General features: G+C 60.0%; 46 protein-coding genes and 1 other RNA gene (1 of these 47 running past the window's edge). 20 read left to right on the top strand and 27 right to left on the bottom strand.

Annotated elements, in window-relative coordinates:
* Positions 1–44 precede the first annotated feature (44 nt).
* Entirely contained in the window at positions 45–1484 is a 1440-nt protein-coding gene (gene pyk / locus L901_RS09395; protein ID WP_059755838.1) for a pyruvate kinase, read from the bottom strand.
* Positions 1484–1870 (bottom strand): DUF1036 domain-containing protein, encoded by a 387-nt coding sequence (locus L901_RS09390; protein WP_020012242.1) that lies wholly within the window; start codon positions 1868–1870, stop codon positions 1484–1486. Before L901_RS09390 ends, pyk begins: the two co-directional genes overlap by 1 nt.
* A 291-nt stretch (positions 1871–2161) precedes the next feature.
* Here L901_RS09390 and L901_RS09385 point away from each other — a divergent pair, with 291 nt between their 5' ends.
* From L901_RS09385 to L901_RS09375, 3 genes are all read left to right on the top strand, one after another.
* Positions 2162–2950 (top strand): N-formylglutamate amidohydrolase, encoded by a 789-nt coding sequence (locus L901_RS09385; protein ID WP_020012241.1) that lies wholly within the window; start codon positions 2162–2164, stop codon positions 2948–2950.
* A gap of 15 nt (positions 2951–2965) precedes the next feature.
* Complete coding sequence (locus L901_RS09380; protein WP_059755835.1) at positions 2966–3271, top strand: DUF1244 domain-containing protein; 306 nt, start codon at positions 2966–2968, stop codon at positions 3269–3271.
* Between the two features lie 147 nt (positions 3272–3418).
* Entirely contained in the window at positions 3419–3676 is a 258-nt protein-coding gene (locus L901_RS09375) for a DUF2312 domain-containing protein (RefSeq protein WP_026364047.1), read from the top strand.
* Positions 3677–3718: 42 nt separating this feature from the next.
* Here L901_RS09375 and L901_RS09370 read toward each other — a convergent pair whose 3' ends face one another.
* The 6 genes from L901_RS09370 to L901_RS09345 all read right to left on the bottom strand — a co-directional run bounded on the left by L901_RS09370 (position 3719) and on the right by L901_RS09345 (position 7137).
* On the bottom strand, positions 3719–4288 hold the full coding sequence (locus L901_RS09370) for a hypothetical protein (protein WP_059755832.1): 570 nt from the start codon (positions 4286–4288) through the stop codon (positions 3719–3721).
* Positions 4289–4334: 46 nt separating this feature from the next.
* Positions 4335–4955: a hypothetical protein gene (locus tag L901_RS09365; protein WP_059755830.1), complete on the bottom strand. Its 621-nt coding sequence runs from the start codon at positions 4953–4955 to the stop codon at positions 4335–4337.
* A gap of 101 nt (positions 4956–5056) precedes the next feature.
* Positions 5057–5182 (bottom strand): type B 50S ribosomal protein L36, encoded by a 126-nt coding sequence (gene ykgO / locus L901_RS09360; RefSeq protein WP_003497670.1) that lies wholly within the window; start codon positions 5180–5182, stop codon positions 5057–5059.
* Positions 5183–5329: 147 nt separating this feature from the next.
* A complete protein-coding gene (locus L901_RS09355) occupies positions 5330–6406 on the bottom strand; it encodes a 5-(carboxyamino)imidazole ribonucleotide synthase (protein WP_059755827.1) in 1077 nt (358 codons plus the stop codon).
* An 11-nt stretch (positions 6407–6417) separates the two neighbouring features.
* Positions 6418–6885, bottom strand: coding sequence for a 5-(carboxyamino)imidazole ribonucleotide mutase (gene purE, locus L901_RS09350; RefSeq protein WP_035212960.1), 468 nt, complete (start codon positions 6883–6885; stop codon positions 6418–6420).
* Between the two features lie 48 nt (positions 6886–6933).
* Entirely contained in the window at positions 6934–7137 is a 204-nt protein-coding gene (locus L901_RS09345; RefSeq protein WP_003497661.1) for a YdcH family protein, read from the bottom strand.
* Positions 7138–7372: 235 nt separating this feature from the next.
* On the opposite strand from L901_RS09345, the gene L901_RS26190 reads away from it, so the two are divergent.
* Positions 7373–7549, top strand: coding sequence for a YdcH family protein (locus L901_RS26190; RefSeq protein ID WP_003506164.1), 177 nt, complete (start codon positions 7373–7375; stop codon positions 7547–7549).
* 103 nt (positions 7550–7652) lie between these two features.
* Here L901_RS26190 and L901_RS09340 read toward each other — a convergent pair whose 3' ends face one another.
* A complete protein-coding gene (locus L901_RS09340; protein ID WP_003520365.1) occupies positions 7653–8417 on the bottom strand; it encodes a sulfite exporter TauE/SafE family protein in 765 nt (254 codons plus the stop codon).
* A gap of 104 nt (positions 8418–8521) precedes the next feature.
* On the opposite strand from L901_RS09340, the gene L901_RS09335 reads away from it, so the two are divergent.
* The 6 genes from L901_RS09335 to L901_RS09310 all read left to right on the top strand — a co-directional run bounded on the left by L901_RS09335 (position 8522) and on the right by L901_RS09310 (position 15237).
* Positions 8522–9175, top strand: coding sequence for a thiamine phosphate synthase (locus L901_RS09335; protein WP_059755871.1), 654 nt, complete (start codon positions 8522–8524; stop codon positions 9173–9175).
* An 8-nt stretch (positions 9176–9183) separates the two neighbouring features.
* Complete coding sequence (locus L901_RS09330; protein ID WP_059755824.1) at positions 9184–10284, top strand: tetratricopeptide repeat protein; 1101 nt, start codon at positions 9184–9186, stop codon at positions 10282–10284.
* A gap of 164 nt (positions 10285–10448) precedes the next feature.
* Entirely contained in the window at positions 10449–11249 is an 801-nt protein-coding gene (locus tag L901_RS09325) for an inositol monophosphatase family protein (protein WP_035262908.1), read from the top strand.
* A 201-nt stretch (positions 11250–11450) separates the two neighbouring features.
* Positions 11451–12467 (top strand): hypothetical protein, encoded by a 1017-nt coding sequence (locus L901_RS09320; RefSeq protein WP_003520359.1) that lies wholly within the window; start codon positions 11451–11453, stop codon positions 12465–12467.
* Between the two features lie 2 nt (positions 12468–12469).
* The gene (locus L901_RS09315) at positions 12470–13501 is read left to right on the top strand and encodes a peptidoglycan -binding protein (protein WP_035262896.1); all 1032 of its coding nucleotides are present in this window, start codon (positions 12470–12472) and stop codon (positions 13499–13501) included.
* Between the two features lie 89 nt (positions 13502–13590).
* Positions 13591–15237 (top strand): FAD-binding dehydrogenase, encoded by a 1647-nt coding sequence (locus tag L901_RS09310; protein WP_059755822.1) that lies wholly within the window; start codon positions 13591–13593, stop codon positions 15235–15237.
* A gap of 1 nt (position 15238) precedes the next feature.
* Here the strand turns inward: L901_RS09310 and L901_RS09305 are convergent, their stop codons facing one another.
* Entirely contained in the window at positions 15239–17038 is a 1800-nt protein-coding gene (locus L901_RS09305; protein ID WP_059755819.1) for an ABC transporter transmembrane domain-containing protein, read from the bottom strand.
* A gap of 259 nt (positions 17039–17297) precedes the next feature.
* Between L901_RS09305 and rpmE the strand changes: the two genes are divergently transcribed.
* Positions 17298–17519: a 50S ribosomal protein L31 gene (rpmE, locus tag L901_RS09300; RefSeq protein ID WP_003497640.1), complete on the top strand. Its 222-nt coding sequence runs from the start codon at positions 17298–17300 to the stop codon at positions 17517–17519.
* Between the two features lie 157 nt (positions 17520–17676).
* Here the strand turns inward: rpmE and L901_RS09295 are convergent, their stop codons facing one another.
* The 3 genes from L901_RS09295 to L901_RS09285 all read right to left on the bottom strand — a co-directional run bounded on the left by L901_RS09295 (position 17677) and on the right by L901_RS09285 (position 20074).
* Positions 17677–18192, bottom strand: coding sequence for a DUF1465 family protein (locus L901_RS09295; protein WP_035262902.1), 516 nt, complete (start codon positions 18190–18192; stop codon positions 17677–17679).
* A 404-nt stretch (positions 18193–18596) separates the two neighbouring features.
* Positions 18597–18788: a DUF1192 domain-containing protein gene (locus tag L901_RS09290; RefSeq protein WP_003506186.1), complete on the bottom strand. Its 192-nt coding sequence runs from the start codon at positions 18786–18788 to the stop codon at positions 18597–18599.
* The gene (locus tag L901_RS09285; protein WP_035262904.1) at positions 18785–20074 is read right to left on the bottom strand and encodes an MFS transporter; all 1290 of its coding nucleotides are present in this window, start codon (positions 20072–20074) and stop codon (positions 18785–18787) included. The genes L901_RS09290 and L901_RS09285 overlap by 4 nt, the downstream gene beginning before the upstream one ends.
* A gap of 137 nt (positions 20075–20211) precedes the next feature.
* Between L901_RS09285 and L901_RS27375 the strand changes: the two genes are divergently transcribed.
* Positions 20212–20367 carry a hypothetical protein gene (locus L901_RS27375; protein ID WP_003520354.1) on the top strand — a complete coding sequence of 52 codons (156 nt, stop codon included), beginning with the start codon at positions 20212–20214 and terminating at the stop codon, positions 20365–20367.
* An 89-nt stretch (positions 20368–20456) separates the two neighbouring features.
* On the opposite strand, the gene L901_RS09280 is transcribed toward L901_RS27375, so the two are convergent.
* The gene (locus tag L901_RS09280; RefSeq protein WP_059755818.1) at positions 20457–20942 is read right to left on the bottom strand and encodes an Lrp/AsnC family transcriptional regulator; all 486 of its coding nucleotides are present in this window, start codon (positions 20940–20942) and stop codon (positions 20457–20459) included.
* A 161-nt stretch (positions 20943–21103) separates the two neighbouring features.
* Between L901_RS09280 and L901_RS09275 the strand changes: the two genes are divergently transcribed.
* Both L901_RS09275 and L901_RS09270 read left to right on the top strand, forming a co-directional pair.
* Positions 21104–21670, top strand: coding sequence for a PCC domain-containing protein (locus L901_RS09275; protein WP_059755816.1), 567 nt, complete (start codon positions 21104–21106; stop codon positions 21668–21670).
* Positions 21657–22064, top strand: coding sequence for a PPC domain-containing DNA-binding protein (locus L901_RS09270; protein WP_003520351.1), 408 nt, complete (start codon positions 21657–21659; stop codon positions 22062–22064). The genes L901_RS09275 and L901_RS09270 overlap by 14 nt, the downstream gene beginning before the upstream one ends.
* 38 nt (positions 22065–22102) lie before the next feature.
* Here L901_RS09270 and L901_RS09265 read toward each other — a convergent pair whose 3' ends face one another.
* The 13 genes from L901_RS09265 to tkt all read right to left on the bottom strand — a co-directional run bounded on the left by L901_RS09265 (position 22103) and on the right by tkt (position 39704).
* Positions 22103–22996 (bottom strand): PCC domain-containing protein, encoded by an 894-nt coding sequence (locus tag L901_RS09265; RefSeq protein ID WP_059755814.1) that lies wholly within the window; start codon positions 22994–22996, stop codon positions 22103–22105.
* Positions 22993–23772, bottom strand: coding sequence for an SDR family NAD(P)-dependent oxidoreductase (locus tag L901_RS09260; RefSeq protein WP_059755812.1), 780 nt, complete (start codon positions 23770–23772; stop codon positions 22993–22995). The genes L901_RS09265 and L901_RS09260 overlap by 4 nt, the downstream gene beginning before the upstream one ends.
* 31 nt (positions 23773–23803) lie before the next feature.
* Positions 23804–25429 carry an acyl-CoA synthetase gene (locus L901_RS09255; protein ID WP_059755811.1) on the bottom strand — a complete coding sequence of 542 codons (1626 nt, stop codon included), beginning with the start codon at positions 25427–25429 and terminating at the stop codon, positions 23804–23806.
* Complete coding sequence (locus L901_RS09250; RefSeq protein ID WP_059755809.1) at positions 25426–26595, bottom strand: acetyl-CoA acetyltransferase; 1170 nt, start codon at positions 26593–26595, stop codon at positions 25426–25428. The genes L901_RS09255 and L901_RS09250 overlap by 4 nt, the downstream gene beginning before the upstream one ends.
* Positions 26592–27449: an IclR family transcriptional regulator gene (locus L901_RS09245; RefSeq protein WP_020812231.1), complete on the bottom strand. Its 858-nt coding sequence runs from the start codon at positions 27447–27449 to the stop codon at positions 26592–26594. Before L901_RS09245 ends, L901_RS09250 begins: the two co-directional genes overlap by 4 nt.
* A gap of 1 nt (position 27450) precedes the next feature.
* Positions 27451–28254 (bottom strand): SDR family NAD(P)-dependent oxidoreductase, encoded by an 804-nt coding sequence (locus L901_RS09240; protein WP_183044099.1) that lies wholly within the window; start codon positions 28252–28254, stop codon positions 27451–27453.
* A 76-nt stretch (positions 28255–28330) separates the two neighbouring features.
* Complete coding sequence (locus L901_RS09235) at positions 28331–29341, bottom strand: TRAP transporter substrate-binding protein (RefSeq protein WP_059755806.1); 1011 nt, start codon at positions 29339–29341, stop codon at positions 28331–28333.
* A 68-nt stretch (positions 29342–29409) separates the two neighbouring features.
* On the bottom strand, positions 29410–31287 hold the full coding sequence (locus L901_RS09230) for a TRAP transporter large permease subunit (RefSeq protein ID WP_059755805.1): 1878 nt from the start codon (positions 31285–31287) through the stop codon (positions 29410–29412).
* Between the two features lie 678 nt (positions 31288–31965).
* Positions 31966–32991, bottom strand: a complete 1026-nt coding sequence (locus L901_RS09225; RefSeq protein ID WP_003523197.1) for a class I fructose-bisphosphate aldolase — start codon at positions 32989–32991, stop codon at positions 31966–31968.
* 191 nt (positions 32992–33182) lie between these two features.
* Complete coding sequence (gene pgk, locus L901_RS09220) at positions 33183–34385, bottom strand: phosphoglycerate kinase (RefSeq protein WP_059755802.1); 1203 nt, start codon at positions 34383–34385, stop codon at positions 33183–33185.
* Positions 34386–34459: 74 nt separating this feature from the next.
* Positions 34460–36319 (bottom strand): potassium/proton antiporter, encoded by a 1860-nt coding sequence (locus L901_RS09215; RefSeq protein WP_059755868.1) that lies wholly within the window; start codon positions 36317–36319, stop codon positions 34460–34462.
* 329 nt (positions 36320–36648) lie between these two features.
* Positions 36649–37659 carry a type I glyceraldehyde-3-phosphate dehydrogenase gene (gap, locus tag L901_RS09210; RefSeq protein WP_059755800.1) on the bottom strand — a complete coding sequence of 337 codons (1011 nt, stop codon included), beginning with the start codon at positions 37657–37659 and terminating at the stop codon, positions 36649–36651.
* 62 nt (positions 37660–37721) lie between these two features.
* Positions 37722–39704 carry a transketolase gene (gene tkt, locus L901_RS09205; RefSeq protein ID WP_059755797.1) on the bottom strand — a complete coding sequence of 661 codons (1983 nt, stop codon included), beginning with the start codon at positions 39702–39704 and terminating at the stop codon, positions 37722–37724.
* A gap of 325 nt (positions 39705–40029) precedes the next feature.
* Here tkt and L901_RS09200 point away from each other — a divergent pair, with 325 nt between their 5' ends.
* From L901_RS09200 to L901_RS09175, 6 genes are all read left to right on the top strand, one after another.
* Positions 40030–40302 carry a DUF4164 domain-containing protein gene (locus L901_RS09200; RefSeq protein WP_035263131.1) on the top strand — a complete coding sequence of 91 codons (273 nt, stop codon included), beginning with the start codon at positions 40030–40032 and terminating at the stop codon, positions 40300–40302.
* Positions 40303–40312: 10 nt separating this feature from the next.
* Complete coding sequence (locus L901_RS09195; RefSeq protein ID WP_059755795.1) at positions 40313–40690, top strand: cell division protein ZapA; 378 nt, start codon at positions 40313–40315, stop codon at positions 40688–40690.
* A 79-nt stretch (positions 40691–40769) separates the two neighbouring features.
* A non-coding RNA gene (ssrS, locus tag L901_RS09190) (6S RNA) lies at positions 40770–40928 on the top strand.
* A 230-nt stretch (positions 40929–41158) separates the two neighbouring features.
* Positions 41159–42421 carry a hemolysin family protein gene (locus L901_RS09185; RefSeq protein ID WP_059755792.1) on the top strand — a complete coding sequence of 421 codons (1263 nt, stop codon included), beginning with the start codon at positions 41159–41161 and terminating at the stop codon, positions 42419–42421.
* On the top strand, positions 42421–43038 hold the full coding sequence (locus L901_RS09180; protein ID WP_059755789.1) for a 5-formyltetrahydrofolate cyclo-ligase: 618 nt from the start codon (positions 42421–42423) through the stop codon (positions 43036–43038). The genes L901_RS09185 and L901_RS09180 overlap by 1 nt, the downstream gene beginning before the upstream one ends.
* A 70-nt stretch (positions 43039–43108) precedes the next feature.
* Positions 43109–43327: the start of a TIGR00282 family metallophosphoesterase gene (locus tag L901_RS09175; protein WP_003523211.1), read on the top strand. 606 nt of this gene lie beyond the right edge of the window; 219 of the gene's 825 nt are visible here — the first part of the coding sequence; the start codon lies at positions 43109–43111; its stop codon lies beyond the right edge, outside the window.

Here is a 43327-nt window from a genome sequence, read left to right as displayed (position 1 = left end):
CCCCGCCGTTACCGGCGGGTTTTTTTATGCGGGATATTGAAGCTTTAGACGCCGCTCTGGCCGTCCGAGCCGATATAGGCAATGCGCACCATGTTGGTTGCGCCGGGGGTGCCGAGCGGCACGCCTGCGGAGATGATGATGCGATCGCCCGGCTTGCCGAAACCTTCGGAAACAACGATGCGACAAGCGCGGTTCACCATGTCGTCAAGGTCGCTGGCATCGCCGGTGACGACGCAATGGAGGCCCCAGACGACCGACAGGCGGCGTGCGGTCTGGATGATCGGCGACAGCGCAATGATCGGCACCTGCGGCCGTTCGCGCGCGGCGCGCAGGCCGGTCGTGCCCGAGGAGGTATAGGTGACGATTGCCGCAAGCTTCAGCGTTTCGGCAATCTGGCGGGCGGCAAGTGAAATGGCGTCGGCGCCGGTCGGTTCCGGCTGGGCGCGCTGCGCATAGATGATATTGGAATAATAGGGGTCCTGCTCCACCGTGCTGGCAATGGAGGCCATGGTGGAAACCGCTTCGACCGGATAGTCGCCGGAGGCGGATTCAGCAGAGAGCATGATGGCGTCCGCGCCTTCGAAGACGGCGGTGGCGACGTCGGAGACTTCGGCGCGGGTCGGCACAGGCGCGGTGATCATCGATTCCAGCATCTGCGTGGCGACCACGACCGGCTTGCCGGCGCGGCGGCAGGCGCGGGTCAGCTGCTTCTGGATGCCCGGAACGGCTTCCAGCGGCATTTCGACGCCGAGATCGCCACGGGCGACCATCAGCGCGTCGGAAAGTTCGATGATTTCCTCGATGCGCTCGACAGCCTGCGGCTTTTCGATCTTGGACATCAGGCCGACGCGGCCGCGTGCGATCTTGCGCACTTCGGCCAGGTCTTCCGGACGCTGGACGAAGGAAAGCGCCACCCAGTCGACTTCGCCTGTGGCGAGAACGGCATCGAGATCAACGCGGTCCTTGTCGGTCAGAACGCCGACGCCGAGCAGCGTATCGGGCAGGCTGATGCCCTTGCGGTCGGAAATGCGGGTGCCGGAAATGACGGTGGTGACGATGCTTTTGCCGTCGCTCTTTTCAGCGCGCAGATGCAGCTTGCCGTCGTCGATCAGCAGGCGATGGCCGGGCTTGACCGCCTCGAGAATTTCCGGATGGGGAAGGAAAACGCGGGTGTTGTCACCGGGCGTGTCGTTATTGTCCAGCGTGAAGGCCTGGCCCGGAACGAGTTCGACCTTGCCTTCGGCGAATTTTCCGACGCGCAGCTTGGGACCCTGCAGGTCGGCCAGAATGCCGATGGGGCGGCCGGTACGGCTCTCGACAGAACGGATACGCTGAATGAGCGTCCGCATCACGTCGTGGCTCGCATGGCTCATGTTGATCCGGAAAAGATCTGCGCCAGCAAGATGCAGCTTCTCGATCATCGCCTCTTCGGAAGAGGCCGGGCCGAGAGTTGCAAGAATTTTGACTTTGCGGTTACGCTTCATCAGTTTTGATTTCCCTGTGTGCCTGGCGTATCGGAGAGCTGGACCATCCAGCTGCCCTGTCTGCCCGTGTCATATTCCTTGAAACCCATTCTCTGGAAGCTGCGGGCAAAACAATCGTCCACGCCGTTGATCTTGAACTCGTTTTCCGCCACGCACATGTTGACGTCACCGGTCCAGCGGCCGCCATGGGCGGCATCTTCGGCATAGAGATAATAATAACGTGACTGCAGCTCACCCTCGATCAGCGTCGCGCAGGTCGAGGAGGGGACCTGCCACCAGCCTTCGCTGACCCAGCCCTCCTGTGCCCGGTAGCCGATTGCGACCCCCACGAGGTTCTGCGTGCTGTTGCACACGCGAAAATCCGCATGCGCGGGCGCCGCGATCATGAACGGGGTCAGAAACAATGCCGCTGCGGAAAAAAGACGGGCGATATGCCGAAAGTGGCGAGGAAGAGCGAGAGATGACTGAGTCACGGCTTCCATCCGGATTCCATGGTTATAATGAACACACTTCTTGGCGTGGCCGCCCAAGAAAGTCAACGCGATTTTAATCGATTATATTGTTCGTGGGATCGTGAGTGCGATAAGGTAGATGGCTGTTCTTTCGCCGCAACTTGCGCCCGGCCTCAAGCCATGCCATCAAGCTTCTCTCCTCAATCCTGCCCCAGAAAATCATCGATGAACGACTTCATACCCTATGAAATCATAGAAGGCGATTATGACAAAGGCATGGTTCTTCTGGCGGACCATGCCATGAACCTCCTGCCGGCACACTACGGCAAACTTGGCCTTCCGCAAACCGCTTTTCATCGCCATATCGCATTTGATATCGGTATAGAGGGGCTGACACGCTCACTTGCCGCGCGCCTTGGCGTGCCGGCGGTGCTTGGGCGGTTTTCCCGGCTGCTCATCGATCCGAATCGCGGCGAGGATGATCCCACTCTCATCATGAAGATTTCGGACGGAGCGATCATCCCCGGCAACCATCCGATTTCGGACGAGGAATGGCAAAGGCGGATCGAGATTTTTCACCGGCCCTATCACAATGCCGTGGACCGTGTGCTGACCGGCGTGGCCGAGGCCTCGGAAGAAGCGCCGCTGGTTCTGTCGCTGCATTCCTACACGCCGTTCTGGAAGGAAACGCCGCGGCCATGGCATGCGGCGGTTCTGTGGGATACGGATCATCGCGCGGTCGATCCGCTCCTGGCGCATCTGCGGGCCACGGGCGACATCCTCGTCGGTGACAACGAACCCTATGACGGGGCGCTCAAGGGCGATACCATGTATCGCCATTGCATGATGAAGGGCATACCGCATGCGCTTCTCGAGGTTCGGCAGGATCTGATTGCGAACGAAGAGGGGATCGCCGAATGGTCGGACCGGCTCGCTCCCATTTTCGCCGCAATGAACGACGATCCCGTCCTGCATGAATATCAGCTGTTCGCCTCCCGCACCGGCCCCTATTGAGCCTGGAGTTTTGCCATGACGAATGAGAACGACAATCGGCAGGTCGAATTCGAGGCGGCGGCATTTCGCCGTCTCGTGCAGCACCTTCGCGAACGTCACGACGTGCAGAACATCGACCTGATGAATCTCGCCGGCTTTTGCCGCAACTGCCTGTCCAACTGGTACCGGGAAGCGGCCGAGGAGGCCGGTGTTCCGCTCAGCAAGGAAGAGTCCCGGGAAATCGTCTACGGCATGCCCTATGAGGACTGGAAGGAAAAATATCAGGCGGAGGCGAGTGATGCCCAGAAAGCCGCCTTTGAGCAGAACAGGCCCAGGGAATAACCCCGATCGACGGAAACGACTTGACGCGACGCCTTTCAGTGGGCAGTTCACAGGCCGGAATTCTGCTGCCCGCCGGCAGCGACCGGCGAAGGCTTCGCCCGGAAATAATGAACAAGGCTCGCATGCGGGCCGTCAATAAAGGATGACATGATGGACGATACCAGCACCACCGAAACCGTCGCCGCCGCAGAACTGCGCCAGATTATTGAACGGATTGAACGTCTGGAAGAAGAAAAGGCTGCCATTCAGGGCGATATCAAGGACGTAATCGGTGAGGCCAAAGGCCGTGGTTACGATACCAAAGCGATCCGCACCATTATCCGCTTGCGCAAGAAGGACGCCAACGAGCGTATCGAGGAAGAAACCATTCTTCAGACGTATATGGCTGCGCTTGGCATGGAGTAATCAACAGCTGGCTGTGGGGCGACTTCCGGGTGCGCCCTGCAGCTAAATCTTATTGTCCAACACGTCCTTGTTGGCGATAAGAAGCTCCAGGATCTTTTCACTTACGAATTTGTGCTCTTTTGACAATTCGGCTTGGCGCTCTTCCGCGGATCGCGAAATCTCTGCAAACATAACGACTGTAAACAAAAACTCCTCGAAACCGCCTGACCGGGTCACTTCGGATGTGGCGCGTTCCGTTGTGAGAGTACGAAACAAATTGCGCTTCTCTTCGTCCGAAACGTGGAATACCAGTTTGTGCGCAAACCTGTTCCGTAAGTTATTGACGGCCCTTAGAACATTGCCGAATTCATCACGAAAATATCCCAGCGCCTGACATAGGCTGAGTTTCTCAGCGAACGATCTGTGGCCGTTGAAATATGAGGCGGGATGATCGAGATGCGTGTTCAAAACTTCAGTGACGATGTGATCCAGATAGATATGGGCGACGATGAGTTTCCCCCAATCCTCAGTCACGGAAATTCGATCTATGAACTCGCTTATATCGAAACTCGGATTGTCTCCGATGGAGTTTAAAAGACTTTCGGCTGCTTTAAATTCATTCTGCTCTGCCAAAATATAGCCCTGCTAAATCCAATAAATAAAATCAGTGGTATCGATATCAGCCGCGCGTGCCGGCCAGCTTTTCCGAAAGGTCGACGGCCTCCTTGCGGGCGTCCTTGTCGGCGGGGTAAAGCGCCAGATAGCGCTCCCAGGCCTTCAACGCCAGCTCCTCTCGGCCCGAGGCTTCGAGGATGTTGGCGAGGCTTGCCAGCGCCGGGAAATAGCGCGGCTCCCTTTCCAGCGTCAGGTTGATATCCGCCATTGCCTTGCGGGTGTCGCCATCGGCAAAATGCACCATGGCGCGGCGATAGGGCGCTTGCACATAGTCCGGATCGAGCAGAATGACCTGGTCGAGAAAATCGTAAGCGGCGGCGTTGCGCTTTTCGTCGGCGGCTTCGCCCGCCCATTGCATCAGCAGATTGACCGTCGCGCTGCCGGAATCATTCCATTCGGAGGCGATCTGATTGGCGATGCTGCGCGCCTTGACCGCATTCCGTTCTTTTTTCAGCGATGCGAAAAGCGTGTCGATCGTCTTGGCGGGTGAAGGCGCGGAGTCCGCAACAGCAGGCGATTGCCCGTCCGCCGCATGGGCAATGGTAGCCGTTCCCGGAAGCGGGAGGCTTGAAAACAGGAAGCCCTGGACGAGGATGATAGCCGTGCAAAAACGATTTGGGCGCATGGGCTAAAGCTTAACCCGACTGCGCCCAATATCAAATGCAAACTTCTGCTCTGTCAACAAAGTGATCCGCGAGCCTGATCGCGAACCGCAGTCGCAGTCAATCAGCCCTGACGAGCCTTGAAGCGCGGGTTCTGCTTGTTGATGATGTAGACGCGGCCCTTGCGGCGAACCAGGCGGTTATCGCGATGACGGGCCTTAAGCGCTTTAAGCGAATTCTTGATCTTCATTTTACTGGTCCGCAGTTTTGCACGGTTTCTGCCGTGCTTATTCAAACAATCAAAAGCGCGCAACGGGGCGCGCTCTTTTCGGTTGGCAGGCAGATACCCGTTTGAGCCCTGCCTGTCAACACTTGCCCGTGTCTTTGCCTTAAAAGACTAGGCTTTTCCTGTGCGCAAAAGCTCGGTCACATGACCCATCTTGCGGCCCGGCCGTGCTTCCGTCTTGCCGTAGAGATGCACGAGACAGTCTTTTTTCGACAGCCATGCCGGTACATCGTCGATGTCGTCGCCGATGAGGTTGGTCATGACGCAATCCGAATGGCGATCCGTGCTGCCGGGCGTAAGGCCCGATACGGCCCGGATATGCTGTTCGAATTGCGAGATTACGCAGGCCGCCTCCGTCCAGTGGCCGGTATTGTGAACGCGTGGTGCCATTTCATTGGCGACCAGCGAACCATCCGGCAGGACGAAAAACTCGATGCCGATGACGCCGACGTAATCGAGCGCGGCCAGAAGCTTCTCTGCTGACTCCACGGCGACCGCTTTCGCGGCATTGGAGAGCGCTGCCGGAATGGTTGATGTGTGCAGAATGCCGTTCAGATGAACGTTCTCGGCCGGATCGTAACAGGTGACGGTCCCATCCAGGAAACGGGCGGCAATGATCGAAATTTCCCGCTCGAAGGAGATGAAGCTCTCGAGAATCAGCGGCACGCCGCCGAGCGCCGCAAAGGCGCCTGTAAGGTCTTCCCCACCGCGGAAAAGACGCTGGCCCTTGCCGTCATAACCCATGCGGCGGGTCTTCAGCACGCCCTTGCCGCCGAAGGCGGCCAATGCGGCCTCCAGCTCTTCCTGGCTGTCCACGGCGCGGAAATCGGCGGTCGGGATGCCGCAGCCGTTGAGGAAGCGTTTTTCCGTCAACCGGTCCTGCGAGGCGCTGAGCGCTTTCGGAGGCGGATAGACGGGCACGGAGAGGCCGAGCTTTTCGGCGGCCGCGACAGGCACGTTCTCGAATTCGTAGGTCACGACATCGCAACGGCTTGCGAGTTCCGCAAGCGCGTTTTCATCGTCATATTCCGCCACGATCTGCTCGTTGCAGGCCTGTGCAGCCGGACAATCGGCCTGCGGTTCCAGTACGATGGTACGGTGGTTGAGACGGGCTGCGGCCATCGCCAGCATACGCCCGAGCTGCCCGCCACCGATGATGCCGATGGTCAGGTCGGTCGTCTTTGCCATCACTTTTGTCGTCACTGGGCGCTGTCCATGGGATATTCCGCGACAGCCGCCGACTGGCGCGCACGCCAGGCATCCAGCCGGTCGGCGAGGTCCTCGTCGCTCAGCGCCAGCACCGCGGCGGCGAGAAGGGCCGCATTGATCGCGCCGGCCTTGCCGATGGCGAGCGTGCCGACCGGAATGCCGGCGGGCATCTGCACGATGGAATAGAGGCTGTCCTGACCGGACATTGTCTTGGACTGAACCGGAACGCCGAAGACCGGAAGCGGCGTCATCGAGGCCGTCATGCCCGGCAGATGAGCGGCGCCGCCCGCACCGGCGATGATGACCTTGAAGCCTTCGTCCTTCGCGCCATTGGCGAAGTCATAAAGCCGGTCCGGGGTGCGGTGGGCGGAAATGATGCGGGCTTCGTATTCGATGTCGAGCGCATCCAGCGTATCGGCGGCGTTCTTCATGGTCTCCCAGTCGGACTGGCTGCCCATGATGATGGCGACGGGGGGCGTTTCTGCTGTCACGTAATGTCTCCGGGCTCAGGCGATGATATCGGGAATGACCTGGTCTTCGAGCTGGGTCATCTTGTCCTTGACGGCCAGCTTCTTCTTTTTCATGCGCTGTATTCTCAGCGCATCGCAGCTGGTCTGGATCATCGCGTTGATCGCCGCGTCATAATCCTCATGCTCCTGGCGCAGCCGCGCCAGCGTGAGCCTGATGTCCGCCTGGTCCTGATCGGGCATCTCGTCATCCCCATTTTATGCCAGCCGGAGAGTGTCCGGCGCGTATGTCATCCGTTCTGGAGGCTCTATCATCAAATCGCGGTAACGGGAAGTTATCCCTTGCGACCAAATTGCCCACTTATTGCCTTCATTTCGCCTTCGACAAGCCGGTCGATCCGTGTCACATTGTCGTCGCAAACCTGAAACTCCAGCGATGGAGAGCTGGAGGTAGGTTCAAAAAGGAAGGACGTGCCGCATGACCATTCAGGCTCATATTGCATCGCTCGAAAAGAAACACGGTGCTCTGGAGGAGGAGCTCGAAAGTATTCTTGCTTCCCCGTCGTCTGACGATAGAGAGATCGCGGACCTTAAACGTCGAAAACTGCGCCTGAAGGATGAACTGCAGAGGCTCAAGGCCTCGACAAGACATTGATTTATGCCAGCCCGTCGGCCCTCGATGAATGAAGGGTCGACGGTCTGAGCCTTTCGAGCTCTGGCGGCGAAAACCTGCTGCCAGAGCTTTTTTATTGTCGGATTTAGAATGGCAGTCCGTCCCACAGCAGTTTAAGCGCTGCAATCAGCGCCATGGCATACATGAGTGGGTAAAACACGGCGGGTTTCAGATATTTCACCACCCTGGCGCCGGCAAGCGTCGCCAGCATCGCCACCGGCAGCAGGCTTGCCGATGTCTTGAGGTTGGTGGCGTCCAGCGCGCCGAGCGCGAAATAGGGAATGAGCTTGATCGCATTCATGATGGCGAAGAAGCGCACGCTCATGCCGGTATAGGTCTTTGGATCGAGCTTCAGCGGCAGAACATAGATCTGGAAGGGCGGACCGCCCGCATGCGCCACGAAACTCGCATAACCCGACAGGCTGGACCAGAGGGTCGCAGCCGCCGGTCTTTGCGGCTTGGCCGGGATTTCCTGGCCCTTGCGGCTTTTGAAGCTCTCATAGAAATAACGCAGCACGAACAGGATCGTGACAGAGGCGACGACAAGGCGCATGGCGTCCGCGGAAATGAGGCTTGAAGTCGCCCAGCCGAGCGCGATACCGGCGATTGCGCCCGGCAGCATGATGAGGAGCGTTTCCCGGTGGTTGTAGTGCCGCCAGGCAAAAAGCGCCACGATATCCATGACGATCAGGATCGGCAGGAAGATGGCCGCCGCCTGCACGGGCGATACCGCAAGCGCCATCAGCGGCACGCCCATCAGGGCGAGAGCGCCGCCCAGCCCGCCCTTGGAAAGGCCGACGAGCACGACTGCGGGGATGGCGACGAGATAAAAATGAAAATCGGTGAGCATGGATGGACGGTTGATCCTTTCGCCGGTCCGGTTTATCGGATTTGTCATATGAAAACGAGTGCAGATTGCGCGGTAAGCGTCTTCTGTCTGAAATGGACGAACCGATGACCCTAGTTGAAGATCGTTGCCGCCTTGTCCTGATCGTTCCGCAATCGGACGACGCGCAAAAGCAGGCGACAGAGGTGGAAGACGCATTGCGGGGCGGCGATGTCGCTTCCGTCATCATTCCGCAATATGGTCTGGATGACGCCGCTTTCCAGAAACGCGCCGAGCTGATCGTGCCGGTTGTCCAGAAGGCAGGTGCGGCAGCGCTCATCGCCGGTGACAGCCGCGTTGCCGGTCGCGTGAAGGCGGATGGCCTGCATGTGGTTGGCAATGGCGAGGCGCTTGCCGAGGCCGTGGAAAAATTCACGCCGAAGCTCATCGTCGGCGGCGGTAATGCGGATGACCGTCACAAGGCGCTGGAGCAGGGCGAGGCCAATCCGGATTATGTGTTTTTCGGAAAGCTCGAAGGCGACATCAAGCCGGAGGCCCACCCCAAAAACCTGGCGCTCGGCGAGTGGTGGGCCTCGATGATCGAAATCCCCGCCATCGTCATGGGTGGTACGGATATTTCCTCGGTGGTTGCCGTGGCCGAAACCGGTGTGGAGTTCGTGGCGATGCGCAGCGGTGTTTTCGATAACGCCAGTGGCGCTGCCCAGGCCGTTTCTGAAATCAACGCCCTGCTTGACGAAAAAGCGCCACGGTTTGACGGTTGATACAGGCGATGATCATGCGCTCGGTTCACCTCTGCCTTTCCGTTTCGCTGCTGGCGCTCGCTTTCGGCGCGCCGACGGGTGTCGCTTTTGCCCAGTCCGGGCCGCAGAGCGAAAGCAATGCGCTTTCCCGCCAGCTGGAAAATGAGGCTCAGCCGACCCGTCAGGGCAGGGTGCAATCGGAAGAGCAAAAGGACTTGCAGCCCTCTGCAGGCGTGAATGTCTATCAGCGCATGGGCGCGGAATTGCCGGCGCTGCCGCCTGAAAAGGAATTCAAGGGCAGGGTCGACGAAGCTTACGGGCATTTCCAGCGCGGCGAATATGTGCAGGCGCTCGACAAGGCGCTGAACCGCGCGCAGAACGGTGACGCAGCCGCCCAGACGCTGGTGGCGGAAATGATGTCGCGTGGTCTGGGCATCGCCCGTGACGAGAAGACGGCTGCTTTCTGGTACCAGCAGGCGGCTCAGGGTGGCGATCCCGTCGCCATGTTCAAATTCGCGCTGATCCTGATGGAAGGCAAATTCGTCACCCGCGACAAGGCGAAAGCCGACGATTTCATGCGCCGTGCGGCGGAAGCCGGCAACGCCTCTGCCCAGTTCAACTGGGGTCAGATACTGGTTTCGGAAAATCCCGGCGCCAAGGGTCTTTTGATGGCTTTGCCGTTCTATGAGAAATCCGCTGAACAGGGCATTGCCGATGCGCAATATGCGGTGTCGCAGATTTACTGGTCGCTCAAGGATGTGCCGGCCGAGAAGAAGGCAAAGGCGCGGGACTGGCTGACACGGGCCGCGAAGGCGGGATACGATACCGCGCAGGTCGATCTCGGCATCTGGCTGGTCAATGGTTTCGGCGGTGAGCGCAATCTGGATGAGGGCTTCCGCTGGCTCTACGGTGCGGCACAGCGCGGCAATGTCGTGGCGCAGAACAAGGTGGCGCATCTTTACATTCAGGCGCTCGGCACCCGGCCCGATCCGGTCGAAGCGGCCAAATGGTATGTGCTTTCTCGCCGCGCCGGGCTGAAGGATCCGTCTCTCGAGGACTTTTATCTCGGCATCACCGACGAGCAGCAGAAGAAGGCGATTGAGGCCGCAAATCGTTTCCGCCCGACGTGATGGAAGGGGAGCCTTCCTGCGCTGGCATTGACCCATGGGCTTTTTGCCTTGAATTTCCGCGCGTTTTGTGGTCTTGAACCGCAAACTTTCAATTCAAGAAAATAATGACGTGCCTGCCTGGTGAGCTTCCGGGCGGTTCGCAAGCTTTCCAGGAAACAACATCGATGGCCCGTTCAGCCCTTCTCAATGTCATGGTTCAGGCCGCCATCAAGGCGGGTAAGTCTTTGTCGCGTGACTTCGGTGAAGTGCAGAACCTTCAGGTCTCGGTCAAGGGACCGAGCGATTTCGTCTCGCAGGCGGACCTGAAAGCCGAGAAGATCGTGCGCGACGAGCTGATGAAGGCCCGCCCGACCTATGACTTCCTGGGTGAAGAAGGCGGCGAGGAAAAAGGCACGGACGGCGCACATCGCTGGATCGTCGATCCGCTGGATGGCACCACCAACTTCCTGCACGGCATTCCGCATTTCGCGGTTTCCATCGCGCTCGAGCGTAACGGTGAAGTCGTCGCCGGCGTGATCTTCAATCCGGCCACCGACGAACTCTACACTGCCGAGCGCGGCGGCGGTGCGTTCCTCAACGATCGCCGCATCCGCGTCGCTGCGCGCAAGGCGCTAACGGATTGCGTCATCGGCTGCGGCGTGCCGCATCTCGGCCGCGGCAATCACGGCAAGTTCCTCGTTGAACTTCGCCACGTCATGGGTGAGGCAGCCGGCATCCGCCGCATGGGTGCGGCTTCGCTCGATCTCGCTTATGTCGCCGCTGGTCGTCTGGATGGTTTCTGGGAAGCCGATCTTTCGCCCTGGGACATGGCGGCAGGTCTGGTGCTGATTCGTGAAGCCGGTGGTTTCGCCTCCGACATCAAGGGCGGTACGGATATCTTCGGCAGCAGCTCCGTCGCTGCCGGTAACGAATATATCCACAAGGCGCTCGTAGAGGTCGCCAACCGTCCCATTCCGGGCCGCTGATTGGTTTTCGGCGGAAAACCTGCCGTTTTCTGCAAGTTTTAGACGCCCGGCGAATATTCGCCGGGTGTTTTTGTTTTCCGTCATCCGGTTCCAGGCTGTTTTCGTGAAACGCCTGTGACGAAAGACCGGCTTTTCGCTTCAAATCGTCGCAATTTTCAAATAGCTTCCGCTGGATACCTGACCAGAGGGAATGCGAACGTTATGGCGGATTCGGAGCTGCTCGATCTTGGCGTCGAGAAACCGGTGACCACACGGCAATACAGCCACAAGCTGTCCAGCCCGACACCGTTTCTCTGGACGATGGTTCTGTTTCTGATCCTCGTGGGCTTTCTGGCGGCCATTCTTTACCGGCAGGCCCACACCGCCTTCATGACCAATCCGGGGCTCAACGGCTTCATTCTCGGCGTGCTGGCCATCGGCATCATTCTGGTGTTCACGCAGACGATGAGCCTGCGTTCCGAAGTTCGCTGGTTCAATGCCTTTCGTGCTGCCGGCAGCGTCGAAAAGGTCGGCCGTGCGCCCAAGCTCCTTGCGCCGATGAGCACGCTGATCGGCAAGCGTGGCGAAGTCCGGCTCTCTGCCGTTACGCAAAGGACGATCCTCGATTCCATCGCGACGCGCCTAGACGAGACGCGTGACACATCGCGTTATCTTGTCGGCCTGCTGGTGTTTCTCGGCCTGCTCGGCACCTTCTGGGGCCTGATCGGCACAATTGGCGCCATCAGTAACGTTATCCAGTCGCTCGATCCGAGCGCCGGCGACAGCAACGATATTCTCGGCTCCCTCAAGGCCGGCCTGACTGCGCCGCTGGCGGGCATGGGAACGGCCTTTTCCTCGTCGCTGCTCGGTCTTTCGGGGTCGCTGATTCTCGGTTTCCTCGATCTTCAGGCCGGCCGCGCCCAGAACCGTTTTTATACCCAGCTCGAAAACTGGCTTTCCTCGGTGACGGATACGACGGAAGGGCCGCGGGAGTTCAAGGGCGAACCCGGCGCCGTGGTCAGCACCGAGCGCTCGCTTGCGGCCATGACCAGCCTTGCCGAAGGCATTCAGGGCCTGGTCAAGAACATGCGCAGCGAACAGCAGATGTTGCGTGACTGGATCGAAGCGCAACAGGAAGAATCGAAATCGCTCCGCCGCACGCTCGACCGGCTGTCGGCGCGGATCGACAGCGACACGAAATCTTCCGGACGCACCCGGCACGATAACGGGAGCGAGTAGCCATGGCGCTTGCGCGCAACCGCCGCCGCGACAGGGGTGTGGATTATTGGCCGGGTTTCGTCGATGCGCTGTCGACGCTGCTCATGGCCATCATGTTTCTGCTCACGGTCTTCGTGCTGGCGCAATTCGTTCTGTCGCGGGAAATCACCGGCAAGGACGAGGTGCTAACACGCCTCAACAGCCAGATTGCCGAATTGACCGAACTTCTGGCCATGGAAAAAGGCAACAAGCAGGATATTGAGGACGCACTCGCGAGCCTGCAATCCACCCTGGCCGCATCCGAAAACGAGCGCTCGCGCCTGCAGTCGCTTCTCGATGCGGGATCTGGCAACAACGCAAGCGCCAATGCCCGGATCGGTAGCCTGACCGGCGAACTGGACGACCAGAAACAGGCCAATTCCCGTGCCTCCGCGCAGATTGAATTGCTCAACCAGCAGATTGCGGCGCTGAGAGCGCAGATCGCCTCGGTGGAAGCCGCGCTTCAGGCCTCGGAAGCCAAGGACGCCTCTTCTCAGGTCAAGATCGCCGATCTCGGCCGCCGCCTCAATGTCGCGCTGGCGCAGCGGGTGCAGGAACTGAACCGCTATCGCTCGGATTTCTTCGGGCGGCTGCGCGAAATCCTGTCGGACCGCGAAAACATCCGCATCGTCGGTGACCGGTTCGTCTTCCAGTCCGAAGTGCTCTTCCCCTCCGGCGGCAATGAACTCAACCCGGAAGGGCAGGCGGAGATGGAGAAGCTGGCTGTCGCGCTGCTCGATCTCGCCAAGGAAATCCCGGCGGAGATCAACTGGGTGCTGCGCGTGGATGGCCATACGGATAATGTCCAGCTTTCCGGTTCCGGGCGTTACCGGGACAATTGGGAACTCTCCTCGGCCCGCGCCACCTCGGTGGTGAAATTCCTGATCTCCAAGGGCGTGCCGGCAAATCGGCTGGTCGCCGCCGGTTTCGGCGAATATCAGCCGATTGCCGAAGGCGATACGCCGGAAGCACGGCAGCAAAACCGCCGTATCGAACTCAAGCTTACCGAGCGCTGAAATCGCGGACCGCGTCATCGCGGTTGCCTTCTGATGAAAGTAAATTTACGTTCGCGTAAAAGTAATTCCGTCATATCTGGGAGGGGCTGATGGAAGGCTATGATGTGATCGTTGTCGGTGCGGGGCTTGCCGGGCTGGTGGCGGCAACCGAGGCGGCTGAGCGGGGTTTCAGCGTCTGCGTCGTGGATCAGGAAGGCGAGCAGAACCTTGGCGGGCAGGCCTTCTGGTCGCTGGGCGGACTGTTTTTCGTCGATAGTCCCGAACAGCGCCGGATGCGGGTGCGAGACAGTCTCGATCTTGCAAGACAGGACTGGCTCGGTTCGGCCGGTTTCGACCGTCCGGAGGATTATTGGCCGCGCCGCTGGGCGGAGGCCTATCTCGATTTTGCTGCCGGTAAGAAACGCGAATGGCTGCACCGCATGGGCATGCGCTGGTTTCCCGTTGTCGGCTGGGCCGAGCGCGGTGGCAGCCTTGCCCACGGCCATGGCAATTCCGTTCCGCGTTTCCATGTAACCTGGGGCACGGGTCCGGGCGTACTTGCACCCTTCATCGAAAAGGCGAAGGCCATGGGGGCAACAGGCCGGCTGACCTTTCGCTTTCGCCACCGGGTCGATCATCTGGAGATTGCCGATGGTCGGGTGACCGGTGTTTCAGGTGCGGTTCTAGCGTCCGACCCGGTGCAACGTGGGCAGGAGAGCAGCCGGGAAGAGCAGGGCGATTTTAACTTCGCCGCTGCGGCGGTTATCGTCAGCTCCGGCGGTATCGGCGGCAATCAGGAACTGGTGCGGCGCAACTGGCCGGTGGAACGGTTGGGCGAGCCTCCTGCCAGCATGGTCTGCGGTGTTCCCGCGCATGTGGATGGCCGCATGATCGCCATTACGGAAACCGCCGGCGGAGCCGTCATCAACCGTGACCGCATGTGGCATTATACCGAGGGTGTGAAGAACCACGATCCGATCTGGCCGGGTCACGGTATCCGCATCCTGCCCGGCCCCTCGTCCTTCTGGTGCGATGCGGACGGAAACCGCCTCGCCGCCCCCGCCATGCCGGGTTTCGATACGCTCGGCACGCTTAAAATGCTGGGCGAACGCGGCAGCGGCCATAGCTGGTTCATTCTGACCAAGGCGATCATCAAGAAGGAATTTGCGCTTTCAGGCTCGGAACAGAATCCGGATCTGACCGGCAAGGATATAAGGCTGCTGCTCAAAAGGTTGGGCAAGGAACCGCCGGGACCGGTGCGTGCCTTCATGGAGCGCGGCGAAGATTTCGCCGTTCGGGATACGCTGGAAGAACTCGTGACGGCGATGAATGCCATCAGCGACGACGACCGGCTGAATATAGACCATATCCGCCATCAGATAGAAGCGCGCGACCGCGAAATCGAAAACGGTTTCAGCAAGGATGCGCAGGTAACGGCCATCCACGGCGCGCGCCGTTATCTCGGTGACCGGCTGATGCGGACGGCAAAACCGCACCGGCTGCTTGATCCCGCAATGGGACCGTTGATTGCCGTGCGGCTGCATGTGCTGACGCGCAAGACGCTTGGTGGCCTTCACACCGATCTTGAAGCACGGGTGCTAGATGCCGCCGGTGCGCCGGTTCCGGGCCTTTATGCCGCCGGCGAAGTGGCGGGTTTCGGTGGCGGCGGCATGCATGGCTATAATGCGCTGGAGGGCACGTTCCTTGGCGGATGCCTGTTTTCCGGCCGCGTTGCGGGGCGCAAAGTGCTGGCGTGATCTAGGCCTGGGCGCGCAATTCGTCCGGCCCGGTCTGGAATTGCAGCCGGGCAAGCCGCGCATAAAGGCCATTCTGGCGAATGAGGCTCTGATGAGTGCCTTCTTCGATGATGCGGCCCTCATCCATCACCAGAATACGGTCGGCTTTCAGCACGGTGGCAAGGCGATGGGCGATGACGATGGTGGTGCGGGTTTTCATCAGCTCATCGAGCGCCTTCTGCACCAGCGTTTCGCTTTCCGCATCCAGCGCCGAGGTGGCTTCGTCCAGCAGCAGGATTGGCGCATCGCGCAGGATGGCGCGGGCAATGGCGATGCGCTGGCGCTGGCCGCCGGAAAGCGTCACGCCGCGTTCACCCACCTGCGTATCATATCCGTCGGTGAGACGTTCGATGAAGCTATCGGCCTGTGCGGCGATGGCGGCGATGCGCACCTCCTCGCGTGTCGCGTCAGGTCGGCCAAAGGCGATATTGTCGTGGATGGAGGAGGCGAATATCGCCACATCCTGCGGAACGATGGACAGGCGCGCGCGCAGATCGGCAAGGGCGACGTCGCGAATATCCGTGCCATCGACGGTGATGCGGCCCTGCTGCGGATCGTAAAAGCGCATCAGCAGCGAAAAGACCGTGCTCTTGCCGGCACCGGAAGGCCCAACGATGGCGACGGTTTCGCCGGCGCTGACCTTGAAGGAGAGGCCGGAAACGATCGGCCGTCCTGTCGCGAGCGGATAGACGAAATCGACATTCTCGAATTCCGCCTCGCCGCGCGGCGGCTGCGGCATGGCGACGGGCACTGTGGGTTCCGCGACGGGCGAGTGCTCGTTCAGCAGTTCGGAAAGCCGTTCGGCCGCACCGCCCGCCTGCGCCAGTTCACCCCAGACTTCCGAGAGCTGACCGAGACCGCTTGCCGCGATGACCGAATAGAGCACGAACTGGCCGAGCGTACCGGCCGTCATAGTGCCCGACAGCACGCTTTGCGCGCCATACCAGAGAATGCCGACGACGCTGCCGAAGACCAGCGCGATGGCGACGGCGGTGAGGATGGAGCGGGCGCCGATGGCGGCGCGTGCGCCCTGATAGGCGGCTTCCACGGAGGCGCCATAACGGGCATTTGCCAGCACCTCGGCATTAAAAGACTGCACGGTGCGGCTCGCCGCAATCGTCTCGGAAGCATAGGCGGCGGAATTGGCCAATGTGTCCTGCGTGGTGCGGGAGCGGGCGCGAACCGAGCGCCCGAAGGCGATCAGCGGAAAAACGATGAAGGGAATGGCAAGCAGCGCAAGGCCGGAAAGGCCGGGGCTGGTATAGATCATCATCGCCACCGCGCCGCAGCACATGATGATGTTGCGCAGTGCCACCGAGGCGGACGAGCCAAAAGCCGAGCGAATCTGCACGGTATCGGCGGTCAGCCGCGAGGTCAGCTCGCCGGATCGATTGCTATCGAAAAACTGCTGCGACAGGGTGGTGAGATGGGCAAAGACATCGCGGCGCAGATCGGCAACGACCCTTTCACCGATGGTCATGACATAATAATAACGCATGGCGCTGGCGAGCGCGAGGACAACGGCAATCGCCAGAAGCATGGCGAAATAGCTGTTGATCATGCCGCCATCCGGCGTCTGGAAACCGTGATCGATAATGCGGCGAACGGCAAGCGGCAGGGCAAGTGTCGTGGCCGAAGAAAGCACGAGAGCGAAAAGGGCGGCCGCCATCAGGCCGCGATAGCGCCGGAGATAGGGAAACAGGCCAAGAAGCGGCTTCAGGCTTCTTTGTTTCGCCGCTTTCTGCTCGTCAATGTCTGCCACGTCCTCTATGCTCCTCGTCCCTGCCGTTTTGGGCCTTTTGCGGGTGAATTTCCGGTGTGGGGCAAAATTCCCGCCCCTTTGGCCATCTCCTTTCACAAGGGGATAGCAGGCTCTTGTTATCTGGGCGACCTTCATGTATAGGCTCCGCATCGAATTGGGAAGCCATAGCCCATCTGGTCTATGGCTTCATTTATTGAAATGGCTCAGTTGACGCAATTGCGGCAAATGGACCGCACGTCACTTAACCAGGAAGATTGTCATGAAGGCTGATATCCATCCCGATTATCACACGATCAAGGTGGTCATGACCGATGGCACCGAATACGAAACCCGCTCCACCTGGGGTTCGGAAGGCGCCGTCATGAACCTTGAAATCGACCCCAAGTCCCATCCGGCATGGACGGGCGGCAACCAGCAGCTTATGGACCGCGGTGGTCGCGTTTCCAAGTTCAACAAGCGTTTCGGCGGCCTCGGCCTCTGATCCTCTTGCGGACGGATCGTTTAAAAAAAAGCCCGGTTTTACCGGGCTTTTTTGTTGCCATTTTTCGGCGATGGCGCTCGCGCCCGCGTAGCACGCAAAAGAAAAAAGCAGGCCGGTGAGCCTGCTTTTCAAATTGTCCGGATAAGGTCGTCTTTTCTCAGTTGATCGAGAAAGCCGTGCGCAGAAGGTTGAGCTGCGCCTGCACGCTGTTTTCATTGTCCGGCACCTTGGCGGCTTCGGACGGGCGATAGATTTCGCGGTCGAGCAGGGCGATGCGGTTCTGGAGACGCAGCGAGCGCTCGATGAGATCGCGGAAGGACTCCGGCAGGTCGTTCCAGCCGGGCGCGTTGCGGTCGACGTTGAAGCTGTCGAGTCGCACCTTGTTCTTTTCGTTCAGAACCTGATCGCGCGTCATTTCGCCGTTGTTGACGGCGCGCTGCAGAAGCAGCCAGGAGGCCATCTGCATCAGGCGGGTGGTGAGGCGCATCGATTCCGCCGCATAAAGCACCGAGGCCATGCGCGGCAGCACCTTGGAGGCGGCGCGGCCGGCACCGTCGAGATAACTTGCCGTTTCCTCAACCAAGGTCATGCCTTCGGTATAAAGGGTCTTGAACTGGTTGGAAGCAGCCGCGCGACCCGCAAAGCTTATGGTATTTAAAACCTGTTCCGACATTTTCTTTAAATCCCTGCTCACGCACCACACTGTCAGGCAACGACGACCCGGATATTTTGTTCCGGCCTTTAGTGTTTTCAGGATGGTATCTTTACCTGAAATGCGCAAGGCAATTATTAAAGAAGGGTTAATACCCACAGTTTTACGGAAACCGGCCAGCGGCAAAAAAAGAGCCGCGAAAGCGGCTCTCAAGGTAAAACAGGGAGAAAAATCAGACCAATTCGCCGTATGGAGAAGATGCCTGAGGTCCAGAAGAACTGGACATGTATAGTAATCTCTCAGAAAGCTTAATTTTTGGTTAATGGTAAACGAAAGACTGCCCCGTAATATTCATTTTCGGGCACTGGCTGAGCCTTAGCTTACGGCAGCGGAAGTGCAGTCGTGTGTCTATTCTGCAGTGCGCATCAGGATCGGAAGAGATTTTCCGCCGCCTGCCTTCCGGCGGATTTCCGTGTCCTCTCCTCTTCGAGTCGGGTGATTTCGGCTTGCAGAAGATCGATACGGCTGCTCAGCTCGTCCACGGAAAGAAGGCTGAGATCGCCTCCGATCTCATGCGCTGCCGGTTTTTGCGGACGGTCATCGTCAAAGAGGCTCATATGCCTGCTCCTTTTTCCACATAGTCGCCATCGTCGCCTGGATATTGCGGCGCGCGTGGGTCAAGCGCAATACTTTCCGGCGTGACGAGCGGTGAGGGCGTCGTTGGCATCATCGTCGAGAAATTGTCTTTTTCCTCGGTGGAAAGCGCAGCGCGCCGGCGGCTTCTGATGATGGCATAGGCGGTGATGAGCAGATGCGCCACAGCCGTCACCAGGAACAGCGCATAGGGGCCGAAATGGGTCATGATCGCGCCGCCGAGCGTCGGGCCGATGATGGTGCCGATGCCGTAAAGCAGCAGCAGACCACCGGAAACCTTGACGAAGTCTTCCGATGCGGCGAAGTCGTTGGCATGGGCCACGGCGATGGGATAGAGCGCGTTGGCGGCGGCGCCATAAATGGCGATCATCGAAATCAGCACATAGACATCATGCGGCTGGACCACCGCGACAGCCAGGCCCGCGACCGCGCCAAGCCCGGCCAACCCGGCCAGCACGTAGCGGCGGTCTATCCGGTCTGAAAGCCGGCCTGCGGGAAATTGCGCCAGCGCACCGACGAAAATCGTGACGGACACCATGATGGCGATCATGGTCGGGTCCAGCCCTGCCCGCGCACCGAAGACGGCGCCGAGCGTACCGTAAGCGCCATTGGCAATGCCGATCATCAGAATGCCGATGAAGGAAACCGGTGAGTTGCGGTAAAGGGCCGGCAGATCCAGCTTCACCTTCTGCAACGGCTGTGGGCTCGCCGCCTTCGAAAGCGTCGCTGGCAAAATCGCGATGCAATAGATGATGCCGCAGATCATGAACAGCGAGGTATTGCTGATATCCCCCATCGGCACGATCATCTGCCCCGCCACGACGCCGAGCAGCGTGATGGCGATATAAAGCGAGAAGATCATGCCACGACTTTCATTGGTGGCGCGCTCATTCAGCCAGCTTTCGATAATCATCGAGGTTCCGGCCGTGCAGAAACCGGTAAGCGCGCGCAGCGCGATCCATGAGGTGTCGTCGATGATGAGGCCGGTCATCAGCACCGTCAGGCACACCAGCGCCACGAAGGACCCGAATGCCCGTACATGGCCAGCGCGGCGCACGATGGCAGGCGCGACAAAGCAACCGACGACGAATCCCGCCGCCCAGGAAGTGCCCAGAAAGCCAAGAATTTCATTGGAGTAACCTTCCGCCGAACCACGCACCGGCAGGACGAGGCCCTGAAGGCCGTTGCCGAGAAAAAGAAACAGAGTGCTGGATAAAAGAGCGAATACGGGTAGAAGATTTCTGCTCATGAAAACACTCTCATGCGTTCGGACGGACGGTCGGACAGGTCATAGGACGGGCGTTACCCGAATGAGTTGCACTCTTCTGGTGAACGGTAAAAATGTCCAGCCTGTGACGATGCAGAAATAAAGAAAAGGCTCAATAAATGACGAAGGCGATCGGCCTTTTTTTACTGCTGGCCATGGTGGTCCAGATCATCCGGCCGCTCGGTCTGCCGGGCCTGAAAAAAAGAGGCGATTGCTGGAAGATCGCGGTTGCCGCCTTTGTCATCTGGTCGGTGACGCTGCTTCTGCGCCCGTAACGAAAAAGCCGGCCGTCGGAATGGTTTCAAGGGCTGGCAAAGTGCGAAGATCTCTCCACCGTACCATTCCTGTCCGCGGTCAGGCCCATTCAGCCAGACGGAGGCTCGGCATCGGGCACAACTGACAATGTGTGCTTGAGGCATTTAAGTGCGAAACAAGAGCGGGAATGGCGTACACCCTCGATCTTGTAAAGCTTGCGGCGCAGAAACTGCTCGTAGCCCGCGGTTCCCGCCACCGCCACCTTGATGAGATAATCATATTCGCCGGTCGTCAGATAAGCTTCCAGCACTTCGGGAAGAGCGGCCATGGCCTTACCGAAACGTTCCAGAACCTCATCGTCGTGACGTTCCAGCATGACCTCGATGATCACCGTCTCGGTCAGTCCCAGATGGGCCTGATCGAGAATGGCGGTATAGCCGCGAATGACCCCTTCGTCTTCCAGCCGCTTGACGCGCTGCCAGCAAGGGCTGGGCGACAGCCCCACCTTTTCCGATAGTTCCGTATTGCTCAGCCTGCCATTCTCCAGCAGGGCCCGCAATATTTTGCGGTCAATTCTGTCCAGCGGCTTCGTCATGCCGGCCTCCCTGAAATATATCGCAAAAAAATCTGCCGTCCGTGGGGCCGCTTGCGAAAGAAGTGTTTTCCGAAGGGCACTTTGGCGGCGCCATTCGAAAGCACCTTTGGCTGGTCTTTGAGTACCGTACTGCAAGGTACAGGCAGCAGGGAGGAGCAGGCATGGCACCAACACAGCAACAGCATTTTCCAAGGCCGAGAACGCTGATACACCCCGGTATTTCTTCGCCGGTGCGTATTAACAGCCTGCGCTCGCCGTCTGCGCGCCATATGCGGCTGTTCATCGCGCCGGGATGCAGCCTCTACGATGGAATCGTGCGGTCTTTGGCCGAAAACGGCATCGAAAATGCCTCTTTGACCATTCTCGGCGGTTATTTCGACATCCTGTCCTATTGCGTGGCTCCACCCGATCCTTCCGGCAGGGCGGTCATCGCCTATACGAAACCCATCGATGCCGGGGCGGCCTGGCTGGTTTTCGGCAACGCGACGCTGGGGCGGAGCATGAAGGGCGAGCCGATCGTGCATTGCCATGCCGCCATGCGGACTGCGGCGGGTGTGGTCAAAGGCGGCCATTTGCTGACGGAATCCTGTATCGTCGGAGAAGGCGGCATTTCCGCACTTGTGACCTCGCTCGACAGTTTCGTGCTGCAGCAGTCCTTCGATCCCGAAACCAATATTCCCCTTCTTCAACCCAGAAACCGCACGGAGCGCGCCGATGAACACGCATAACACTGTCGAATCCGGCTCCATGGGTCGCGTGGCCTATGCCCGCATCGCGCCCAATGAAGACCTCGTGCTCGGTGTCGAGAAACTGTGCCTGGCCGAAGGTTTCCGCAATGCCTTCGTGCGCGGCGCGCTGGGCAGTCTGGTGGATGCGTGCCTCGGCACTCGCAGCGGCGCGTTTTTGCAGATAAGCGGTCCTGCCGTTGAAATCGTTTCGATTGCCGGTGAGGTGCGCGCCCAGCCGGATGGCTCCCTGCGCGCCGCGTTGACCGGCGTTGTCGCCGACACCGATGGCGCGGTTTACGGCGGTCCCTTCATTGCCGGCGCCAACCCCGTGTGCATGACCTTCGAGGTGACGCTGGAAGAATGGCTGCCTGCGGAAAAGCCGCAGGCGGCGTGAGGTACGGTAAGGTGGGCGGTGGAGTTGCACGGCGCAACTCATGCGGCCGCCCCCTGTCTTTCGGTCAGAAGCAGCTCGAAAGTGACGCAGACCGGGTTCTTGCCGCGCACCAGCCGCCCGCCGCTGATCTGCGTGGTAAGATCGACCATCGCAATATCCAGCATTGCCCGTCCGCCACCCGTGGCGGAGGGGTGGATGCGGCCATTGCGGATGAGGATTTCGCTGGCATAAGCGGTGAGACTTGTTCCGTCTTCATAATCCGCACCGATCAGGCTGCCGATACCATTGACCTCGGCCTCCCTCAGGTCGAATTGTCTGCAGGCGGCTTCAAGCGCCGTGCAGATATCGGTATTGGGCCGCACGGTGCACAACAGCGCCCGGAGCCCCGCATCTTTCCGGTTGCGCGGCTGCGCGATGGGCGTGAAGAGGGGGAAATTGGTTTCCTCATCCTTCTGCACGTCCAGAATTGCGCCATCCAGCGCCAGCGCCTCGAGCGGCGTTTCCCCGGAAAATTCAGACTCCAAAGGCAGCAGGTGCCCCATGGATAGAACGCCTTCGGCACTTTCCCACGAACCATGGCAGTGCAGGAACGGCTGACCGTCGCGTCGCCCCATATGCAGGCCGGCATCGATGATTGTGCCTCCCGGCATGGAGAATGTTTCGCTATACCAGGCGGCATGGGCGTCATCGGGTGCGGCTGCGGGCATGACATAGTGCAACCGCTTCATCGGCACATTTTTCAGTCTGACATAACCGCCATCGAAACCCTGTTCGATAAAGGCCTCTGCAATCGCTTCGTTGACGCAGACACCGGGTTTGGCATTCAGCGTGACCGGGTGGGCGTGGCAGCCGACGACGCGGAAGCGTTCGGGTGTTGCCGGCCCCGGATGGACGATGCTGCGCGGAAGCCCCTTCGGTGGCATTGTCGTCATACCGCAAGTCCTGCGGTAATGAAGCCACCGTCTACGGCCAGCACCTGTCCGTTGATGTAGCTCGCGTCGTCCGACACAAGGAAAGCCACGGCAGAGGCGATCTCGTCCGTCCTGCCATAGCGGTGCATGGGAACGCGGCTGTGCCACTGGCTGCGAACATTCTCCGTATGAACTGCCTGGGTGAGGGGGGTATCGACGGGGCCGGGCGCGATCGCATTGACGCGAATGCCCGATTGTCCCAGCTCGTTTGCCATAACCATCGTCAGAAGATTGACGCCGCCTTTTGAAGCGCCATAGGCGCTGCGGCCGCGATTGCCGCACATGCCGGAAACCGAGCTGATATTGACGATCGAACCGGAAATTGCGCGGTTCAGCCAGTAACGCGCGGCGGCGCGGGCCACGGCGAAGCTGCCGACGAGATTAACGTCAACGATACGGCGGAATTCTTCTACGCTGGTATCGACGGAAAGCTTGTCGATGCCGATGCCGGCGCTGTTGACGACGGCCACCAGATCAACGGCATGATCGGCGCCGCCTGCCGTCAAGGCGGCGAAAGCCTCTTCTATCGACGCCTCATCCGCCACATTGCAGACGATGCCGCGCGAAGCATCGATGCCGAGTTTTTCGCAGGCCGCATCCAGCGCCTCACGCTTGAGATCCAAAAGCCATGGCTGCCAGCCGCGCGCCATCAACAGCTGCGCCGTGGAAAAGCCGATACCCGATGCGCCGCCGGTGATGGCGACAGCGCCTTTCATCTCTCTCGTCTGCTGTGTCATACCGTCTCCTCCCGGTTATGCGTTACGGCCTTCAGCCGGTCAGTTTTTCCTCGAAAACCGGCATCTGGCCGCGCTTTTCCAGCTCCTCGCGGATCATCTTCTTGGTGATCTTGCCATAGGCGGATTTCGGCATGGCATCCCAGAACACAACGGCTTTCGGCAGCTTGTAACGGGCCATCTTGCCGTCGAGATAGGCTTTCAGGTCGATGCCGGCGATATCCGCGCCCTCGCGCGCCACGCAGACGGCGACGCCGACCTCGCCCCACACCGCGTCCGGCACGCCCAGAACCGCTGTCTCGCTGATGTCCGGGTGCATGAGGATTTTCTCCTCGATCTCACGCGGATAGATGTTCGAGCCGCCGGAAATATACATGTCGGAGGCCCGGCCGGTGATGTAAACGAAACCGTTCTCATCGCGGTGGCCAAGATCGCCGGTGCGGAACCAGCCGTTGCGGAAGGCTTTGGCATTGGCATCGGGATTATCGTAATAACCCGCGAAAACAGCAGGACCGATCACGCAGATCTCGCCGGTTTCACCGGCCTGAAGCTCCTCGCCTGCATCGCTCTGGATTTGCACTTCCATGCCGGTGCGATCAAAGCCGCAGGTGCCGATCCGCGCCTCCGGGCCGTCCTCGGCGTTGTGGAAGGAAGGCGGCAGCACGGTAATGTTGCCGGTCACTTCGCCCAGTCCGAAATATTGCACCAGCACCGGGCCGAGCTTGGCGAGCGCCCGTTTCTGATCGGCGCGATACATGGGCGCGCCGGCGTAGATGACGTAGCGCAGCGAGGAATGATCGAAACGATCCACGGAAGGGTCTTCGATCAGCATTTTCAGAATGGTCGGCACGGTAAAGGCATTGGTGACGCGCCATTTCTCGATCAGCGCCCACACTGCGGGCACATCGAGTTTTTCCGCAGCCGGAAGCACCGTTTTTGCCCCATGCGCCACCTGCACCAGCTGGTGAATACCCGCGCCATGCGAAAGCGGCGCAACGACGATGGAAGCGTCGCCCGGTCCGGTGCCGGGCATCAGATCGCAAAGATGGTTGGTGATGACGAAAGCCATCTGGCCATGGGTCAGTACCGCAGCTTTCGGCCGACCCGTTGTGCCGGAGGTGAAGAAGAACCAGCAGGGATCGTCCCGATCCACCGCCTGGCTTTTGACTTTCTGGCCCAGATGACGGGCCACGATGGAATCGTAGTCCTCGCCGAATTCGGCCGTGCCAATGGCGATGGTAAAATCGATCGCGGTCGCCTCACGGCTGGCCCTTGCATGCTCGGGAAAAGCGCTCGCGCAGATCATGCCGCGTGCGCCGCTGGCTTTTGCCAGATAGGCCACCTCATCGGGCGACTGGCGATAATTGGTCGGCACCCACACCGCGCCCACGCGGAAGCAGGCGAACATGGATTCGAACATCTGGTTGTTGTTGGAAGACTGCACCAGAATGCGGTCGCCTTTCCTGACGCCGAATTCCGTTACCAGCGCCTGCGTCATCGCATCGACGCGGGCGTCCATTTCAGCCCATGTCCAGCTCTTGTCACCCCATACGAAGCCGATATCGGCGGGGTTGCGGCGCGCTGCCTGGGTCAGGAAATGCGAGAGATTCATGACCCGCGTGGTCGAAGGCGCAACCCCGCCCGGAGGATGTATCGTCATTTCACGCGCTCCATGATCGAGACATAGTTGGCAACCGCAGTTCCCCCCATGTTGAAAACACCGGCAAGCGAGGCGCCGGGGATCTGCATGTCGCCCGCTTCACCCATCAATTGCATCGCCGCCATGACATGCATGGAGACCCCGGTTGCTCCAACCGGATGCCCCTTGGATTTCAGCCCGCCGGAAGGGTTGATCGGCAGGCGCCCGGTTTTAAGAGCCGTGCCTTCGCGCACCACCCGGTGGCCTTCACCGGGCTTTGCCAATCCCATCGCCTCATATTCGATGAGTTCGGCAATGGTGAAGCAATCATGGGTTTCGACGAAGGAGAGATCGTCGAGCGTCGCCCCGGCGAGTTCCAGCGAACCTGCCCAGGCGCGGCGCGCGCCCTCGAAGGCCAGCGGATCGCGGCGGCTGAGCGCCAGAATGTCATTGACATGCTTGCGGCCCCTGAAACCGATGGCCCGGTTGAGTGTCGCTGCGGTTTCCTCGTCGGCCAGAATGATGGCGGCGGCGCCATCGGAAATCAGCGAGCAGTCGGTGCGGCGCAACGGGCCTGCGACGTAAGGGTTCTTCTCCGATACCGTGTTGCAGAAATCGAAGCCGAAATCCTTGCGCATATGGGCATAGGGATTGACCGCACCATTGGCGTGGTTCTTGGCGGCGATCATCGCCAGTTCTTCCGAGCGATCGCCATAGCGCTGGAAATAGGCTTCAGCGATACGCCCGAACTGGCCGGCAAAGCCGCCGGAAATATCGGCTTCTTCGGCACGGTAGCAGGCGGATAGCAGGATTTCACCGACCTCGGCGGTTGGCAGCGCCGTCATTTTTTCCGCGCCGACAACGAGCGCGATGCGCCCGCGTCCGGCCTCGATGAAATCCATGGCGCTGTAAAGGGCGGCCGATCCTGTCGAGCAGGCATTCTCGAAACGCACGGCGGGCGTATAGGCGAGGCGCTCATCGCCCATGGCCACCAGCGCGCCCTGAAAATCCTGTTTCGAGAAACCGTTATTCATCACGCCGACGAAGATGCCGTCTATATCGCCGACATCGACGCCGGCATGATCGATGGCCGGCGCCACGACCGAAGCCATCAGTTGCTCGGTATTTTCAAGGGCCGATTTGCCGAAAGGCGAATGCGCCCAGCCGACGATCTGCGCTTTGCTCATTTGCTCGTTCTCCTTGTTTGCCGTTTCGCGTCGCCTTCGCCGCGCGTGCGGGCGCGGCTGGCCATCATTTCCGCAATGCGTGTCTCGATGCGGGTCACTTCCTCGCGCAGCACCGCCGCCAGTTCCGGCTGGCGCTCCGGCCGCATGCGGCTGTCGACGGCGGCAATGCTCAACGCCCCCGCCACCGCGCCATCCGGTGTTCGGATGGCAACGCCGATACCCCAGGAATTCGAGAGGATCAGACCCGGATTGAGCGAATAACCGTTGGTTCGTGTCAATTCGACATCGCGGCGCAGCCCGTCCAGCGTGATGCCGGGATAGTTCGCGGCAATCAGCCCGCTATTGGCGGCAATGACGCTTTCCACCTCGGCATCGGGCAGCGCCGCCAGCATGGCGAGCGATCCCGCGCCAATGCCCAGCGGGTGCTCGAAACCGGCCTGAAGCGCGTGGGTGCGCACCGGCCAGGTGCCTTCTTCGCGATAGAGGCACAGTGCAAACGTGTCGCGGCGCACGGAAAGGAAGCTCGAATCCTCAGTGCGGCGGGAAATGCGTGTCAGACTGTCCTGAGCCATTTGCAGCAAGCCGAAACGGCGCGATGACAGACTGCCCAGCACATAGGCTTCCTCGCCCAGATAATAACGGCGCGTTTCCTCATCCTGCTCCACCAGGCCTGCGCGGATCAGCGCCAGCAGCAGGCGGCGGGCCGTGGGCTTGTTCAGCCCGCTTTCGGTGACGATGACCGAAAGCGCCACACCCCGTTCGGCATGACGCCCCACCATTGATAGAAGTCCCAGCGCCCGGTCTACCGCACGCGCGCCTGTCAGGTCGTTTTCCGTCGGGATCATCGTGGCCATATCAGGAAAACGCTCCCACCGCACAGCTTTGCCCGCCATCGACCGGCAGGCAGATGCCGGTGATGAACTTGGCTTCATCGGATGCCAGAAAGACTGCCGCATGGGCGATATCGAAGGCATCGCCCATGCGGCCGACCGGGACGGCGGCATTGCGCGCCGCCACCATATCCTCGACGGAGGCATATTGATTGCTGATCTGCTTGTAGATCAGCGGCGTGTCGATCATTCCGGGCAGAACGCAATTGGCGCGAATGCCCTGGCGGGCATATTGCATGGCCAGCGCCACGGTTGCCTGGTTTACGGCGGCCTTCATGGCGTAATAGGCGAAATATGGATAGCCGGTCCAGCGAATGGAGGCGAGCGACGAGATGTTGACGATGGCCCCGCCGCCCTGCGCCAGCATTACCGGCAGCACGGCCTTGGCGGTGCGATAAACGGAGCCGATATTGAGATCGACCGAGGCTCGAAAGCGCTCCTCATCCAGCTCGACCGGGCCGCCCATATGGGTCACGCCGACATTGTTGTGCAGGATATCGATGCCGCCGAAGACCTCGCAGGTCCGCGCAACCGTGGCCGATACGGAATCGAGTTCCGTGACATCGGCAGCAACCGCAATCGCCTCGAAACCTTCGCCGCGAATGATCTGCGCGGTTTCCTCGGCCGCGTCAGCGAAGAGGTCGACACAGGCCACGCGTGCGCCTTCGCGGGCGAATTGCACGGCCGCAGCCTTGCCATTGCCGAAACCCGGACCAGATGATCCTGCGCCAAAAACAATGGCGCGTTTTCCCGTCAGGCGACCTGTCAAAACAGTCTCCATTACAATCGTCAGAAATAGTCGGGTCGGCCCCGCCTGACGCGGGGCCAGCTATTCAGCGGACCGATCAGGTCAGGCTGGCGCCAACGGCCTTTTCGAGAATGGCCCAGGCTTCATCGCCATATTTGCCCTTCCATTCGGAATAGAAACCGGCTTCCTTGAGGGTTGCACGGAAGAGTGAGGCGTCGGTGTCATTGAAGGTCATGCCCTTGGCAATCAGGTCTTCCTTCACCGAGGCATTGAGTTTCGCCACATCGGCCCGCTCGTCCTTGCCGGCCTGATTGAGGTTTTTGGCAACGATGGCGCGCAGGTCATCCGGCAGGCGCTCCCAGGCGCGCTTGTTCGCCAGGAACCAGAAGCCGTCCCACATATGGTTGGTGACCGAGCAGAATTTCTGCACTTCGAACAGCTTGGCGGTGGAAATGATCGCCAGCGGGTTTTCCTGGCCATCGACAACGCCGGTCTGCAAGGCGGTGTAGACTTCAGCGAAATTGATCGAGGCTGGGGCCGACTTGAAGGCCTTGAACATCGAGGTCCAGAGCGGGCTTACCGGCACGCGGATCTTGAAGCTTTCGAGATCGGCCGGCGTGGCGATGGGCTTCGAAGCGCTGGTGATCTGGCGGAAGCCGTTATCCCAGATAGTGTCCATGGCAACGAGGTTCTGTTTGGCGATTTCGCCGCGTACATATTTGCCGAGATCGCCATCCATGGCCGCCCAAACCGAATCGTAGTTCGGGAAGGCGAAGCCGATGCCGCTGATGGATGCATTCGGCACCAACGTCGACAGGATCAGTGGCGAAAGCGTAAAGAATTCAACGCCGCCCGAGCGTACCTGGCTCAACACATCGGTATCGGCACCCAACTGGCTGCTGGGGAAGATGTTGATCATCACCTGGCCGTCGGTTTCCTTGGCGATACGGTCGGCCGCTTCCTTGGCGCGGATGTTCATGGGGTGCGCGGCAGGCAGGTTGTTGGCATATTTATAATTGAATTGCGCAGCGCGGGCGCGCGACACAAAAGCGGTGGCAAGAACGGCAGAACCGGCGCCGGCCAACACGGTACGTCTGTTGATATTCATTGCTTTCTCCTCCCAAAATAAAAGCATGTGTCATTCATCGGCGTGGCGGGTGGACCCCCGCCACGGTCTTAGAGCAGAATTGTCGAGAAGCCCGGAACTGCCGCAATCAGCAGCAGACCGATGACCATGGCTGCGAGATAGGGCCAGATGGCGCCCATGGCCTCATCAGGCGAAACATTGCCTATCTTGCAGGCGATATAGAAACCGATGCCTATGGGCGGCGCCATCAGGCCGATATTCATGGCGACCACGACCACCATCGAATAATGGATGTCGTTGATGCCAAGCGTGCGGGCAATGGGGAACATGATCGGTGCGAGCAATACGATTGCCGGCAGGCCTTCCAGCACGCAGCCGAGGATCATGAAAATCAGGATCGATACGACCATATAGGTCATCCAGCCGCCCGGCAGATCGGTGATCATCGCGGTCAACTGGAAAGCAAAGCCGCTCTGCGTCAGCCCCCAGGCCATGGCCGAGGCGCAGCCGAGGATCAGCAGGATCGCCCCGGAAAGGGCGGCCGTCTCCACCAGCATGGAATAGAGCTTTTTGAGGCTGATGCCGCCATAAAGCACCGCACCGATAATCATCGCATAGAGCACAGCGATGGTGGAAACCTCGGTTGCCGTCGCCACGCCGCCGCCGACCAGACTGCGGATGAGGAAGGGCAGAACCAGTGCAGGTGCTGCAACCAGGGCCGCCTTGCCGACCAGCGGCCACGGGGTGCGTTTTGCGCCTTCCATGTTTTCATGCCGCGCCTTCCAGCGGGCCAGAACGGCCAGTACCAGAAGCAGCACCATGGCGATCATGAAGCCGGAGGTGAACAGGCCGGCAATCGACACGCCCGCCGCCGAACCGAGAACGATCAGCACGATGGAGGGCGGAACCGTATCGGCCATGGCGGCGCCGGTGGCGAGCAGCGCAATCATTTCCTTGGGCTTGTGGCCACGGCGCTTCATTTCCGGAAACAGCGCCGGTGCAACCGTTGCCATGTCCGAAACCTTGGAGCCGGAAATGCCCGAGACCAGAAACAGCGAGCCGAGCAGCACATAGGACATGCCGGCGCGAATATGCCCGAACATCGAGGATAGCAGCTCGACAATCGCCCTGCCCATGCCGGTGGCATCGAGCACACAGCCCAGCAGCACGAAAACCGGAACCGAGAGCAGAATGATGCCCGACATGCCCTCGTCAATGCGCCCGATCATCACGATGGTCGGAACCCAGGTGGTAAAGGTCAGGTAGGCGAGGGTTCCAAGGCCAAAACAGAAGGCGATCGGTACGCCCAGCACCAGAAACACCGCCACGAACAGGCCGAGGAAGATCGCCAGATTGAAATTGCCGAAAGTTTCGAGCGTCGGCGATGCCAGATAGAGCAGGCCGGAGACGACCGCGACGGTGACAACGGCTGCGATGATGTCCCGCAGATTTTCCCTGCGGAAGAGATTGTTGAGGACCAGCAGCAGCATCAGACAGGCGCCAACCGGCAAGGCCGCGGCGCGGAAGGACATTGGAATATTCAGCGCTGCCGAGGTGACGACCCATTCCTCGATGGTATATTCTATCGCCGGCTTGATAATCGCCGCAAGAAATGTCGCTACCAGCACCAAAGCGAGCGAGTTGACATAGCCCAGAATGCGCTGCGGAAACATATTGAGAAATAGTGTCAGGCGCAGGTGCTCGCTGCGGTCGATGGCAATTGCCGCACCCAGCATGGCAAACCACAGGAAGCTCAACGACGCCGTTTCATCGATCCAGACGATTGGCAAATGCAGGGCATAGCGCGATGTCACGCCCAGCAGAAGCAGGCCGATCATCACCGCCAGCAGCACCGCCGCGACAGCCTCGATGGGTCGCATGAACCATGAGCCTGTTACCGGCCCGGTATGCAAAAGCTCTCCATCGAGCACAAATACGTCGTCATTCGCGTTTGCGGTCATGGTCATCGGGGCCTCCTCTCCCACAGAACAACCTTCGCAACGGACTGCGGCAGACAAAGAGAGTTATCCGCGCCCAGGCCAATATCATGACCGACGCATCAGGATATATCTGTCATTGCCAGACCGGCCAGACCCCTCCAAAAGCCTGAAACTAGCGGTATATTGCCTCCACAATATGGACCGTTAAAAAACTATGCATTCGGGATACACAGGAAAAGTGCCGAAATCAACTGTATAAATGCAGTATTGCGCGGTTTTCATCGTAAGCTTATAGGTCCACATAGTGGATCATACTATAATTGATTGAAATTTATCTGTGATGTAACGAGCGCGCAGCAATTTCCGGGGCTTTTCGGAAGCCCGTCGAGACAAAATCGCTTATGATGCCGGGCGAGCCGGATGGTCTGGCGTTACGCGCTGAAGAAGTCGGAGAGCAAATCCGCTGCCTATTGCGGCAATGACGGTCCATAAAGTCGTCAGGTTGCACGACTTGAGCGGATAAGGCTGCCCATGGTGGACATGCTTCCACTCAGGCGATGCACAATCAAAACGGTGGAGAATTATCAGTCGGGTAAAATGAAAGACGATTGGGTCCGGGTGACGGAATACGGACGATCTTGCTTTATCAAACGAAGCAGCCGCCCTTTAAGGCGGCTGCTGTTTATCTGATGTTCTCTGTCAGCCTCAGGCTGCCTTTTCGAGTTCCTGCTTCCAGTTACCCTTGGCGGCGAGGCTGTTCATCGCGGCGCGGTGCGTGAAGGCGCGCTGGCCGGCGGCGACGTTTTCCTGCTTGCCGCCCCATGTCTTGAGGGCCGTATCCTGAAGCGCGCGGCCGTAGGAATAGGTCAGAGACCAGGGCAGGTCGTAGCCGGCATTCATGGCGGAGAGATGGGCGGTCGCCTCTTCGGAGGACTGGCCGCCGGAAAGGAAGGCGATGCCGGGAACAGCCGAAGGCACGGTCGCCTTCAGAACCTTCACGGTCTTTTCCGCCACTTCCTCGACGGAGGCCTTGCGGGCCTTCTTGCCGTCGATGATCATGTTCGGCTTGAGGATCATGCCTTCAAGATTCACACGGGCGTCGAACAGGTCCGCAAAAACGGTCTGGAGAACCCATTGCGTGACTTCCGCACAGCGGTCGATGTCATGCGTGCCCGGTTCGCCGTCCATCAGCACTTCCGGCTCCACGATCGGCACGATATCCGCCTGCTGGCAGAGAGCGGCGTAACGGGCGAGCGACTGGGAGTTTGCCTTGATCGAACCCCAGCTCGGACGCTGCTCGCCGATGGTGATGACGCCGCGCCACTTGGCGAAACGCGCGCCGGCCTCATGATACTTGCGCAGGCGCTCGTAAAGGCCGTCCAGGCCTTCGGTAATGAATTCATGCGGGTGGAAAGCCATCGGCTTGGCGCCGATATCCACCTTGATGCCCGGCAGGCTGCCGGCCGCCTTGATGATATCCACGAAAGGCGTGCCGTCGGCGGCCTTCTGGAACAGGGTCTCTTCATAAAGGATGACGCCGGAGATGTATTTCTTCATGGCGTCGTCTGAACGGAACAGCATCTCGCGATAATCGCGGCGGGCGGTCTCGGTGGACTCCAGATTGATGCTGTCGAAACGCTTTTTGATCGTTCCCGTGGATTCGTCGGCGGCGAGCAGGCCCTTGCCGTCGGCGACCATTTTGATTGCGATGTCTTCGAGACGTTCGGTCATTTGCTATTCTCCCAAGGCACAATAAATTTCCGATAACAGAAGTTCCAGGGCAGGGAAATGGCACGCTAACTCATTGAAACGATTGAAATGATTTCAATCGTTTGAAACTTTTCCTCCCGGTGCCGCTTACCAAAAAGCAAGGCCGGACAAGCATGGCTTGTCCGGCCTCGTGTCAGGCAAGTAGGGTGAGTTTACTTGGCGGCGGTCAGGATGGCAACGCCCGGCAATTCCTTGCCTTCCATCCATTCGAGGAAGGCGCCGCCGGCCGTCGAAACATAGGAGAAATCCTCGGAAACGCCGGCATGGTTGAGCGCGGCAACGGTGTCGCCGCCGCCGGCGACGGAGACGAGCTTGCCGGCCTTGGTGCATTCCGCCGCGTGTTTTGCAGCGGCAACGGTCGCCGCGTCAAAGGGCTCGATTTCGAAGGCGCCGAGCGGGCCGTTCCAGACCAGCGTTTCGGCGCGGGAAATCCAGGCCTTGATGCTTTCAACCGATTTTGGGCCGACATCGAGAACCATGGCATCAGTGGGAATGGCGTTGATGTCGACGATTTCATTGGCCGCACCGGCCTTGAATTCGCGAGCGACGACGCCGTCCTCCGGCAGCACGATGGCGCAGCCGGATGTCGCAGCCTCGATCATGATCTGCTTTGCGGTCTCGGCGAGATCATGCTCGCAAAGCGATTTGCCGACCTGCGCACCGCGGGCGGCGAGGAAGGTGTTGGCCATGCCGCCGCCGATGACGAGGGCGTCGACCTTCTTGACGAGGTTCATCAGCAGATCGATCTTGCTCGAAACCTTGGCGCCACCGACGATGGCGACGACCGGACGGACTGGCTGGCCGAGGCCCTTTTCCAGAGCCTCAAGCTCGGCCTGCATGGTGCGGCCGGCATAGGCGGGCAGGTGGCGTGCAAGGCCTTCGGTGGAAGCGTGGGCGCGATGGGCGGCGGAGAAGGCGTCGTTCACGTAGATATCGCCATTGGCTGCCAGAGCTTCGACGAAGGCCGGATCGTTCTTTTCCTCGCCCTTGTGGAAACGGGTATTTTCCAGAAGCAGGATATCGCCATCGTTCAGTTTCGCGACGGCATCCGCCGCCGGTGCGCCGATGCAGTCGGTCGCAAAGGAAACGGCGTGATCCAATACTTCCTCGACGGCGGGTACGATCTGGGAAAGCGACATATCGGCCACCGGTTCACCCTTCGGGCGGCCGAAATGGGCAAGCAGAACGACTTTCGCGCCCTTGGAGGACAGTTCCAGAATGGTCGGCGCAACGCGTTCGATACGGGTTGCGTCCGTCACCTTGCCATCTGCGACCGGCACGTTGAGATCAACGCGGACGAGAACGCGCTTTCCGGCAATGTCGTTGAGGTCGTCGAGGGTCTTGAAAGCGGGCATAGGTCGATCCTGATTTGTTGCGAGTTCGGCACGGACCATACTATGCCTGATTGACGACGCAAGCCGGTCAGGCCTCATTTTCTCTCACTGTATTCGCAGCGGCGGGGGGCGCTTTCTTCAACGCTGGCGGAGCGTGGCTGGCGCTTCTCTGCCAGATGGTTGCGGACACGGTTGAGGATTTCCGAAAAGCTGATGAAGATCGGCAGGCTGGTCGCCGGTTCCACCGGTTCTAGGGAGATGCCCACACCGGTTATCGCCTCGTGTTCGTCCAGTGTGCGAACGATCAGCACGATGGAGCCGAGGCGCACGCGGTCGGCATAATCTGCCTTTCCGGCAAGGCGCGCTTCGATGAGTTCCGCGACGCTCATCGCCTGTTCGGCGGGCGAAAGCAGGCCGGGACCATAGGCTGCATCCAGCTCCTTCGCCGGACGGACGGGCGAGATCGCGAAGGTGCCGAAGAAATCGGCGTCGTCATCGGCAACCGGCAGGGCGCTCGCAAACAGCCGGTCGATCAGACGGGAATAGCCGGGTGCGATGAAGAGGTAGACGAGATCGTTCTCGCGCAGCCGCCCGGCATATTGGTAGCGGATCGATTTGCCGTCGCGCACCACCAGCGAAGGCATGGCCCAGCGCGGAATGCGCTCGCCCTGCATGATGGCGCTGCCCTTGGCGACCCGGTAGGAAATCAGCTCATGATTGGCGGTGCCTGGAAGGTCCACCTCCAGCTTGTCCACCTCACCCATGCGTGGCGGCACGATCAGCCCGAGCCTTGTCGCCACCGGCTTGATGGTCCAGCCCTGTACCAGCAGCGACACCAGCACGATGATGAAGGCGGCGTTGAAATAGATCTGCGCATCGTCAAGCCCGCCGAGAATGGGCATGATGGCGAGCAGGATGGAAACCGCGCCGCGCAGGCCCACCCAGGCGACGAAAGATGTTTCCTGCTGGGTATAGTTGAAGGGCATGAGGCTCAGCCACACCGCAAGCGGGCGGGCGACGAAGATCAGGAACAGCGCGAGCAGCACGGCCGGAATGGCGATTGCCGGAAACTGCGACGGGGTGGCGAGCAGGCCGAGCATCAGGAACATGATGATCTGGGCAAGCCAGGTCAGCCCCTCATGGAAACGGCGAATGGTTTCCTTGGCGAAAATCCGGCGGTTGCCGGCAACAATGCCTGCCACATAGACCGCCAGAAAACCGCTGCCGCCAATTGTGCCGGTGAAGGAAAAGACGAGCAGCGCCAGCGCCAGCACGAAGATGGGCGCAAGCCCCCGGTCGGCGGCGAAACGGTTGACGACGGTGGCGATCATGACGCCGCCGAGCAGGCCGAAAATGACTCCAAGGCCCATCTGCTCGATGAAAAGCAGCAGAAAGCCGCTATCGATGCCGGCCAGCCCCTGGCCCTTGGCGATGATTTCGACCAGGGCGATGGTGAGGAAGATCGCCATCGGATCGTTGGTGCCGGATTCGACTTCCAGCGTCGAGCGCACCTGATCGCGGATATGGATGCCGCCGATGCGCAGCAGGAAGAACACAGCTGCCGCGTCCGTGGAGGCGACGATGGCGCCAAGCAGCAGGCCTTCAAGCCATGAAAGCCCGAGCAGGAGGGCCGCCGCGCCGGCAAAAAAGACGGATGTGAGGATGACGCCGACTGTGGCGAGAGCGACGGCGGGTGCCGCCGAAAGCCGGAAGGACTGGATGGATGTGCCGAACCCGGAATCGAACAGGATGACGGCAAGCACCAGCGAGCCGAGCATATAGGCCAGCGGATTGTTGGTGAATTCGATGCCGAGGCCGTCCACACCGGCCCCAAGGCCGATCATCAGGAAAAGCAGCAGCAGCGGCGCGCCGAAGCGGAAGGCGATGAGGCTGGAAAAGGCGGCGACGAGAACGAGAACGGTTGCGACCAGCAACAGAAGATAAAATGATTCCACGTCCACCGCCTCATTCAAACCGCGTTGATAGACCGCAACCCGTGGCGCAATGAATGCTCTGCGCGTCTGCAGTCAATGCGCCACGGGTTGCGGTCTGTCAGCGCTGTTTCGGGTGGCGTTGAAAGGCGACGCAAGGCGGGGTGTATCGAATGATACGGCAGGGCCGAAGTGCATTGCGCACGACCGTTATCCCTGCATCTCTTGTCCGTTTCAAAATCGACCAGACAAAGGCAGGAAATTGAAAACTTGGAGGCACCTCATAGGAAAATCGAAATAAAAAATCCGGCGAGATTGCTCCCGCCGGACCTGCATCCATTAATGCGTCTTCGTTAGATGGTCTTCGCGAAGGCGACGGCCGTGTCCGACATGCGGTTGGAGAAGCCCCACTCGTTGTCGTACCAGGACAGGACGCGCACGAAATTGCCTTCCATGACCTTGGTCTGGTCGTTGGCGAAGATCGACGAATGGCTGTCGTGGTTGAAATCGCGGGAAACAAGCGGCTCGTCCGTGTAGCCGAGGATGCCCTTCAGCTTGCCGTTGGCGGCAGACTTGATCGCTTCGTTGATTTCCTCAACCGTGGTGGCGCGCTTGGCAATGAACTTGAAGTCCACGACCGAAACGTTCGGGGTCGGAACGCGGATCGACGTGCCGTCCAGCTTGCCCTTGAGGTGCGGCAGAACGAGGCCAACGGCCTTGGCAGCGCCTGTCGAGGTCGGGATCATGGACAGGGCTGCGGCGCGGGCGCGGTACAGGTCCTTGTGCATGGTGTCCAGCGTCGGCTGGTCGCCCGTGTAGGAGTGGATCGTCGTCATGAAGCCATGGTCGATGCCAACGACGTCATCAAGAACCTTCACGACCGGCACAAGGCAGTTGGTGGTGCAGGACGCGTTGGAAATGACCAGATGGTCCTTCGTCAGCTGGTCGTCGTTGACGCCGAAAACGACGGTGAGGTCAGCGCCGTCAGCCGGAGCCGAAACGATGACGCGCTTTGCGCCGGCCGTCAGGTGAGCGGCAGCCTTGTCGCGGGCGGTGAAGATGCCCGTGCATTCCAGGGCGATGTCAACGCCGAGTTCCTTGTGCGGCAGCGTTGCCGGATCGCGAACGGCCGTCACCTTGATCGGCTTGCCGCCGCCAACGATGATCGTGTCGCCTTCTACCTTCACATCGGCCGGGAACTTGCCGTGGATCGAATCGTAACGCAGCAGGTGGGCGTTGGTCTCAACCGGGCCGAGGTCGTTGATGGCAACGACTTCGATGTCGGTGCGGCCGGATTCGACGATGGCGCGCAGGACGTTGCGGCCGATGCGGCCGAAGCCGTTAATGGCAACTTTTACAGTCATTTACAGTCTCCCGAACAAGAATGGGCGTGGTCTTTGCTGAGTGGTGAGGGCTTGGGAAGCCCTCACGCAAGTTTTGCCTCGACTGCGGCGACAACGGCTTCCGCCGTGATGCCGAAGTGCTTGAAGAGATCCTTCGCCGGTGCGGACGCTCCAAAGGAGTGCATGCCGACGAATGCGCCGTCGGAGCCGATGAAATAATCCCAGCCCTGGCGGATGGCGGCTTCGACCGCGATCTTCACCGGAGCCTTGCCGATGATGGCGTTGCGATAGGTTTCCGGCTGTTCCTTGAAAAGCTCGAAGCAGGGAACGGAAACGACACGGACGGAAACGCCGTTGTCCTTCAACGTTGCGGCAGCCTTCAGCGCCACTTCGACTTCCGAACCGGATGCGAAGATCGAAACCTTGGCGTCGCTGGCGGAAACGAGTTCGTAAGCGCCGTAAGCAGACAGGTTCTTCTCTTCATATTCCTTGCGCGAGGGCGCAAGGTTCTGGCGGGTAAGGGCCAGCGCGGAAGGACGATGCTTCTGCTCGAGAGCCAGCTGCCAGCATTCCGCCGTTTCGGTTTCATCCGCCGGGCGGAAGACGAGCAGGTTCGGAATGGCGCGCAGGGCTGCGATCTGCTCCACCGGCTGGTGGGTCGGGCCGTCTTCGCCGACGCCGATGGAATCATGCGTCAGAACGTGAACGACACGGATGCCCATCAGCGCTGCAAGGCGGATCGACGGACGGCAATAATCCGAGAAGATCAGGAAGCCGCCGGCATAGGGGATGAGACCGCCATGGAGCGCGATGCCGTTCATCGCCGCCGCCATACCGTGCTCGCGGATGCCGTAATGCAGGTAACGGCCGGAGAAATCCGTCGGCGTGATGGACTTCATCTGGCTGGTCTTGGTGTTGTTGGACGGCGTCAGGTCAGCCGAACCGCCGATCATTTCCGGCAGGACGCCGTTGATGACTTCGAGCGAATCTTCCGAGGCCTTGCGGGTGGCGACCGTCGGGTTGTTCTCGATGATCTTCTTCTTGAAGGCATCGATGGCGCTGTCGAAATTGCCGGGCAGGTCGCCGGCGAAGCGGCGCTTGAATTCGGCCTTCTTGCCGGCTTCAGCGGCTTCAAGGCGGGCTTCCCAGTCCTGGCGGGTCTTGGTGGAGCGCAGGCCGGCGAGACGCCATGCATCCAGCACGTCTTCCGGAACGACGAAGGCTTCGGCTTCCCAGTTCAGGTGCTTGCGGGTGGCGGCGATTTCTTCGGCGCCGAGCGGGTTGCCGTGAACCTTGTGGGTGCCCTGCTTGTTGGGCGCGCCGAAGCCGATGACGGTCTTGCAGGCGATGAAGGTCGGGCGGTCGGATTTCTGCGCGGCTTCGATGGCGGCGGCAATCGCGTCCGGATCGTGGCCATCAACGCGGATGGTGTTCCAGTGAACGGCCTGGAAGCGGGCGATCTGGTCGGTGCTGTCGGAGAGGCCGACTTCGCCGTCGATGGTGATGTTGTTGTCATCCCAGAACAGAACGAGCTTGTTGAGCTTCAGGTGGCCGGCAAGCGCGATGGCTTCGTGGCTGATGCCTTCCATGAGGCAGCCGTCACCGCACAGGACATAGGTGAAGTGGCTCTGCAGGTCGGAGCCGAATTCCTCTTCAAGCTTGCGCTCGGCAATCGCCATGCCGACGGCGTTGGCGATGCCCTGGCCGAGCGGGCCGGTCGTGGTTTCAATGCCGGTCGCGTGGCCATATTCGGGGTGGCCGGCGGTCTTGGAACCGAACTGACGGAAACGCTTGATCTCGTCGATCGTCATGTCCTCGTAGCCCGTCAGATAGAGCAGCGAGTAAAGAAGCATCGAGCCATGACCTGCCGACAGCACGAAGCGGTCGCGATCCGCCCAGAGCGGCGCCTTGGGATCGAATTTCAGGTAACGGGTGAAGAGAACGGTGGCGACATCAGCGGCGCCCATCGGCAGACCGGGATGGCCTGAATTGGCCTTCTCCACTGCATCCATGGCAAGAAATCGGATCGCATTTGCCATCCGGTTGTGTTTGTCGCGAGAAATCATGGCTTTTCCGTCTGTTTCCGGGTGAAAGGAGATAGTTTTACGCAACTATCCAAAAAGCGGGTTGATCCATAGCAGGTGAGGCAGGCAAGTCAATAAATCCACGGGCGTTTGCGGTTCGCTGAGGGAGAAAAAATCGTTTAGAAAATCGGGCATCCTGACAAAATCCGTGCGATAGGCGCTGCCGCCTCTTCGTTCATCCACAGAGCAAAACGTCTCAATGCACTGGTTTGATTGACGGGATGGTAAATCGGGTAATAACCTCGTGATTGTTGAAAAGGCCTGAAACCGGACGATTCGGCCGGTGGCGTGCGAGTTGGAAAAAACGATGTCGGCTGACAAGACCGTACAATCTGCGCTGACGGAGCTGAATGCTGCCATCACAAATCTCGAAAATGCCATCGATATGCGTATCGAGCGGCAAAGGGAGACGGGCGAGATCGATAACGAGGTCAAGCGGGTCCATGTCGACCGCGCAAGGCTCGCGCATGAGTTGGATCAGGCCGAGTTTCGCGCCAATCGTCTTGAAGAAGTAAACCGCGAGGTTTCCCGCCGGCTGGTGACGGCGATGGAGACGATCCGCGCGGTGCTGGATCGATAGGAGCGGGCTCATGGCGCAAGTCACAGTTATGATCGACGGTAAGGCCTATCGCATGGCGTGCGAGGCGGGGCAGGAAGACCATCTGACTGATCTCGCAACGAGGTTCGACCGGTATGTCGGGCACCTCAAGAGCCAGTTCGGTGAAATCGGCGATCTTCGCCTGACCGTCATGGCGGGCATCATGGTGATGGACGAGCTTTCCGAACTCAATCGCAAGATCGAGAAGCTGGAAGGGGAGGTCGCATCCCTTTCCCACAACCGCGACGGCATGGCCGAGCACCGGGCGAAATCGGACGAGATGGTGGCGCTCGCCATCGGCGATCTGGCCGACCGCCTGAACGGGATCACCGAAAAACTGCTGGCGCGGCCGAAGCCCGCCGCGCATTGATGGCCTGAAGGGTTCTGAGGCGGCAAAATTTCGCGCGCTGCCCTCTGGCGGTTTTCTCCGATCCGTCCTATATCTTCTATGCGTTCTGCGCTTCCCGACAGGAACCACAATCCCTGGGGCCATACTCGATCCAAAGGGAGCTGTCCCTGGCCAGTCCCGTGGGGCTGGACACACGGTGCCCACCTACTTTTGTAGGCGCCCAGGATCGTAAATCTCCATCGGTCGCCGTGGATCGCGCTTGAAGTTTCGGATCAACCCCCGGTGCTTCCCTGTACCCTTGATATATTCGACAGTCATTTTTCATAACTGCCGGACGCGGCTTTTTTATATTGCCGTCATTGCAATGGCGGAACAATTCCCTATTATCCGGATTGGTATGTCTGTCATGCCCTTTAAAAAAGGGCGCTGCGGCCAAAACCGCGACGTGCCGTTCAACAGCCCAAAGAGCTAAACTTGTTTACTGAAATTATGATCGTGGTCCTGCTCACCGTATTGAACGGTGTGCTTGCCATGTCCGAGCTTGCCGTTGTCTCCTCCAGACCGGCGAGGCTCAAAGTGCTTGCCACACAAGGCAGCAAGGGCGCCACACTGGCGCTCAGCCTTTCCGAAAATCCCGGACGCTTTCTTTCCACGGTGCAGATCGGCATCACGCTGGTCGGCGTCCTTTCCGGCGCTTTTTCCGGTGCCACGCTCGGCGCGCGCTTCACCGCGTGGCTTCTGGAGCAGGGCGTTCCCGACCGTGCCGCCGATGCGCTCGGTGTCGGCTCGGTGGTCGTCGCCATCACCTATCTGTCGCTGATCGTCGGGGAACTGGTGCCCAAGCAGATTGCGCTGCGCGATCCCGAAAAGGTCGCCGCCCGCGTCGCCCCCACCATGATGCTGCTGTCCAAGGTCGGCGCGCCGCTGGTGTGGCTGCTCGACCGGTCGGGCAAGGCCGTTCTGGCGCTTCTCGGCCATAGCGGTGAATCCAACGCTTCGGTCACCGACGATGAAATCCGCACGGTTCTGGCCGAAGCCCACAGCGCCGGCGTGATCGAGACCGAGGAATCGGCGATGATCACCAGCGTCATGCGCCTTGCCGACCGCAATGCGCGCGGCCTGATGACACCGCGACGCGATGTGGAAGTGGTCGATATCGAAGACAGCGCGGAGGAAATCCGCGAGCAGCTTCGCCAGACGCAGCGTTCGCGCCTGCCGGTGCGCAACGGCGCTTCGGATGAAATTCTCGGCGTGCTTTTCGCCAAGGACGCTTTCGATGCGCTGGCTTCCGGCAAGGAACTCAACATTCGCGAGCTTCTGCGGGAAGTTCCGGTCGTATCGGATCTGACGAGCGCGGTGGACGTCATCCAGTCGCTGCGTCGCTCCACCGTACATATGGTGCTGGTCTACGACGAATACGGCCATTTCGAAGGTATCGTCAGCTCCGGCGACGTTCTGGAGGCCATCACCGGCGCTTTCCAGGAAGATAATGACGAGGAGCCGGCCATGGTCGAGCGCGAGGACGGTTCGTTTCTCGTCGCTGGCTGGATGCCCGCCGATGAGTTCGCCTATCGCATGGGTTTCCAGATCGACGAGGATGCCGAGTTCGAAACCGTTGCCGGTCTGGTTCTGGACGAGTTCCGCCGCCTGCCGGAACTGGGCGAACATGTCACCCGCAATGGCTGGCGTTTCGAGGTTATCGATCTCGATGGTCACCGCATCGACAAGGTTCTCGTGAGCCGGGCCGCCTGATGCCCGGTGACGTTGCCGAAAAAGCAAGGCTGCGCGGCGAAAGGCTCGCCGCGCGCGATGCGCTGACGCTGGCGGAGCGCCAGCAAAAGAGCCAGTCCATGACGGCCCATGGCGCTTCCGGCATCCCCTTTGCACCGGGCACCGTAATTTCCGGCTTTATGCCGATCCGCTCCGAGGCCGATACCCGGCCGCTGATGGAAGCGTTGCGGACAAGGGGCGGGCGTCTCGTCCTGCCCGTTGTGCTGGATCGTGAAACCATTGTCTTCCGCGCCTTTGAAACGGATACGCCGCTGGTGAAGACCGGCTTCGGCACGACCGGGCCGGGCGAGGATGCGGAGGTTCTCGATCCGGATATTCTGCTCGTGCCTCTTTCCGTCTTCGATGGCAAAGGTCAGCGGGTCGGTTATGGCGCGGGCCATTATGACCGCGCCATTGCGCGATTGCATGGCAAAGGTCGGTTTCCCATTCTCATCGGCGTCGCCTATGACTGTCAGGAAGTGCCGTCGGTACCGGCAGAACCCCACGATGTGCCGCTTCATGCCATTTTGACGGAGAGCGGCCTGCGCTGGTTTTCCGGCCAGCCGTTGATGTCTGATAATGGGCAAACGGCGCTTTAGCACTTTTTAAAAGACGGATTACCCGCTAGAGGGACGAAATCCAAAGAACATACGCAAAACGGGGCGGTGAATGAGACTTCTTTTTCTCGGAGATATGGTTGGCAAGACCGGACGCACGGCTGTCTGGGAGCGGTTGCCGGGGCTGATTTCCGACCTGAAGCTGGATTTCGTCATCGTCAACGGTGAAAACGCTGCCGGTGGTTTCGGTATCACCGAAGATATCTATCTCGAGACCATCAATGCCGGCGCCGATGTGGTGACGACCGGCAACCATGTCTGGGACCAGAAG

This window comes from Agrobacterium sp. D14 (assembly GCF_001526505.1).
In the GTDB taxonomy this organism is placed as follows: domain Bacteria; phylum Pseudomonadota; class Alphaproteobacteria; order Rhizobiales; family Rhizobiaceae; genus Agrobacterium; species Agrobacterium leguminum.
Note: the sequence above shows the minus strand (reverse complement) of the source record. Positions and strands in the feature narration are given on the sequence as shown.

What these genes read in the sequence shown, in the direction of transcription:
- L901_RS09225 (WP_003523197.1), bottom strand. Translation starts at nt 32,991, where the DNA reads ATGACCGAACGTCTCGAAGACATCGCAATCAAAATGGTCGCCGACGGC.
- L901_RS09355 (WP_059755827.1), bottom strand. Translation starts at nt 6,406, where the DNA reads ATGGCAAAGACGACCGACCTGACCATCGGCATCATCGGTGGCGGGCAG.
- L901_RS09280 (WP_059755818.1), bottom strand. Translation starts at nt 20,942, where the DNA reads ATGACGAAGCCGCTGGACAGAATTGACCGCAAAATATTGCGGGCCCTG.
- L901_RS09345 (WP_003497661.1), bottom strand. Translation starts at nt 7,137, where the DNA reads ATGCCCGATCAGGACCAGGCGGACATCAGGCTCACGCTGGCGCGGCTG.
- L901_RS09255 (WP_059755811.1), bottom strand. Translation starts at nt 25,429, where the DNA reads ATGACGATACATCCTCCGGGCGGGGTTGCGCCTTCGACCACGCGGGTC.
- purE (WP_035212960.1), bottom strand. Translation starts at nt 6,885, where the DNA reads ATGGGCAGCCAGTCCGACTGGGAGACCATGAAGAACGCCGCCGATACG.
- L901_RS09270 (WP_003520351.1), top strand. Translation starts at nt 21,657, where the DNA reads ATGAACACGCATAACACTGTCGAATCCGGCTCCATGGGTCGCGTGGCC.
- L901_RS26190 (WP_003506164.1), top strand. Translation starts at nt 7,373, where the DNA reads ATGACCATTCAGGCTCATATTGCATCGCTCGAAAAGAAACACGGTGCT.
- L901_RS09365 (WP_059755830.1), bottom strand. Translation starts at nt 4,955, where the DNA reads ATGCGCCCAAATCGTTTTTGCACGGCTATCATCCTCGTCCAGGGCTTC.
- pyk (WP_059755838.1), bottom strand. Translation starts at nt 1,484, where the DNA reads ATGAAGCGTAACCGCAAAGTCAAAATTCTTGCAACTCTCGGCCCGGCC.
- L901_RS09260 (WP_059755812.1), bottom strand. Translation starts at nt 23,772, where the DNA reads ATGACACAGCAGACGAGAGAGATGAAAGGCGCTGTCGCCATCACCGGC.
- L901_RS09390 (WP_020012242.1), bottom strand. Translation starts at nt 1,870, where the DNA reads ATGATCGCGGCGCCCGCGCATGCGGATTTTCGCGTGTGCAACAGCACG.
- L901_RS09325 (WP_035262908.1), top strand. Translation starts at nt 10,449, where the DNA reads ATGGCCCGTTCAGCCCTTCTCAATGTCATGGTTCAGGCCGCCATCAAG.
- L901_RS09275 (WP_059755816.1), top strand. Translation starts at nt 21,104, where the DNA reads ATGGCACCAACACAGCAACAGCATTTTCCAAGGCCGAGAACGCTGATA.
- L901_RS09380 (WP_059755835.1), top strand. Translation starts at nt 2,966, where the DNA reads ATGACGAATGAGAACGACAATCGGCAGGTCGAATTCGAGGCGGCGGCA.
- L901_RS09340 (WP_003520365.1), bottom strand. Translation starts at nt 8,417, where the DNA reads ATGCTCACCGATTTTCATTTTTATCTCGTCGCCATCCCCGCAGTCGTG.
- ykgO (WP_003497670.1), bottom strand. Translation starts at nt 5,182, where the DNA reads ATGAAGATCAAGAATTCGCTTAAAGCGCTTAAGGCCCGTCATCGCGAT.
- L901_RS09185 (WP_059755792.1), top strand. Translation starts at nt 41,159, where the DNA reads ATGATCGTGGTCCTGCTCACCGTATTGAACGGTGTGCTTGCCATGTCC.
- L901_RS09330 (WP_059755824.1), top strand. Translation starts at nt 9,184, where the DNA reads ATGATCATGCGCTCGGTTCACCTCTGCCTTTCCGTTTCGCTGCTGGCG.
- L901_RS09235 (WP_059755806.1), bottom strand. Translation starts at nt 29,341, where the DNA reads ATGAATATCAACAGACGTACCGTGTTGGCCGGCGCCGGTTCTGCCGTT.
- L901_RS09195 (WP_059755795.1), top strand. Translation starts at nt 40,313, where the DNA reads ATGGCGCAAGTCACAGTTATGATCGACGGTAAGGCCTATCGCATGGCG.
- L901_RS09245 (WP_020812231.1), bottom strand. Translation starts at nt 27,449, where the DNA reads ATGGCCACGATGATCCCGACGGAAAACGACCTGACAGGCGCGCGTGCG.
- L901_RS09295 (WP_035262902.1), bottom strand. Translation starts at nt 18,192, where the DNA reads ATGTCGGAACAGGTTTTAAATACCATAAGCTTTGCGGGTCGCGCGGCT.
- L901_RS09230 (WP_059755805.1), bottom strand. Translation starts at nt 31,287, where the DNA reads ATGACCATGACCGCAAACGCGAATGACGACGTATTTGTGCTCGATGGA.
- L901_RS27375 (WP_003520354.1), top strand. Translation starts at nt 20,212, where the DNA reads ATGACGAAGGCGATCGGCCTTTTTTTACTGCTGGCCATGGTGGTCCAG.
- L901_RS09265 (WP_059755814.1), bottom strand. Translation starts at nt 22,996, where the DNA reads ATGACGACAATGCCACCGAAGGGGCTTCCGCGCAGCATCGTCCATCCG.
- L901_RS09375 (WP_026364047.1), top strand. Translation starts at nt 3,419, where the DNA reads ATGATGGACGATACCAGCACCACCGAAACCGTCGCCGCCGCAGAACTG.
- L901_RS09335 (WP_059755871.1), top strand. Translation starts at nt 8,522, where the DNA reads ATGACCCTAGTTGAAGATCGTTGCCGCCTTGTCCTGATCGTTCCGCAA.
- L901_RS09285 (WP_035262904.1), bottom strand. Translation starts at nt 20,074, where the DNA reads ATGAGCAGAAATCTTCTACCCGTATTCGCTCTTTTATCCAGCACTCTG.
- L901_RS09315 (WP_035262896.1), top strand. Translation starts at nt 12,470, where the DNA reads ATGGCGCTTGCGCGCAACCGCCGCCGCGACAGGGGTGTGGATTATTGG.
- L901_RS09200 (WP_035263131.1), top strand. Translation starts at nt 40,030, where the DNA reads ATGTCGGCTGACAAGACCGTACAATCTGCGCTGACGGAGCTGAATGCT.
- rpmE (WP_003497640.1), top strand. Translation starts at nt 17,298, where the DNA reads ATGAAGGCTGATATCCATCCCGATTATCACACGATCAAGGTGGTCATG.
- L901_RS09320 (WP_003520359.1), top strand. Translation starts at nt 11,451, where the DNA reads ATGGCGGATTCGGAGCTGCTCGATCTTGGCGTCGAGAAACCGGTGACC.
- tkt (WP_059755797.1), bottom strand. Translation starts at nt 39,704, where the DNA reads ATGATTTCTCGCGACAAACACAACCGGATGGCAAATGCGATCCGATTT.
- L901_RS09310 (WP_059755822.1), top strand. Translation starts at nt 13,591, where the DNA reads ATGGAAGGCTATGATGTGATCGTTGTCGGTGCGGGGCTTGCCGGGCTG.
- L901_RS09250 (WP_059755809.1), bottom strand. Translation starts at nt 26,595, where the DNA reads ATGAGCAAAGCGCAGATCGTCGGCTGGGCGCATTCGCCTTTCGGCAAA.
- L901_RS09290 (WP_003506186.1), bottom strand. Translation starts at nt 18,788, where the DNA reads ATGAGCCTCTTTGACGATGACCGTCCGCAAAAACCGGCAGCGCATGAG.
- gap (WP_059755800.1), bottom strand. Translation starts at nt 37,659, where the DNA reads ATGACTGTAAAAGTTGCCATTAACGGCTTCGGCCGCATCGGCCGCAAC.
- L901_RS09180 (WP_059755789.1), top strand. Translation starts at nt 42,421, where the DNA reads ATGCCCGGTGACGTTGCCGAAAAAGCAAGGCTGCGCGGCGAAAGGCTC.
- pgk (WP_059755802.1), bottom strand. Translation starts at nt 34,385, where the DNA reads ATGCCCGCTTTCAAGACCCTCGACGACCTCAACGACATTGCCGGAAAG.
- L901_RS09385 (WP_020012241.1), top strand. Translation starts at nt 2,162, where the DNA reads ATGAACGACTTCATACCCTATGAAATCATAGAAGGCGATTATGACAAA.